This window comes from Pseudoalteromonas sp. B160 (genome assembly GCF_037162485.1).
GTDB lineage: Bacteria > Pseudomonadota > Gammaproteobacteria > Enterobacterales > Alteromonadaceae > Pseudoalteromonas > Pseudoalteromonas rhizosphaerae.
The window spans coordinates 3,863,990-3,921,660 of sequence record NZ_JARLUX010000001.1 but is presented as its reverse complement, the minus strand read 5'-3'; the positions used below and the strand labels follow the sequence as shown (position 1 = coordinate 3,921,660).

Here is a 57,671-nt window from a genome sequence, read left to right as displayed (position 1 = left end):
TTAAAATGTTTTTATGGGAGAGCGTAGCGCCTTTAGGATTGCCTGTTGTGCCGGAGGTAAACTGAATGTTGATATCTTGATCTGGTTGCAAAGTTGCACCAATGGCGTTGAGCTCAACGCGGTGGGCGGCCGTTGGCATTGTCATAACTTGACTAAAACTAAACATGCCTGCGGCAGGCTCATCACCAATGCGAATAATATTTTTTAAATAGGGGAGGTTTTTTGCCTGCAGTTGCCCAGCTTTTGCAGCGGCAAGTTCGGGCAGTAATTCATTAAGCATGCCTAGGTAATTACTGGCTTTGAAACTTGAAGCGGTTATAAGAGTTGAACACTCGACTGAATTTAGTGCAAATTGTAGTTCGTTTGGACGATACGCTGGGTTAATACAGACCATGATTGCGCCAATTTTGGCGGTCGCAAATTGGGTTAAGCACCACTCAAGGTTGTTTGGTGACCAGATACCAACACGATCACCTGGTTTTACACCTAAAGCCAGTAACCCCATTGCCAGCTGGTTGATCTGCTGCTGATATTCTTTATAGCTTAAACGAATGTTTTGATGATGCAGCACTATCGCAGGGTGGTCTGGATTATTGTCGACAATGGAGTCGAAGTAATCACCTATGGTTTTATTGATCAATGCTGGGCTTTGTGCTCCTTTATAGTAGCTATGCTCTAAGCCAGCTGTATCTTTGACTGTTTTATTCGCATCGGTTGCAGTTGTATTATTGTTACTTATTTGCATGTACGGTCTCCGTGTCAATGTTGTGAGAGTCTACTCAGTTAGAAAAACACAGATTGTCGACAAATGAAAGCGCTATACGACCAATGTAGTAATAAAAATGATAAATATTAGGCAATAAAAAACGCTAGCTGTAGCTACAAAAAAACATTGCAGTACACACTAGCGTAGTATCTGATTATAAATTTAACTCTAATTGAAAATTAAAGCTCTTCGCTGCGGTAGGTTTTTTCATTAAATGTACATATGCATTTACAAACGCATTTTCTTGGTACTTTTTAAGCCCCGTTTCAGCGAAATCAATAGGAATAGGATTACGTTTTAATTGTTCTTTGATCTCGGTTGTACTGAATAAATAAACACTCAGCTCAGGGATCAATTGAATTGCAGTTTCCATTTTGAAACCGTTCGCACTACCGGCAAATTTACCTTTAGGCGCACGTTGACGAATAGCAACTGAGTCAATTTGATAGTCCTGCATAAGTTTCGCAAAATCAAATTGGAATTTACGCATTACTTCAGTGTCATTACCATTACCTAAGGTAAAGCGAGTTTGGCGAATATCTCGTATATCAAATACATCGTTATCTTTTGTTAAAATACACAGTAGTACGTCACTACCGGTAATTTCTACACCGCATGTTCTCATTGTCATTCTCTAAATAACTAATTTGGGCAGCATTATATCAATTAAACGCCTTAAAAACAGTGCATTTTAAAAACCGATTTCAATCCCAATGCCACTGTGGTCGCTTACGCAGATATCTTCATCAATTTGGTTTGGATTTAAGTGTTTATCAAAGCTTAGATAGTGCAACGATTTTATCCGCGATAATGCACAATCAGTATTAAAGTGTCCTGAGGTCAAAATATAATCAAGCACATTGCCACGACCTTGATAATAATGTGTTGCTGGTTTTACTTTACCATTTGCCGATTCACTGCTTAATTCAAACGAATCAGTTAATCCTACAATGGGTTGTTCAAGCTCTAAACAGGGCTCGCAACGAGTAGGGTGAAATCCTTGGGTCATGAATGACAGCGCAGGGCTGTCAATATTGTCGTTAAAATCCCCCATTACTAATGTTGCACAGTTTTTTTCACGCTGGGTTTTTAGCGCATCATAATAAACAATCGAAGCTTCCAGTGAGCGTGATATTTGCGATTGCATCATGCCAACGGTTTGTTGTAATAGATTTAATAAGGGATCGTCTTGATTATGAATGTTTAAAATATGCGCCATTGAATGCACCCGTTGTGATTTAAAGTGCACCACATAGCAGGTTAAATCACCAAATTCAGGTACATCAAAACTGCATTTAATAGGTGTGCGATTAAATTTAAATTCATTTTGATTATTTAAGTACTCAAGTAGTTCTGGGCAAGGGGTGAGTTCGTGGCATGCTTGAAAAGGGATTTTCGCGGCAATCGCCACCACAGGGTTAAATAATACCTGTGGATAGAGATGATCACTGCGTGGACTGGCTACAGTAGCAAAATAGTCATAGCCTTGCTCTTTACACAAAATGGCCAATTCTTTAGGGCTAAACACCTCTTGGAAAGCAACAACCGTTGCTTGACTTTGCTGTAGAAAGTCAGTGATAAATTGCTGTTTTTGCCGCCATTGCGTTGCGTTGTAACGTTCATGTAATTGATAAAAAGAATAAGGTGGCGCCGTAAAATTAAGTAAATTTAAAGTGGCAAAACGGATACGATTAGACGTCGTCATTAGGTTATCCAACAGCTGAAATTAAATTAAGTATGAAATGCGAGGGTTATTTGTCAATTTGTCTGGCTAAATACTTGTATTTAGTGGCTCCAAACGCGACAATAACTGCTTGTGTTTGCTAAGACTCAACAAATACATTAACCAAATACGGTTAAAATTAACAATGCTTATTCGTAAAAGCGTTGTCGAGTTATTCATTTTAATTTAATAAATACATGTGATGCATTGTAGGCGTCACCACTGTAGTAAGGACTTATAATGCCAGTTATTACTCTTCCTGACGGCAGTCAGCGTAGTTTTGAAAACCCTGTAAGTACACTTGATGTAGCCAATGATATCGGCCCAGGCTTAGCAAAAGCCACTATCGCTGGTCGTGTTAATGGCACTCGTGTTGATGCCTGTGATTTAATTTCTGACGATTCTCGCCTTGAAATCATCACCGCAAAAGATGATGACGGCTTAGAAATAATTCGTCACTCATGTGCTCACTTGATTGGTCATGCAGTTAAGCAACTGTTTCCTGATGCAAAAATGGCAATTGGTCCAACGATTGATAATGGTTTTTACTATGATATCGATATGGAACATTCATTAAGTCAAGATGACTTAGAAGCTATTGAAAAGCGCATGTTGCAACTTGCTAAAACAAACTACGACGTGGTTAAGAAAACCGTAAGCTGGCAAGAAGCCCGTGATGCATTTGCAGCGCGCGGCGAAATGTACAAAATTCAAATCCTTGACGAAAACATCGCTAAAGATGACCGTCCAGGATTATATCACCACGAAGAATATATCGATATGTGTCGTGGTCCACACGTACCGAACATGCGTTTTTGCCAACATTTCAAAATAATGAAAGTAGCCGGTGCCTACTGGCGTGGCGATTCAGATAATAAAATGTTGCAGCGTATTTATGGCACTGCATGGGGCGATAAAAAGCAACTTAAAGCCTACTTACAACGTTTAGAAGAAGCCGAGAAACGTGATCACCGTCGTATTGGTAAAGCACTTGATTTATGGCATTGGCAAGAAGAAGCGCCAGGCATGGTGTTTTGGCACAACGATGGTTGGAGCATTTACCGTGAACTTGAAGAGTTTGTGCGTGAAAAGTTACGCGAGTACCAGTACGAAGAAGTAAAAGGTCCAATGATGATGGATCGTTCTTTATGGGAAAAATCAGGTCACTGGGAAAAGTATTCAGAAGCAATGTTTACCACTGAATCTGAAAAGCGTGAATACGCAATCAAACCAATGAACTGCCCAGGTCACGTACAGATCTTTAATCAAGGTTTAAAATCGTACCGTGATCTTCCACTGCGTATGGCTGAATTTGGTTGTTGTCATCGTAACGAGCCGTCAGGCGCACTTCATGGTCTAATGCGCGTACGTGGCTTTACTCAGGATGATGCCCATATCTTCTGTACTGAAGAGCAAATCATGGACGAAGTATCAGCGTGTATCCAAATGGTTTACGATACGTACGAAACATTCGGCTTTGAAAAAATTGTGGTGAAGCTGTCAACACGCCCTGAACAGCGTATTGGCGAAGATCATATGTGGGACAAAGCAGAGCTTGCATTAGCTGATGCACTGAAAGCAAATAACATCGAATTTGATTATTTACCGGGTGAAGGTGCTTTCTATGGTCCAAAAATTGAATTTACTTTGTACGATTGCTTAGACAGAGCGTGGCAGTGTGGTACAGTGCAACTAGATTTTGCATTACCAGGGCGTTTAGGGGCAACTTATGTTGCTGAAAACAACGAACGTCGTACACCTGTTATGATACACCGTGCAATATTGGGCTCTATCGAGCGCTTTATCGGTATTCTTACAGAAGAATACGCGGGTTTATTCCCGACTTGGCTTGCACCAAAGCAAGTAGTGATTATGAATATCACTGATAAACAAGCTGCTTATGTGCAGGAAATTGTACAAAAATTAAATAAACTTGGAATTAGAGCCGCTGCTGACTTGAGAAATGAGAAGATTGGCTTTAAAATCCGTGAACACACATTAAAACGTATCCCCTATTTACTTGTTGTTGGTGATAAAGAAGTTGAACAACAAGAAGTAGCTGTACGTACCCGCACAGGTGAAGACTTGGGCAAATTTAATGTTGATGAATTTGTCGCTAAAATTAGCGAAGAAATTAAAAATCGACTATAAAAACTCTGCGTGTAGGGCATACATTTAATTGCTAACTACACGCTTATTATTTGATATTCTTGGAGGAACGTACTATTAGAGGCGGCAAGAAAGGGCAACAAACAGCCCAAAAAAATCGTATTAACGAAGAAATTACAGCTCAAGAAGTTCGCTTAATTGACATTGAAGGCGAGCAAGCTGGAATTCAGTCATTAAAAGACGCGCAAACTATGGCTGATGCCGCTGGTGTTGATCTAGTAGAGATTAGCCCAAATGCTGAGCCGCCTGTTTGTAGAATCATGGACTACGGTAAGTTCATCTTTGAAAAAAGCAAAGAACTAAAAGAGCAGAAGAAGAAGCAAAAGCAAATCCAGATAAAGAAATCAAATTCCGTCCTGGCACGGATGAAGGTGATTATCAGGTTAAGCTTCGCAACTTACGTAAGTTCTTAGAAGGTGGCGATAAAGCTAAGATTACCATCCGCTTCCGTGGTCGTGAAATGGCCCACCAAGAAATTGGTATAGAATTATTAAACCGTATCAAAGGCGATTTGGAAGAGCTTGCAGTTGTTGAGTCTTTCCCTAATCGTGTTGAAGGTCGCCAAATGGTTATGATGATGGCGCCTGTTGCTAAAAAGCAATAAACAAGCTAAGATACGCAGCGAATTTAGCTCAGGTCACCAAGTAATATGCAAATATTCACCTGTGCTAACCGGTAATAAAGTAAAACTGCAGCATTTATGTTGGGTTTTCACCGGAATATGGCAGTAAGTTAGGCCTAAAAGTGGAGCTATAGCAATATATCTCACGCCTGCTTACTAATTTTAAAGCAATACATTTGGAGTTATTGCAATGGCTTATAAGCTAAAAAGTCACAGAGGCGCGGCTAAGCGTTTCAAAAAGACTGCTTCTGGCGGTTTCAAGCGTAAACAAGCGCATCTTCGTCACATTCTGACTAAGAAAACTTCTAAGCGTAAGTTACACCTACGTCCTAAGATGATGGTTCATAAGAACGACCATGGTCTAGTTTCACGTATGTTACCATTCGCTTAATAGGGGTTTTTAGAAATGGCAAGAGTTAAACGCGGCGTTGTCGCACGTGCACGTCACAAAAAAGTTTTAAAACAAGCAAAAGGTTACTACGGAGCACGTTCACGTGTTTACCGCGTAGCTTTCCAGGCTGTTACTAAAGCGGGTCAATACGCTTACCGTGACCGTCGTGCGAAGAAACGTACTTTCCGTCAATTATGGATTGCACGTATCAATGCTGCTTCACGTCAAAATGGTCTGTCTTACAGCCGTTTTATCAATGGTCTTAAAAAGACATCTGTAGAAATCGATCGTAAGATCCTTGCAGATATCGCTGTTTATGACCAAGTTGCATTCGCAGCGCTTGTTGCAAAAGCTAAAGAAGGCCTAGCGGCAGCTTAAGCTTTTAAAATAAGTATTAAAAAGGAGCCTATGGCTCCTTTTTTTGTGGCTAAAATAAAGTTTTCACCAACAGTTATTTGCGGTAAGGCTCGTGAAAAGCGAGATAGTCGGTAGTGATCCCAACTGCGCTAACGCTATATAATAATTACAAATAAATGAGGTAATTAACTATTTTGAATTGGCAATCCTTAGTTGATAACCGCCAACGCTTTTTCTGGGTATTACAGATTGCGGGTTGGATCGGTTATGCACTTGTTAACTACATTGGCTCAAAAGTCTTTGAGATGCGCGATATTTATGTATTTGTGATCGTACTCAATGCTTACGCCAGGTGTTTAATGACTGTGCCATTGCGCTATATGTATCGCAAAGCCTGGAATGCATCTCCTTGGGTTTTAATGTTAGTAGTGTTCGGCGCTTCGTACATTACAGGCACTTTATGGGCGGTAATACAAAAATTTAATTTATGGGAGATTTATCGCCATGGTTATCGTCCTACAGAATGGTTTTACTATCTGCAACAAGGCTTAGATTCGGTTTATATTATTCTTTGTTGGAGTGGTTTGTACTTTGGCATTAAATATTATCAACTACTGCAAAGTGAGCGCCAAAAAGCCCTTAAAGCAACAACGATGGCGCATGAAGCACAACTGAAAATGCTACGTTATCAATTAAATCCTCATTTTTTGTTTAATACTCTTAATGCTATATCTACGTTGATTTTGGTAAAAGAGAATAAAGATGCTAATTTAATGGTGTCAAAGTTGAGCGACTTTTTACGTTATACACTCAATACCGATCCGATAAAAAAAGTCCCACTTGAACAAGAGTTGCATGCACTGATGCTTTATCTTGAAATAGAGCGAGTACGCTTTGATGAACGGTTGCAAGTGAATGTGCAAATCAGTGATGAAGCAAAAAATGCATTAGTGCCGAGTTTAATATTGCAACCGATCATCGAAAATGCGATTAAATATGCAATAGCTCATCTTAGCGAAGGGGAGTAATTGATATTAAAGCACAAGTTTTTGCTAATGAACTATTATTGGAAGTAGGCGATAATGGCCCCGGTACTGAATTACTTAATGGCCAATTAGTTAATTCACAAGGGGTAGGGGTGGCAAATACGAAAGACCGCCTGAAAACTTTGTATGAAAATAACTATTCGTTTGTGTTATCACATAATACGCCAAGTGGATTGAAAGTGAATCTGCGCGTTCCGTTTGAGAAGGCTGTGAAGAAATGAGCAAGATTAAGACCCTGATTGTCGATGATGAACCATTAGCCCGTAGAGGGTTAGCGGTAAGATTAGAGGAGTTTGATGATATCGAAGTCATTAAGTTATGTAACTCTGGTCAAGAGGCTATCGATGCATGCCAAGCAGGGAAAATAGATTTAGTTTTTTTAGATATTCAAATGCCTGGAATGAATGGGTTTGAGGTTGCCAGAGCACTCAGTGAAAGTGTCAGAGCGTTACCTGCTATTGTATTCGTAACCGCATTTGATCAGTTCGCAGTCAAAGCATTTGAGATCCATGCTTTAGATTACATCCTTAAACCAGTCGACGACAACAGACTAAAACAGGCGGTAGAAAAAGTGCATACCTACTTGAAGACGCAACAAGACAACGCCCATAAAAAGAAATTGGCGAGTTTTGTAGCTGGAATTACTGGTAATAATTGTGAAGAGATTTTGAAAAAACTGGCAACTGGCGATACATTAACAGATCGCCGTTACCCAGAATCTTTAGCGGTGAAAGAGCAGGGTGAAATAATCCGTGTACCTGTAGCGACAATTCAATGGGTTGATGCCGCTGGTGACTATATGTGTTTACATTGCCAAGATGGTCAAACGCATATTTTACGAAAAACTATGAAAGAACTAGAACAGGAACTTGATCCTCAGCTATTTGTACGTGTCCATCGCAGTGCGATTGTAAATACTAAACAAATTAGCAAGCTTGTAACTCAGGTAAGTGGTGAGTATTTATTAGTGCTTGAGAACGGCCAAGAATTAAAAGTAAGCCGTAGTTATCGCGATAAAGTAAAAGCTGCGTTAGCAAGTTAACTTAGAAACGGGCTCAATAGCTGTTATATAACGAAGTAAATTAAACCATGTGTTTTAAATAAAAAAACGCGAGCCTTGGCTCGCGTTTTTTATAACTGCGTTAATTAAGCAACAGTAACAATTTTCATAGTATTGGTTGCACCAATCGTTTCCATAGCATCACCATGAGTGATGATCACAGTATCGCCAGATTGTAATGAACCCGCATTCACAAGTGTGTTAAGGGCATCTTTTACCATGTTATCTTTTTCACATTGTGTTGAGTCAAAGAATACCGGGTAAACACCACGATATAATGCTGTTTGACCAAGTGTACTGGCATGACGAGACAATGAATAAATAGGTAAGCCAGAGCTGATACGTGACATCAATTTTGCTGTGCTACCTGATTCAGTTAAAGTAATAATCGCTTTTACTGAATCTAAATGGTTTGCCGCATACATAGCTGACAATGCAATTGATTCTGCATTAGAAGAGAAACGACTATCTAAGCGATGCTTAGAAACGTGAGTTTCTTTTTGTGATTCTGCCCCTAAACAAACGCGCGCCATGGTTGCCACGGTTTCTTCTGGGTAATCGCCTGCCGCTGTTTCAGCTGAAAGCATTACCGCATCAGTGCCATCAAGGACTGCGTTGGCAACATCCATAACTTCTGCACGGGTAGGCATTGGGTTATCGATCATTGATTCCATCATTTGTGTTGCTGTGATCACGGTACGGTTAAGTGAGCGAGCACGACGGATAATGAGTTTTTGTTTACCCATTAAGGCAGCATCACCAATTTCAACACCTAAGTCACCACGAGCAACCATCACCGCATCTGAAGCAAGGATAATATCATCAACTGCTTCTACCGTTTCAACGGCTTCAGCACGCTCAATTTTAGCTAAAAGCTGTGCTTTAGAGCCTGCAGCTTCAGCTAGTGAACGCACATAACGCATATCGTCGCCACTGCGTGGGAATGATACTGCGATATAATCAACATCAATTTCTGCTGCAGTTAATAAATCTTCTTTATCTTTATCAGTGAAGGCTGGAGCAGTTAAACCACCACCTAAGCGGTTGATGCCTTTATTGTTAGATAACACGCCACCAACAGTTACTGTGGTATGCACTAAATGACCTTCAACATTTACTACTGTTAATTGAATTAAACCATCGTTTAAAAGTAGTAAGTCACCAGGGGCAACATCTTGTGGTAATTCTTTATAATCAATACCTACGGCGTTGATATCGCCTAGGCCTTTTTCCATTTTTGCATCAAGAATAAATTTTGCACCAACAGGTAGCGTTACTTTGCCATCTTTAAATGTCGATACACGAATTTTTGGGCCTTGTAGATCGGCTAAAATAGCAATGTGCTTGCCTAGTTTTTTGGCAATGTCACGCACTGCTTGGGCACGGTCTTTGTGATCTTGTGCAATGCCGTGTGAGAAATTCAAACGCACTACGTTTGCACCAGCACGGATTATTTTTTCTAAGTTGTTATCTCGATCGGTTGCAGGTCCAAGGGTCGCGACTATTTTTGTGCGTCTAAGCATCAAATTCTCCTGTAGGCTTACAATGTTGTAAGCAGGTTGACGGTTTTTCGTTATTTATAGGTGTTAGTTTAACTGACACGCATAATACAGTTTTTACTGACAGCAAATAGCGCGTTGACATCAAGGTAACGTGTAAAGCTGTCATTATTTTATACAAAAAAATTATGACCACATTATGACACCGGTGTCAGGTCTCGTCAATGCTCGACTCAGAAATCCATATCAGGAAAATTTATCGCCCCGAGGCAACGGTTGTTTGATATAATCACTGTATCTTGCGTGTTTGTCTTGCGCAAAGCGTTGTATCTGTTGTCTAGGCTCGCAATTTTAAGTGGCTTGGGTATATAATGCGCGCGGTATTATTTCATTTACTAACCAATAGTTGTTACCGAGGAGGACACTAAATGCAAGTTGCATTAGTAGGGTTAGGCGTTATGGGTAAAAATCTTGCTCTCAACTTGATTGAACAAGGGATGACGCTAGTAGCTTATGATAAAAACCCAGACGCGGGCGAAGAGCTATTAAGCTGTGCTAAATTACAAGGCATGGCAGATCGTCTGCACATTGTGTCTGATTTAGGTGATATGGTAAAACGGTTAACGCCGCCTCGCTCAATTTTGTTATTAGTGCCAGCGGGTGAGTTAGTCGATAAAGTTTGCAGCGATTTAGTTGATGCAGGCGTTGATTGTGACGATATTATCGTCGATTGTGGCAATAGTAATTATAAAGACGGTATTACTCGTAAACTAAAATATCAAAATAAATTTGAATTTGCCACTATGGGGATTTCTGGCGGTGCTGAAGGCGCGCGTCATGGTCCTGCGATGATGGCAAGTGGTTCAGAAGGCGGCTGGGAACGCGTTGAGCCATGGTTTGAAAAAGTAGCAGCAAGCTACAAAGGTGAATCGTGTTTTGCCCGTGTTGGTCAATCAGCCAGTGGTCACTTTGTAAAAATGGTGCACAACGGAATTGAATATGCATTAATGCAACTAATCGCAGAAATGTATCAATTATTACGCTTAGGCACTAACCGCACTCCACATGAAGTTGCAGAGATTTTTAATCAATGGTCTGAAGGCACACTCAATAGCTATTTATTATCTATCTCAAGTCATATTTTATCGTTAGAAACCGATGCGGGTGAAGCGTTAGTTGATTTGATTGATAATAAAGTTGGCGCGAAAGGCACGGGTTTGTGGACGGCACAAAATGCATTAGAACTGGGTATAGCCGTTCCTTCATTGGTTGCAGCTGTGCAAGCGCGTCACTTAACCAATACTGGTGACACACATGCAGCGAAAGAAATGACGTATGCAGCTAAATCAACTTCACAGGTTGAATTAGATTTAGATGAACTTAAAGATGCCTTCTTGTTTGCAAGTTTACTGGCTTATCGTCAAGGCCTTGCGCTGATCAAAGGTGCATCACGTGCACATCAATGGAAAGTCGATTTATCTAAAACACTGCAAACATGGCGTGCTGGTTGTATTATCCGTGCTGATTACTTAGATAACATCGCTGAAGGTGTTGAGTTTATCGACACTTTAGAAAAAGAGTCATTAGCGCTGCGTAAAATAACAGGTCAAGCAATGATGACTGGATTAGCATTTCCGGTACTTAGCTCAACGCAAACGTATTTTGCGACGTTGACGACACCAAGCAATGGTCATCTAGTACAAGCACAGCGAGATTATTTTGGTGAGCATGGCATTAAAACTCATAGTGGTGAGGTATGTCATTTAACTGATTTAGTAGAGATTGACGCGAAAGTACGTTAATTAGGCCAATAAGTTAAAATGAAAGGCACGCTAATTAGCGTGCCTTTTTAGTTTAAAAAAATAGTTTTTATTATAAAGCGCTCAGCTTATCTACTTAACTCACCACGTAAGTTGTCTTGCATTAAATGGCGAATAGTTTCAATTTCAAGCTTTTGGCTAAATAAGTAGTGTAATTTAGTTAAGCATGCCTCTAAGGTCATATCGTAACCGCTGATCACACCAATGTTAAGTAATGCGTTACCAGTTGCATAGCCGCCCATATTTACATGCCCTTTTAAACACTGGGTTAAATTGACGATAACCATACCGCGCTTACTTGCGCTGGAGAGGATCTCTAAAAAGTCTGGATCTTGTGGTGCATTGCCCACACCAAAGCTCAATAATACGAGGGCTTTAATATTGTCGTTTACCAGACTTTTAACTACAGCATGACTGATCCCTGGATACAAGTATAAAACACCAATAGGTTGCGGCGTGATGTTGGTGACTTGTAGCTCATTTTCAACATACGGGCTCAACTGGCCTTTTAATAATTGAATATTAATACCTGAGAGAGCCAGTGGGTCTAAGTTAGGGGATGCAAAGGCATCAAAGCCATCGGCATGTGCTTTAGTTGCACGATTGCCGCGAAATAATTGATTATTGAAAAATAGACTAACCTCAGCAATCGGATAATTAGCCGCTAAATACATCGCATTAAGTAAATTTACTTGGCCATCAGAGCGCAATTGCGACAGTGGAATTTGCGAGCCTGTCACTATCACTGGCTTTGTTAAGTTTTCAAACATAAAGGACAAAGCAGATGCGGTATACGCCATGGTATCTGTACCATGAAGCACGACAAAGCCATCATAATCTTGGTATTTACTTTTAATATCATCAGCGATTAGTTGCCAATGAGCAGGGGACATGTCTGATGAGTCAATCAGCGGGCAATACTCGTGAATATCGAATAAGGGCATTTCATCACGATTAAATTCGGCATTGTTTTCTACGGTTTGTGTTAAAAAACCTTCAGCGGGAATATAGCCTCGACTCGATTTTTTCATCCCAATCGTACCGCCAGTATATGCGATATAAATACGTTTACGTTTCATAAAAAAAGCCCAGTAAAAAAACTGGGCTTAGTATAACGGTTAGTTGCTGCGATTACAGCCTATACACTATTTATTGCGAAATATTACACACTAAGCAGCGGGCATAAATGCCTTGCGGATCGTTGTAATCTTTTAGACCTTCAACCTCAGTTGTTAATTGCTTAACTAAACCATTGATAGATGCTTGGTTTGAGAGTGCGTTTTGTAGCGTACTTTGTGAGCCAATTAGCGATCTAATCGATGCATTTCCAAAAATATCCTGCATTAATTTCTCTTCCGCCGATAGACTCTGCTTAATGGTTTTAACTTCATAAAAATCAAGCTTAGCCAGTTCAGCTGCCGCTTTGATAGCGTCTTGCTTATTGCCTAATTTGTCAACTAAGCCAAGCTCTTGCGCTTGGCTTGCAATCCAAACACGGCCTTGTGCAATAGAGTCAACTTGCTCAGGGGTCATATTTCGTGCTTCACCAACAACCTCTAAGAAGCGTTGATAAGCATCTTCTACACTTAGTTGAATAACCTGTGCCATTTTTTCATTAAGCGGGCGAGCGATTGATAGACCAGCCATTTCAGTTGTGGCAACGCCATCTGAATAAACACCTAATTTAGCCATGGTGTTTTCAAAGGTCATAAAGTTACCAAATACACCAATTGAGCCGGTAATTGTGCTCGGTGCTGCCCAAATTTCGTTGGCAGCAGAGGCAATCCAGTAGCCGCCAGAAGCTGCTACTGAGCTCATTGAAGCAACCACGGGTTTACCAGCTGCTTTAAGAGCAAGTACTTCAGCACGAATAACTTCAGAGGCAAACATACTGCCACCGCCTGAATCAATACGCAGTACAACCGCTTTTACTTTATCATCTAAGCGTGCTTTACGTAGTAAAGCCGCTGTAGAGTCACCACCAATTTCACCGGCTTTACGTTCTCCGTCAGAGATAGTACCGCGTGCAACCACAACGGCGACTTTTTCTGTCATTGGGTTATCAAACTCAATCGGCGATTTAACTAATGAGAGATATTCTTTAAACGATACTTGGTTAAAGGTTTTGCCTGTTTCTTCAGTGCCTACTAAGGTAATTAATTGTTGACGCACTTGTTGATTGGTTTTTAAAGAATCAACCCATTGATGTTCAAGGGCATATTTACCTGAATCGCCATTAACTGCTTGCATTTTTGCCAGAAACACGTCCATTGTTTCATCAAAGTTTGCTTCATCAAATGGGCGCACAGCGGCAACGTCTTGTTTGTATTCTTTCCACAATGCACCTAGCCATACATTATTAGCTTCTTTTGCTGCATCTGACATATCGTTACGAATAAACGGTTCAACAGCCGATTTAAATGTACCAACACGGAAAATATGCTGAGTGATACCGAGTTTTTCAAGCGCATCTTTAAAATATAACGGGTACATGCCAAAGCCTTGGATCTCTACACCACCATAAGGGTGCATAGATATTTCATCAGCGTGCGCAGCAATGTAATATTGTGCTTGTGAGTAATAATAACCAGAGGCAATTACTTTTTTGCCGCTCGCTTTAAACCGCTCTAACGCTAGAGTGATTTGTTTTAATTTATTTAAATGCGCGCTAGGCATTTTTTGTAAATCCAGCAAGATCACACTAATGCGTTTATCTTCAGTGGCTTGATCAATTACATTGATAATATCATCAAGTAAAATTTCAGCGGGCTCATCGTTGCTCTGTGTTGCGTCATTGATGGCAGATTCAATTGGATCAACGTAAACTTTTTCCTCTACGATTGGACCATTGAGGTTTAACCTGAGCACAGATGTGTCAGCAACATTAATTTCATTGTCATCACTTGTGATTGAAACAATGAAAAGAATGACAAGTAACACAAATAAAAAATTGAGGACTAAACGACGAGAAAAGTTAATTCCTGCCCACAGTCCTTTAAATAGCTTTGCAATCAAAATAAATCCTTAGTCTGGTACAACTTATATCTGTCACCATCTTAGCCCAGAATAAAAATTAATTTAACTGTTAAATCGTAACTAAGTATTTATGAGCGAGGTTTTAACCGTGAGAATGTGAACATATTAACTAATTTATCGCTTTTGTTGCTTATTGCTTGCCAATCGAGCAAAATTGGCTAATGTATAGAGGTTAGACCAGTTCATTGGGGCAGAGGATGTTAGAACAACAATTACAATTGAAACACACACAGCTACGTAACCGTTTGGTAATGGGCTCAATGCACACGGGGCTTGAAGAGGGATGGCATAACCGAAAACGACTGCGTGCTTTTTATGAAGCGCGCGCTAAAGGTGGTACTGCGATGCTCATTACGGGGGCTACAGTCCTAATTTGCGTGGCAAATTAACCCCAATCTCATCGTCTTTTAATAGCTATTATGATGTGTTTAAGCACCGTGCATACACTGATGTTGTCCATCAACACGGCGGTAAGATTTGCTTACAATTATTACATGCTGGACGTTATGCGTATCATCCATTTAATCAAGCACCAAGTGCAATTAAAGCACCTATTAACCCATATCAACCCAAAGCAATGTCGCTCAGTGCAATAAAAAAACCATCAAAGACTTTGCTCATTCCGCCTATTTAGCACAAAAGGCAGGCTACGATGGCGTTGAAGTGATGGGCTCAGAAGGTTATTTGATTAATGAGTTTATGGCACCGCATACCAATAAACGCTCAGATGAATACGGTGGAAGTTTAGAAAACCGTATGCGTTTAGCGTTAGAGATAGTCAAAGCTGTACGTGCCAAAGTAAATAAAGAATTTTTAATTATCTTTCGATTATCGGTGATGGATTTAATTCCGAATGGGTCAACACCTGAAGAGGTTACGATCCAGGCCAAAGCATTAGAGCAGGCTGGAGTTGATATTTTAAATACTGGCATAGGCTGGCATGAAGCACGAGTACCTACTATTGCGAGTATGGTGCCAGCAGGTGCATTTAAAGAAGCTTCAAAACGTTTAAAAGAAGTGGTATCGGTTCCTGTGATTGCTGTAAATCGTATTAATACTCCTGAGATTGCCAATGAAATTTTAACTGCAGGGGATGCCGATCTGATTTCGATGGCACGACCACTATTAGCCGATCCAGAGTTTTTTAATAAATATCAAGCACAACAAAGTAAACACATTAATATTTGTATCGGCTGTAATCAGGGCTGTTTAGATCATGTATTTAAAGGTAAACGAGCAACATGCTTAGTGAATCCTCAAGCGGGGTTTGAGCTAGATTATCCTCTTGAGCTGACCAACAAGGCTAAAAATGTGTTGGTTGTAGGTGCTGGGCCTGCGGGCTTATCTGCCAGTTGTTACTTAGCGCAAAAAGGTCATACGGTAACGCTGATTGATAAAAATACAGATATGGGCGGCCAATTTAATTTAGCGATGCGAATTCCTGGTAAAGAAGATTTCAATCATACCTTGCGTTATTTTATTAATGAACTTGAACGTCTAAAGGTCACGGTAACACTCAATACTCCTTTTACCGATAAAATGCTTGAGCAATACGATGACGTGGTGTTTGCAACGGGGGTGCGCCCGCGTGAGGCAAACTTTACCTGCGCGGATAATAAACGTGTTTTTTCATACGATGAAGTTATTCGTGGTGAAGTTGAATTAGGGCAATCGATTGCAATTTTAGGTGCCGGCGGCATTGGCTTTGATATGGTTGCTTTTTTAAGTGAACATAAAGACCAAAGTATTGCTGATTTTAAATCGCAGTGGGGAATTGAGTGTCAGCCAAGTCCAGATAAAGATAATCGTCAATTGTTTATGCTAAAACGCAGCGCTGGGCGTTTTGGCAGTGAGCTTGGTAAAACAACGGGCTGGATACATCGTCAAGTTGCAAAGCAACATGGTGTAAAACAGATCGCTGATTGTCAGTATCATCATTTTGATCAGCAAGGTCTAAAAATTACTGTGGCAGGAGAGGAGCAGGTGCTACCTGTTGATACAGTGATCGCTTGTATCGGGCAAGTCTCTAATAACGAATTAATGTCGGGGTTAATCGATAATCCTAAAGTACATGTAATTGGCGGGGCCAAATTAGCATCAGCAATTGATGCAAAACGAGCTATTTATGAAGCGCTTCAGGTCGCGCGTAAAATTTAACTGAAATAAACTTTTAATCGTAGCGGTCTTTGTTTAATACATTTCAAAAGACTAGACTGCTACGATGAATACATTGATCACACTATATAAAACTTCCCTACAAAAAATAGCCATTTTTGATGGTATCCCTGCTTTACTATTTAGACTGATACTGGCGCCAGTTATGATCATCGCAGGTTATAACAAGCTAAATATCAGTGGTAATGGTAATGGGTTTTTTGAATTCTTTTTAGCTTCTCCAGATGTTGTTGCTTGGTTTGGTAACCCAGACTGGGGATTAGGCTTACCTTTTCCTGATTTACTGGCTTTTTTAGCTGGCTGGAGTGAATTTCTCGGTGGCTGGCTACTCTTAGTTGGTTTATTAACCCGTCTGGTTAGCATACCGCTGATGTTTACTATGGTCGTTGCCGCAACCTCTGTACATTGGCACAATGGCTGGTTTGCGATTGCGCCCACAGATCCAGATACCAGTGCTGCACAAGTACTTGATTGGTTGGCGATCCCTGGTGCAAAAGAAAGTTTAGATAATTCCCGAGAAGTAAAAGAACGTATTGAGAAAATTCGAGGACTTGTACAAGAACATGGTTTCCCAGATTACCTTTATGAAAAGGGTAAACCGTCGATTTTGAATAATGGCATTGAGTTTTCAGCAATTTATTTTGCGATGTTATTGAGTTTATTTTTTACCGGCGGTGGGCGTTTTGTTAGCCTTGATCACTGGTTACGGAAAAGATTCGAATAATCTAAATCTCTACCTGTCAGTTTGCGACGCCCGTCGCAAACTTTCTAACTTTCAAACTTTCTCAGCAATCCCTATCAATGCTATGCTAGTTTCTTTTTTAATTAGATAGAGAATCGCTATGGACGCTATTGAGCTTTTATTGACTCGTCAGTCAGATCCTCGACTGATTGCACCTGCCCCAAACAACAGTCAACTTGATATTATTAAACAAGCAGCGCTTCGTGTGCCTGATCATGGTTGCCTTGCGCCTTGGCAATTTATTGTTGTTGCAGAAGATGCGCGAGAACGACTCGGCGAAATTTATTATCAAAGTGCAGTTGCAGAACAACAAGATGAAAAAGTAATTAATCGTGCCAAAGAGTTACCGCTGCGTGCACCGATGATAATCATTGCCATTGCCAAATATCAAGCGCACCCAAAAGTACCGCGTATAGAACAAGTACAAAGTGCTGGTTGTGCTGTGTTAGCTATGCAACAAGCAGCTTTTGCGCAGGGACTGGGTGGTGTCTGGCGTACTGGTTACTTTGCGCAAAGTGAGGCGGTAAAAGCGGCGTTAAAGCTTGATAATGAAGATGAGATTGTCGGTTACCTGTATTTAGGCACTCCAGAAGTGGACTGTAAAAAGGCTGTTCGTCATAGCCCAGAACACTTTTTCACAAACTTATAGTTGCCAAAACGTAATTAACTGGAACTTTGTCGTGTTATTTCAGTCAGAGTGCATTAAGGCTACCTTTGTTATTATCTTTAGGTAGCTTGGCTGTCTGAAGCGCTTGGATGCAATAACCCTCAATACAATGGTTTGTTATTTTTCTGCAGTTTGTTAATGTATGGAGTGTCTTAATTAGAATAACAACAAGAAGACGAGGATAATGGGAAATTTATTTTTACGTGAAAAAGAAAAATGGTTAACGTGGTCCTTATGGGGCTTTGTTGGTGCGGCTATCACTCTTTACACAGCATTTAGTACACAGACTCCTCATTTAATCGCGATCTCATCAACTGCTATTGTGGTTATCTTAGCGTGGTGGATGCAACGCACAAGACGATTTGATTTTGGTAGAGCGTTTAAAGTGTGTTGTTATGTGTTGTTTGTGAGTATTTTACCCGCTTTTGTATTGGTGCTTGTACCAAGTGATGATCTAAACCGCTTTGATTTAATCTTTCAGAGCTTAAGTTTTGTTACTTTTAGCTTATTAGTCTGCTTACTGTGTTCGTGGGTCGCGAAACGTCCAAAACAGTATTATTGATGTGTTTTTAAGCGCTTCGAGTAATTATAACGATTAATTTGAACTTTTTACTTTTAGGGCTTTACAACAAGGCAGCTAACCCCTATTATCCGCGCCGTACGGAGAGATGGCAGAGTGGTCGAATGCACCGGTCTTGAAAACCGGCAGGGGTTTATAGCCCCTCTAGGGTTCAAATCCCTATCTCTCCACCATATTTAAAAAGCCGCCTTATGGGCGGCTTTTTGCTATCTGGAGTTTAAGATGTCACAGCAAAATCAATTAAACACCACACAACGGGTGCTAAAACACGTACTGTTATGGTCGGTGTTTGGCTACTGTTATCACAGTGCTATTAACTTACTCGTTAAAATGGCGATGGATGCACAACCAGAGCATGTATTGCTCACAGCTATGCTTTACTGCCTAGGCTTTAATCTATTAGCTGGGCATTTAATTACTAAATATGATAAATACTGGCCAGAAATTGCGGCAATATTTATTGGTTGTATCGGTTTATTAGTCGTGCCGGTGTTATTAGTTGGTACGCAGGCATTACTGAGTCGTCCATTACTTGCTGGTATTTTAATCAGCTTGCCAATCTTGACTTTTGCTGTGCGCTTAATAAAGCGAAAACTCACTAAAAACTAGCTCTAAAGAAGCCCAAAAGGGCTTTTTTTATGATAGCATAGGCGCGTCTTTTAACTGATACCAGCGTTATTAAGCTTGGTATAAACAAAACGTGAAACATATTATGTCAGATAATTTTACTACAGATGCTGAAAAAGCAAGTTACGGTATTGGCCTACAGATGGGTGAGCAACTTAAAGCTAACCCTTTCGAAGGTTTAAACTTAAATTCAGTATTTGCAGGCATGAAAGATGCGTATGTGGGCGGCGATTTCCAAGTTGAGATCCCTGAGATCCAAGCTGCATTCGAAAAAATCAACACTGAAATCCAAGCACGTCGTGAAGAAGAAGCGAAAGTACTTGCAGCTGAAGGCATTGCATTCTTAGAAGAAAATGCAAAACGTGCTGAAATCACAGTGACTGAGTCTGGTCTTCAATATGAAGTACTAGCAACAGGTGAAGGCAAAAAGCCAACTGCTGAGTCAACAGTGCGTGTTGATTATCACGGTACACTTATCAACGGTACTGTATTTGACAGCTCTTATGAGCGTGGTCAACCTGCTGAGTTTCCAGTTGGTGGCGTGATCAAAGGCTGGACTGAAGCATTACAAATGATGCCTGAAGGCACCAAATGGCGTATCTATGTTCCTCATGAGCTTGCTTATGGAGAACGTGGTGCCGGTGCTGCAATTGCACCATTCTCAACACTGGTATTTGACGTTGAGCTACACGAAATTCTTTAATTAGAAATTGAGTAATAAAAAGCCGCGCTAATAACTATTAGCGCGGCTTTTTTATGGTTATTTACTGAGATCAGAAATAACCACGTAGACCAATTCTAAAGTTACGCCCAGGAAGTGGCGCTTCATCTTTAATAAATGAACTATGTACAAAACCCAGTTCATCCGTAATATTATCGACGTTGATATAAAACTGTGTATCTACCGGACCGACACTTAATTGATAATTTGCTTGCGCATCGAACAGTGTATAGCCATCGGTTGCGGTTTCATAAGCCGTGATATCACGTTGTTCAAAGTAGTGTGTGCCAGTTAAGCTGAACTGCCAATCACTGATATTATACTGTAATTCTGAACCTAACTTATTTGCCGGAATACGCGGTAAATACCCTTCATCATCAGCAAGTTTTGCAGTGGTTGAGTCACCAAATACTTTTACCATCGCATTTGAATTTAATTGATAATGTGCATCAAATTCAATGCCGTATAATTTCGCATCTTTACTGACAAATTGATAAACAGCCATACCATCATCGTGGCCAGGCTCTGCAGCTTCAAGGCCGTGCTCTTCATCAAACACTAACCCCGTGTTTTGCTGATAGTAAAAATTGGCAATGTCGTTATAGAAAAAGTTAACCGTATAACCAAAATCGCCACTAAAGCGTCTAAAGCCAAAATCAATATTGGTTGATGTTTCTTGTTTGATATTTTCAGGTTCGAAGTGAATTTCACCGTCTTCTATCGCGTAGCCTAAACCAAGCTCATAGGTGCCAGTTGCAATATGGACACCATTTGATAATAGCTCGGCTGATAACGGTGCGCGTTCAGAGTGTGACACGCTCAGCGCAATACTTTGTCCGGGTGTATATTGCCAAATAGCGCCTGCTGAAGCGCTCAGATTAGTAAAGCTTTTACTGTAAGGCGTTATTTCATTGGCGTGTTCATCAGTATGATCATCTTCATGGTCATGCGCAGCAGCACCGATATTACTATCAATATTATAATCTTCAATACGCGCACCTAATTCTAATGTCACGTCGCCAAACTGTTTTTCTTCGAGGATAAATAATGCATGAGTAGTCGTTTTGCTAGCGGGTGTGAAGGCTTCTTCACCATCGGCATCATAATCAGATTCACTAAAATGATAACCAGCCATACCATGCCAATTACCTAACTTATGCTCGATATTTAAACGTGCTTCAGTGGTTTCATTACTAAAGATAGTACCGATCGCGCCATCTTCAATTTCAGCATGGCGATAGTCAGTATAACCTAGACGTAAATTAATAGTTTCAATCCAGTTGTTGTGTAATGCATAGCTCATCAAACCTTGCCAGCGATCTTGTTCTACACGCGCATAAACGGCTTCTTCTTCGCCTTCATCATGGTCGTGTTCGTGATCATGGCCATGTTCATGGCTATGTGCTGGAATACCGTAGTCGGTTTCAATACGGCCATAAGAAACACCTAGCGTTAAATGCTCACCTACATAGCTAGTACCAAAGTTAACGGTTTGGCTATCAATAAAGGTATTTTTTACCGAGGTGGCTGTTTCATGCTCTTCTTCGTCATGACCCTCATGATCTTCGTGCTCTTCTTCAGGTAAGTTAAAACGCGGAGTTTGGTAGTCATCACCAGTGCGTTTGGTACCGTCAAAATGGAAGTTAAAGTTGTTATGGCCCGTCTCAAGCTTGGCAGCATAGGTGTTGGCATTTGAAACTGTGTCATGGCTGTATTCAACAGCCCCAGTTAAATGCTCGATATTATCAGTTGGAATGCGGTTATCTACTACGTTAACTACGCCACCAATCGCGCCTGAGCCATAAAGTAGCGTAGCTGGGCCACGCAAAACTTCAATCTGTTCTGCAGCTAGGCTGTCATTCGATGTTGCGTGATCTGGGCCAATACGTGACGCATCGCTGCTGTCTAAGCCATTTTGGGTGATTTTAACGCGAGGGCCATCTAGGCCACGGATTATAGGGCTAGATGAAACAGGGCCAAAATAGCTGGCATTAACACCTGGAAGGCCTTTGAGCGTTTCGCCTAACGTGGGTTTTGCTTTATTGCGCAGTTCATCACCACTGAGTACACTCACTGGTGAAATCATCTCTAAGCTATTTTTATGCAGGGCAGAGGCGTACACAACGACAGATTCAACTGACGTAGGTACAAGCGTGATATTTAGAGCAGAACTGGTTTCAGTTACTTGAACTCTAGCATCAACAAAATTATTTTTACTAATATGTAATTGGCTATTAGCATCAATATTAATACTAAATCGACCATTCTCGTCAGTTTTAATTGACTGTGCTTTACCGTGTACATGCACATCGGCATAGCTGAGTGGTTGCTTGTTATTGTCAAAAACTTGCCCAGTTACCAGCGCAGCATGAGCAGAAAAAGAGCTTAAAGCAGTGATAATTGCAGTTGATATTAAGGAATGTCGGATCATGGTTACTACGTTGTTGCTATTATGTTGTGATATAATATAACACCATCATTTGTGCTGATCAATAATGTTATACCATAACTTTTAAAATAAACGTGCTTATACCAGATTGGGCTATACTCAATAGGAGTAACGGCGAGACTGGTGAATATTATGTCTGATAAAACACGTATTTTTAAAGCACGATTTAGCATAGCTGATCTGCGTCATCAGCGTAATCACAAAGAAATTTTTACCACAGCGTTGACTAAAAATGAAACACTGGAGCATTTTGTTTTAAAGCTGTTAGGCTATTGTATTTTATCTTATGACAGCCATGCAGTGCTTAATAAACTTGCTGATAAACTACAGCCAGATGTAGGAATTCAAGCGTTGGACGAACATTATAAAACCTGGTTAAGTGTTGATAAACCTGACCTTGATGAATTAGTTAAGATCGCTAAGCAGGTGGATGAATTATTAATTTTAACAACGGGCAATAGTGAATGGTTAACGCAATCTCAGTCACGGTTAAAGTTATTTGATAATAGCCATATTATTGAGATTGACCAGCAGTTTATTGATGATATTCAGGTGGATTTAACACGCAGTTTAAATTGGGATGTAACCATAGATGAAAGTAGTTTAATGATCAGTGATAAAATACATTGCTATGAAACAAAGCAGTTTGACTGGCATTAACAAATTACTTCAAATTGAGAGTGATATTGCCATCGGGTTTACAGCAGCACAGCAGTACTTCTCCATCACGTACAAAGGCGAGTGGTTCTTCGTTATAGGTGACTTGCCCTGCTACTAGGGTTGCTCTACAGGCACCACAATATCCTTCTCTACACTGAAAAGGAATTTCATATTGCTGTTGTTCTAGGCAGTCTAAAAGGGAATGACAGCCAGTGTCAAAATCTACACACTGGCTATTATCTGCAAAGTGGATCTTTGCAGTTTTGTTGCTGGTCATTAGAGATCGAAGTCACCGAAATCAGAGGCATTAACTTGAGAGTCAATTTGGCCTACAAGGTATGAGCTTATCTCCGCTTCTTGTGGAGCAACTTGTACATTGTCTGACACTAACCATGAATTGATCCATGGGATAGGGTTACTGCTGGTTTTAAACTGTGTTGGTAAACCAACTGCAGTCATACGAGCATTAGTAATGTACTCAACGTATTGGCATAAAATATCTTTGTTTAAGCCAATCATTGAACCATCTTTAAACAGGTATTCAGCCCATTCTTTTTCTTGTTCAGCAGCATCAACAAACATCTTGATCGCTTCATCACGACACTGGGCTGCTACGATAGCCATTTCAGGATCGTCTTTACCATCTTGCATAATATTCAAAATATGCTGAGTACCAGAAAGATGAAGCGCTTCATCACGGGCGATCAGCTTAATAATTTTAGCGTTACCTTCCATTAATTCTCGCTCTGCAAACGCAAATGAACAGGCAAAACTGACATAAAAACGGATCGCTTCTAAGATATTCACTGACATCATTGCAAGGTATAAAAGCTTTTTAAGTTCAAATAAACTGATATGAACTGTTTCGCCATTAAGTTCATGTTTACCTTCACCGTATAAGTTATACACAGCCACTTTATTAATTAATTCATCGTAATATTTAGTTACGGCATCAGCACGTTCACTGATCTTTTCGTTACTAACGATATCATCAAAAATAAGCTCAGGGGCTTGGGTAACGTTACGAATAATATGTGTATATGAACGGCTATGGATTGTTTCACTAAATGCCCATGTTTCAATCCAGGTCTCAAGTTCTGGGATCGACACAATTGGCAGTAACGCAACATTAGGCGAGCGACCTTGCACACTATCAAGTAAGGTTTGATATTTTAAGTTACTTAAAAATATATGTTTTTCGTGATCAGGTAAGGCCTGAAAATCTAACCGATCTTTACTTACATCGACTTCTTCAGGACGCCAAAAAAACGATAGTTGTTTTTCAATTAGCTTTTCGAAAATAGGGTACTTCTGTTGATCATAACGCGATACGTTAACGGTTTGGCCGAAAAACATCGGTTCTTGTAGTTGGTTATTATGGTTTCGGCTAAAAGTAGTATAAGACATAAGATCACTCAAAAAACGAACAGGGCAAAGCGGGCGTATAGCCCGCTTCCAATTTATATTTATTACCGATTAGATTTTACACGCACCGCCTGCACAATCATCATCTTCCACTTCTGGTGTATCTTCTTGCATATCAGATGCACCATCACGGGTGTTATGGTAGTAAAGGGTTTTAACGCCAAGTTTGTAAGCACCCAGTAAATCTTGTAATAAGACCTTCATTGGTACTTTACCACCTTCAAACTTATTTGGATCGTAGTTAGTATTGGCAGAAATTGTTTGGTCAACAAACTTTTGCATAATACCCACTAATTCTAAATAACCTTTATTTGATGGGATATCCCACAATAATTCATAATTATTTTTAAGGCGTTCATACTCAGGTACAACTTGTTTTAAAATACCATCTTTACTGGCTTTAACACTGATATGACCACGTGGTGGTTCAATACCATTAGTTGCATTTGAAATTTGCGACGATGTCTCAGATGGCATCAACGCAGATAACGTTGAGTTACGCATACCATGCTCTTTAATATTGGCACGTAATGTATCCCAATCTAAATGCAATGGTTCATCACAAATTTTATCCAAATCACGTTTGTACGTATCGGTTGGCATAATACCTTGCGAATACGTTGTTTCGTTAAATTTAGGACATGCACCACGTTCTTTAGCCAGTTCATTTGAGGCTTTCATTAGGTAATACTGAATTGCTTCAAATGTTTTGTGAGTCAATGCATTGGCACTGCCATCAGAATAACGTTTGCCATTTTTAGCAAGGTAATATGCATAGTTGATTACGCCTATTCCTAGTGTACGACGGCCCATAGTTGCATTATGTGCTGCTGGCACCGGGTAGTCTTGGAAATCCAGTAAGTTATCAAGTGCACGTACCGCAAGTTCTGCAAGCTCTTCAAGTTCATCCAGTGACTCAATCGCACCTAAGTTAAAGGCCGACAGCGTACACAGTGCAATTTCACCTTCTTCATCATTAACATTGTTAAGTGGTTTAGTTGGCAATGCAATTTCTAAACATAAGTTAGATTGGCGAATTGGTGCCACTTTAGCAATGAACGGGCTGTGTGTATTACAGTGGTCAACGTTTTGTAAATAGATGCGGCCAGTGCTAGCACGCTCTTGTGCAAACATTGAAAACAGCTCAATAGCTTTAATACGTTTTTTACGAATTGACTCGTCTTGTTCATATTGTACGTAAAGACGATCAAATTCATCTTGATCTTCAAAAAATGCATCATATAAACCAGGCACATCAGACGGACTGAATAATGTGATGTAATCATCTTTGATCAAACGTGAGTACATTAGTTTATTAAACTGTACACCGTAATCTAAGTGACGAACGCGGTTATCATCAACACCACGGTTGTTTTTAAGCACTAATAAGTTTTCAACTTCTAGATGCCAAAGTGGATAGAACAGGGTTGCTGCGCCACCACGGACACCACCTTGCGAACAACTTTTAACGGCCGTTTGAAAGTGCTTATAAAACGGGATACAACCAGTGTGGTATGCTTCACCATTGCGAATAGGGCTACCTAGTGCGCGAATACGACCAGCATTAATACCAATACCTGCACGTTGCGATACGTATTTTACAATCGCTGATGAGGTTGCATTAATTGAATCTAGGCTGTCACCGCATTCAATCAGTACACATGAACTGAATTGACGCGTAGGGGTACGAACTCCCGCCATAATAGGCGTAGGTAATGAAATTTTGAACAATGACACTGCATCGTAAAAACGCTTTATGTAGTCTAAACGCGTTTCTTTTGGGTAATCAGAGAACAAGCTGGCCGCAACTAAAATATATAAAAACTGTGCGCTTTCATAAATTTCACCCGTAACACGGTTTTGTACTAAATATTTACCTTCAAGCTGTTTAACAGCAGCATAGCTGAAGTTTAAATCACGTCCATGATCAAGGTATTCATCCAGTTGATCAATTTCTTGCTCTGTGTAGTCAGCTAGTAAGTGTGCATCGTAACGCTTATCTTCAACTAACTTAACGATATGATCATACAAGCGCGGTGGCTCAAATTGACCATAGGCTTTTTTACGCAAATGGAATACAGCTAAGCGGGCTGATAAATATTGATAATCAGGCGACTCTTTAGAGATCTGATCAGCGGCCGCTTTGATGATGGTTTCATGGATGTCTTCAGTACGAATACCATCATAAAACTGGATGTGCGATTTCAGCTCAACTTGTGAGACAGACACATTATTTAGACCTTCGGCGGCCCAAGCAATAACGCGATGGATCTTATCTAAATCAAGTGACTCTTTACGGCCGTCACGTTTGCTTACAGATAGCTGTTGGTTCATAGTTTTGCCTGTATTCCTTGGGATATAATATTTTTTAGTGACACATTTTTCTTAAAATAAATTTTTTATTGCAATAAAACTGTATTAGCGCGAATTTAATTGAATAACATTTAGCCACAACATCTGGTGTTCATCAAATTCTAGATCACAAGATAGTGTGGTATGCGATCATTTGCAAGGGCATAAACGCCCCTAATTGTGGATAACGTTGGGATAACACGCTTGTGTTAGTAGCCATTAACCTTTGACCATCTGATTAAAATGAAATTTATAAAAATCAACTGATGATCGATTAAATTTACGCATTTTAAAAATAAATTTTGGCTGCTTTTTTTATCAACAAACAATGTGCAAAAAGTAACACGATCACAATATGTAGTGGTTAAAATTTAACATGGCACTATATATGGTTAAATGCATCAATAGGTGATTGCCAATTAAAATCGGCTTGCCAACTCAATGCTTCAGCTTCACTAGGGATGTAGCCCCACAACGCAGCAGCGCTGTGCATGTTTGCAGCCTTGGCTGCAATTATGTCACGCTGCGCATCACCGATATACAAACAACGACTCGGATCAACATCTAACAGTTGGGCTGTATGCAGTAAAGGTAAAGGAGATGGTTTAGCGATATCGAGGGTGTCACCACTGACAATTGCCTGTGCATCTTTGAGTTCAGCAATTGCAGCAACTAATGGAATAGTCAAAAATTCAGGTTTATTAGTCATGATCCCCCATTTGATCTGTTGTTGATCAAGCGCGATCAATAATTGTGCAATTCCAGTAAAGCATTGACTATGGGTGGCAATATTATCTGCGTAGGCCGTTAATAGCTGCTGGCGTAAGTCAGCTTGATTTGGGTGATCGTGCCATTGCTGACCAAATCCAGCTGCAAGCAGCGCCATTGCACCGTTAGAAGCTGCAGGACGATATATATCAGCGGTTACTAATGGTTGGTTATGATCAGCGAGTACGTAATTAAGCGCAGCCCCTAAATCATCTGCGGTATCGAGTAATGTACCGTCTAAATCAAAAATAAAGGCGTCGTAATCAATTGCGGGGGTTGCTGTGTTAAAACCAGCCATTACGCTAGTTTCTCAAAATGCAGAATATAATTAACGCTTACATCGGTATTTAAGCTGTACTGCTTTGATAAAGGGTTATAACTCAATCCCGCACTAGCACGTACTTTGAGGCCCGCTTGTTCTGCCCATGCAATGAGTTGTGCTGGTTTGATAAACTTTTTGTGATCATGGGTTCCATCAGGCACCATCTTCAATAATTTTTCCGCCCCGATAATTGCGTACAAATATGCTTTTGGGGTTTTGTTTAATGTAGAGAAAAATACATCGGCACCAGGTTTCGCTAATTCTGCTACTGCATGAATGATAGATGCAGGGTCTGGCACATGCTCTAACATTTCCATACAAGTAATAGTATCAAAGCGGGCAGGGTGTTCGCTGGCATACTGTTCGGCAGGTATTTTTATATAGTCAACGTTTACACCGGTTTCTAAACTGTGCAGTTTCGCAACGGTTAACGGCTCTTGACCCATATCAATACCAGTCACATGTGCGCCCATTCGCGCCATACTTTCACTCAATATACCGCCACCACAGCCGACATCGAGTGTTTCTTTGTCGAATAAGCCTTTGGCCTTGTCGGCAATAAAATCTAATCTTAATGGATTAATTTCATGAAGGGGTTTAAATTCGCCTTCACGATCCCACCAACGCTCAGCGATGGCTTCAAACTTTGCAATTTCTGCACTATCTACATTCTGATGTTCGGTCATAAAAAACTTCCTCGTCAATCTCAGGCCATTATATAGGGGTAAATTAATAAATCGCAAAGATTTAGCGCCTGTAAATCTAAATTAATTGTGGTAGCATGACTTGGTAATAATAACTAAATCCCCGCAAGCGCCCATATGTGGCACTTTCGTGGGTCAATACTGAAGGAATGTGATATCAAATGACTGATTTCGCCAATGAAATTCTGCCAGTCAATATTGAAGACGAGTTAAAAAACTCCTATTTAGATTACGCAATGAGCGTAATTGTAGGACGAGCACTACCAGACGTACGTGATGGTTTAAAACCAGTTCACCGCCGCGTTTTGTTTGCTATGAACGAGCTTAATAATGATTGGAATAAGCCTTACAAAAAATCAGCCCGTGTGGTTGGTGATGTAATTGGTAAATACCATCCCCATGGCGACAGTGCGGTGTATGACACAATCGTACGTATGGCCCAGCCATTCTCTTTACGTTATATGTTAGTTGACGGCCAAGGTAACTTTGGTTCAGTTGATGGTGACTCAGCAGCAGCAATGCGTTATACCGAAGTCCGTATGGCGAAAATGTCTCATGAGCTTTTGGCTGATCTTGAAAAAGAGACTGTTGATTTTGTACCTAACTATGATGGTACAGAGCAAATTCCTGACGTATTACCGACCAAAGTTCCTAACTTATTAGTGAACGGTTCATCGGGTATTGCGGTAGGTATGGCGACGAACATTCCTCCTCATAACTTAACTGAAGTTGTGAATGGCTGTTTAGCACTTATTCAAAACCCTGAATTAACCATTCATGAACTAATGGATTATATTCCGGGCCCAGATTTTCCAACTGCGGCAATTATCAACGGTAAAAAAGGCATTGAACAAGCCTATTTAACTGGCCGTGGCAAAGTGTACATGCGTGCACGTGCGGAAATTGAAGTTGACGAAAAAACCCATCGTGAAACGATCATCGTTCACGAGATCCCTTATCAAGTAAATAAAGCCCGCTTAATCGAAAAGATTGCTGAGCTTGTTAAAGATAAGAAGATTGAAGGCATTAGTGCATTACGTGATGAATCAGATAAAGACGGTATGCGTATCGTTATCGAGATCAAACGTGGTGACGTAGGCGAAGTGATCTTAAACAACCTTTATGCACAAACTCAGTTACAAACTGTGTTTGGTATGAACATGGTTGCGTTGATCAATAACCAGCCTAAGTGTTTCAACTTAAAAGAAATGCTTGAAGAATTCATCATTCACCGTCGTGAAGTAGTGACCCGTCGTACGGTATTTGACCTACGTAAAGCCCGCGATCGTGCACACATGCTTGAAGGCTTAGCAATTGCACTTGCTAACATTGACCCAATTATCGAGCTTATTCGTAACTCACCAACGCCAGCTGAAGCTAAAGTAGCACTTGCTAGCCGTCCGTGGGAATTAGGTAATGTGAAAGCCATGCTTGAAAAAGCCGGTGAGGCAAATGTTGCCCGTCCAGATTGGTTAGCGGATGACTTAGGCATTCGTGATGGTCAGTATTATATTTCTGAGCAACAAGCCCAAGCAATTCTAGATTTACGCTTACACAAGCTTACTGGTCTTGAACATGAAAAGATTCTAAGCGAATACCAAACGTTATTAGATTTAATTGCCGAGCTTTTATATATTCTTGCTAATCCTGAGCGTTTAATGGAAGTTATTCGCGATGAGTTAGTTGAAATTAAAGAGCAATACGGCGACGAACGTCGTACTGAAATTAATGCCGCGGCTCATGATATTAGTCTTGAAGACTTGATCACAGAAGAAGACGTAGTAGTAACCCTATCTCACGAAGGGTATGTGAAGTATCAGCCATTGTCTGATTACGAAGCACAGCGCCGTGGTGGTAAAGGTAAATCAGCAACCAAGATGAAAGATGAAGATTTCATTGAACGTCTACTAGTTGCTAATACTCACGACACGATTCTTTGTTTCTCAACGGCGGGTCGCTTATATTGGCTTAAAGTGTATCAATTACCACTTGCCAGTCGTGCAGCCCGTGGTAAGCCAATTGTAAACTTATTGCCGCTTGAAGCAGACGAACGTATTACGGCTATCTTGCCAGTACGTGAGTATGAAGAAAATAAATACATCTTTATGGCAACTGCATTTGGTACCGTGAAGAAAACACCATTGACTGCGTATAGCCGTCAACGTGCTAGCGGTATTATTGCCGTTAACTTAAACGACGGTGATAGCTTGATTGGTGTCGATATCACTGATGGTAGCAACGAAATCATGTTGTTTACTGATGCTGGTAAAGTTGTTCGCTTTAAAGAAGCCGAAGAATCACCTGTTTTAGATGAAAACGGCAACCCAGTACTTGATGAAAACGGTAACCTGGAAATCAAGTTCAAGGGTGTTCGTCAGATGGGCCGAACTGCAACAGGTGTTCGTGGTATTAAGATGGCTGAAGGCCAACGTGTTGTATCATTAATTGTACCTAAGACGAATGGTGCTATCTTAACCGTGACAGAAAACGGCTACGGTAAGCGTACATTGCTCAGTGACTACCCTGCTAAGAGTCGTGCGACTCAAGGTGTGGTATCAATCAAAGTAAGTGAGCGTAACGGTGCTGTAGTTGGTGCTGTACAAGTTGACGATAACGATGAAATCATGATTATCTCTAATCGAGGTACTCTGGTGCGAACTCGCGTTAATGAAGTTTCTACCGTTGGGCGAAATACCCAAGGTGTTATTTTGATAAGAACTATTGACGAAGAGCAAGTAGTTGGTTTACAACGTATCGAAGAGATCGAAATCGATGAGCTTAACGCTATTATCGAAGGTGAAAGCGTTGAACTAGTCGACACTGTTAATGATGACGCTGGGGATAATCCTCCAGAGGCATAACATTAATCATTAAAGCGGCTTCGGCCGCTTTTTTTACTATAAAAATCAAAAAAATTAATTGTTAAAATTAGCAATTAAAAACAATTGTTAAATTACTGGAATGAGGAAAGGTAATGAGTATATATAATTTTTGTGCTGGGCCTGCAATGTTACCGCCAGCTGTGATGGAAAAAGCACAAAAAGAATTTCTTGATTGGCAAGATTTAGGTGTATCGGTGATGGAGATCAGTCACCGTAGTAAAGAATTTTTAGCATTAACGGCACAATGTGAAGCAAGCTTACGCCGGTTAATGAATATCAGCGATGAATTTGAAGTGCTGTTTATGCATGGCGGTGGTCGAGGCCAATTTGCTGCAGTGCCACTGAACCTGCACCAAGCAGGTAAAGACGCCGTATATTGTGAAAATGGTGTGTGGTCTAAAGGTGCGGTTGACGAAGCGGTTAAATTTACTACCGTCACTGAGCTTGATGTCCGTAATGACACAAATGAGCAATTTTCTATCAAACCAGTTAGTGAGTGGCAATTTCCAGCCGATCCTTCATACATCCACTATTGCCCAAATGAAACCATTGATGGCATTGAAGTGTTTGATGTACCAAGTCACCCAACAGCGCCGATCGTTGCAGACATGTCATCAACTATTTTATCGCGTGAATTTGATGTTGATCAGTTTGATTTAATTTACGCTGGTGCACAAAAGAATATTGGTCCATCAGGCCTTGCCATTGTGATTATTCGTAAAACGTTGCTTGAGTGTGAAGGGGTTGCAAAGCCAGGTATATTTGATTACGCACTCGAAGTAAAACAAGGCAGCATGTATAACACGCCACCTACGTTTGCTTGGTATTTAGCGGCAGAAGTATTTGACTGGCTTGAGCAAAACGGTGGTGTTAAAGCCATGGAACAGCAAAATATAGCAAAAGCCGAACTGCTGTATGGCTTTATTGATGAATCGCCATTTTATAGCAATAAGGTTGCTAAGCATTGTCGTTCACGTATGAATGTGCCTTTTTGGCTCAATGATGAAAGCTTAAATGCACAGTTTTTAGCTCAAGCAAAAGAAGCTGGCTTACTTGCACTTGAAGGTCACCGTATTGTTGGCGGTATGCGTGCGAGTATTTACAACGCCATGCCACTTGCCGGTGTACAAGCGTTAGTTGACTTTATGGCGAAATTTGCCAAGGAGCACAGTTAATGGAGCAGTTACGCTTAGAGCCAATCAATCTAGTAAATGGCAGTGTTACCTTACCTGGCTCAAAAAGTTTATCAAATCGTATTTTACTGTTAGCGGCACTTGCGCAAGGCACAACGGTTGTAGAAAATTTATTAGACAGTGATGATATTCGCCATATGCTTGGTGCATTAAAATTATTGGGCGTTGATGTCAGTCTTAATGATGATAAAACTGTAGCCACTGTAAAAGGTGTTGGCGGGCAGTTTTTAACTCCAGCTGAGCCACTGTTTTTAGGTAATGCAGGCACCGCGTATCGCCCACTGACTGCGGTATTAGCAGCGGTGAAGGGGAACTATGAACTAATTGGCGAGCCACGTATGGAGGAACGTCCAATTGGTCACCTAGTTGATGCATTACAAGCGCTCGGTGGGGATGTTAGTTATTTAAAAAATAAAGACTATCCGCCACTTAAAATTGTTGGTGGGCAAATTAATGGCGGCAACGTTGCAATTGATGGCAGTATTTCGAGCCAATTTCTTACCGCATTATTAATGGCAGCGCCGTTATTTAATGGCGATACGTGCATTACAATTAAGGGGACGTTGGTATCTAAACCGTATATTGATATTACCTTAGATGTAATGACTCGCTTTGGCATATCGGTAACTCACGATAACTATAAAACCTTTACTGTAAAAGGTGCGCAGCAATACCAAGCTGTTGAACGTATTATGGTTGAAGGGGATGCATCAAGTGCATCTTACTTTGTCGCTGCGGCGGCAATTGCCGGTGGTGAAATAGAGATCAAAGGTGTAGGTGCAAAATCTGTGCAAGGCGATATTGGCTTTGCAAAAGTGATGGAGCAGGTCGGTGCTAAAATAGATTGGTATGACGAGCGCTTAGTGGTACGTAAAGGCGAATTAAAAGGTGTTGATATCGATGCCAATGCTATTCCTGATGCGGCGATGACCCTTGCGACAGTGGCGTTATTTGCAGATGGTCCAACCGCTATTCGTAATATCTATAACTGGCGCGTAAAAGAAACTGATCGCTTACATGCAATGGCGACAGAGCTGCGTAAAGTGGGCGCTGAGGTAGTTGAAGGTGAAGATTTCATCGAAATAACACCGCCAAAACACTTTAACGATGTGGCGATTGATACCTATGACGACCACCGTATAGCGATGTGTTTTGCCATGGTAGCGGTAGGCGGCAAGCCAATAACTATCAATGATCCTAAGTGTACATACAAGACATTTCCAACATTTTTCAATGTACTAGCATCGGTTAGTCAATAAATGACTAAAGTTGAAATATAAAAAGTTACATACAAAAAGCGGATATATTTAATTAAGTAACGTATAATGTCGCAGTTTTATTTTGGTGTGCATTGCAGGAGGTTTAAATGCAGGCGTTATTAATGCCCGTGATCACCGTTGATGGCCCAAGTGGTTCAGGTAAAGGAACTGTTTGTCGCTTGTTAGCCGATAAATTAGGCTGGGATGTACTGGATAGTGGCGCGATTTATCGCGTATTAGCACTAGCAGCACTTCATCACCAAATTGCACTAGACAACGAAGAGGCATTGGTGCCTTTAGCTGCTAACTTAGATGTGCAGTTTTTAGTTGATAGTCAAACTAACGCTGGAAAGGTTATTCTGGAAGGTGAAGATGTATCAACAACAATTCGAAATGAAGAAGTAGGAGCTGCCGCTTCAAAAGTAGCAGCTTTACCGCGCGTAAGAGAAGCGTTATTACGGCGCCAACGTGCATTTCGAACTGAAAATGGGCTAATAGCCGATGGCCGCGATATGGGCACTGTGGTGTTCCAAGATGCTCCATTAAAAATTTATTTAACCGCTAGTGCAGAAGAACGCGCGCGCCGACGTTTTGTTGAGTTGAATGAACGCGGTCTTGATGTTACACTAAGTGGTCTATTAGAAGATATTCAAGCACGTGATGACCGCGATATGAATCGTGCTGTTGCGCCGCTTGTACCAGCTGACGATGCTATTGAACTCGATACTAGCGAGCTTAATGCACAGCAAGTGTTTGATAAGGTTATGATTTTATTAGATGCAGCGATCGTCGAAGGTAAACTTCCAAAGCGACGATAAACTATTTATGCGCCAGCAGGATGCCAGTGCTATTTTAACAACCCCATGCAGCATGGTTGCTTATTGGTAATAATATATGAGACGTATATTCGTATGTCAGAAAATTTTGCGCAGTTATTTGAAGAAAGCTTAAAGGGTTTTGAAGCAGAGCAAGGCTCTATCGTTAAAGGTACAGTTATCTCTATCGAGAACAACATTGTACTTGTAGATGCTGGTCTTAAATCAGAAAGTGCTATCCCTGCAGAGCAGTTCAAAAATGCTGCTGGTGAACTAGAAGTTGCTGTTGGCGACGAAGTAGATGTTGCACTAGATGCAATTGAAGACGGTTTCGGTGAAACTATCCTTTCTCGTGAGAAAGCGAAGCGTCACGAAGCGTGGATCCGTCTTGAGAAAGCATGTGAAGAGCAAGAGACTGTTACTGGTGTTATCAACGGTAAAGTTAAAGGCGGTTTCACTGTTGAAGTTGATTCAATCCGTGCTTTCCTACCTGGTTCACTTGTTGATGTTCGTCCAGTACGTGACACAACTCACCTTGAAGGCAAAGAGCTTGAATTTAAAGTAATCAAGCTTGATCAAAAACGTAACAACGTTGTTGTTTCACGTCGTGCAGTTATCGAATCTGAAAACTCACAAGAACGTGAAGAGCTTCTTGCTAACCTTGTTGAAGGTCAAGAAGTTAAAGGTATCGTTAAGAACCTTACTGACTACGGTGCGTTCGTTGACCTTGGTGGTGTTGATGGTCTACTACACATTACTGATATGGCGTGGAAGCGTGTTAAGCACCCTTCAGAAATCGTTAATGTTGGCGACGAAATCGCAGTTAAAGTTCTTAAATTCGACAAAGATAAAACTCGTGTATCTCTTGGCCTTAAACAGCTTGGTGAAGATCCATGGGCAGCTATCGCTGGTCGTTACCCAGAAGGTTCTAAACTTTCTGGTCGTGTAACTAACCTTACAGATTACGGTTGCTTCGTAGAAATCGAAGAAGGCGTTGAAGGTCTAGTACACGTTTCTGAAATGGATTGGACTAACAAGAACATCCATCCTTCTAAAGTTGTTAGCTTAGGCGACACTGTTGAAGTTATGGTTCTTGAAATCGACGAAGAACGTCGTCGTATTTCACTTGGTCTTAAGCAATGTATTGCTAATCCTTGGCAAGAATTTGCTCGCCTACAAAACAAAGGCGATCAAGTTACTGGTAAGATCAAATCAATCACTGACTTCGGTATCTTTATCGGTCTTGACGGTGGTATTGACGGTCTTGTACACCTTTCAGACATTTCTTGGAATACACCTGGCGAAGACGCTGTACGTGAATTCAAGAAAGGCGACGAAATCACTGCTATCGTATTGCAAGTTGACCCAGAGCGTGAACGTATCTCTCTAGGTGTTAAGCAAATCGAAGCTGACCCATTCAATAACTACCTTGATGCAAACAAAAAAGGTGCTATTGTTAAAGGTAAAGTGACAGAAGTTGATGCGAAAGGCGCAACTGTTGAACTTATCGAAGGCGTTGAAGGTTACATCCGTGTAGCTGATATCGCTCAAGAGCGCGTTGAAGATGCAACTACTGTTGTTTCTGTAGGCGACGAAATTGAAGTGAAATATGTTGGTGTTGATCGTAAGAACCGCACTTTAAGCCTTTCAGTTAAAGCTCTTTTCGAAGCAGAAGAGAAAGAAGTACTAGAAAAGCTTAAGAAAGAAGAGCCAGTGTTCGAAAACGCAATGGCAGCTGCATTCGCAAATGCACAAAAAGACTAATTAATCAGTCTTAATTGGAAGGGCAGTGTTGCCCTTCCTTTATCTCTTTTTAAGGAAACGTTATGACTAAGTCAGAATTGATAGAACAATTAGCCGAGCAACACGCGCATGTACCTGTGAAAGATGTTGAGAATGCTGTTAAAGAAATTCTTGAACAAATGGCCGGCTCATTATCAAGCTCAGATCGTATTGAAATCCGTGGCTTTGGTAGTTTCTCATTACACTTTCGTTCACCTCGCACAGGTCGTAATCCAAAAACTGGCGACACGGTCGAGTTAGAAGGTAAGCACGTACCACATTTTAAACCAGGCAAAGAGTTAAGAGATCGCGTAAACGCGAGCATTGCCTAGTTACTTAGTTGGAGTAGTTACTTGTTTAGGGTATTAAAAATTATCCTGGTAGCAATATGCTTAATTTTTGCATTTGTACTTGGTTCGCAAAATCCACAGTTAGTGCAAATAAATTATATTATTGCCAGCAATACTTTACCCCTCGCAATGATAATAAGTATCTGCTTTGCTTTAGGTGTCGCAATTGGTTGTTTTATTAGCTTTAAATTGTTTTCGCAATTAAAGTGGCAAAACTATCGTTTGAAAAAAAATTAGCGCCTGAAAAAGATAATAATAAGCTTGTTGCTAATAAAGACACCTAACTATGATTGAGCTTTTGTTTTTACTTTTACCTGTTGCGGCTGGTTATGGCTGGATCATGGGTAAAAATAGCGCTAAAAACCAAGCTCATCAACTTAATCGTCAGATCACATCTGAATACAGTAAAGGCTTAAAGTTTTTACTCGACAGAGAGGAAGATCAAGGCCTTGAGCACTTAATCAACTTGCTTGAAGTCGCCGCTGACTCTGTTGAACATTATTCTACATTAGCAACGATGTTTCGCCGCCGAGGTGAATTAGATCGTGCAATAAAAATCCACGAATTACTGCTCAAACACCCAAGCCTTAATGAACAACAAGCTGCGGCTAGTCGCCTTGAACTTGCTGAAGATTATATTATGGCGGGTTTGCTTGATGGCGCCGAAGAACACTTAGTGTGGTTAGTAAAAGCCAACCACAGTGATGCATTAGAGCCGATACTTAATTTATATTCGCAAACACGCGAATGGGAAAAGGGTATCAATATGTTTGAAGCACACAGTGATTTATTTTCAAAGCCGCAACATTTCAAAGCCATAGCTAACTTTTATTGTGAAGCTGCGTTGCTTAGCAATGATCCGCAAATTATGCGCAAAGCCATTAGCCTAAATCATAAAGCGATCCGCCCATTATATGAATTAGGTAAATCAGCATTTGCAAAAGAAGATTACGTAAAAGCAATTTATTATTGGCGTGAGCTGATCTGTAGTTTCACTTTTTTTGCCCCTTTGTTTATAGATGATTTAGCGCATAGTTATGAGCAATTAAACTTAACCCACCAATTTCATGAATTATTACAGCAGCTACTTGATAAGGGTGGGGTGCTAATAAAAATAAAACATTGCCAAGCATTACTTGAGCAAGGGCATACCGAACAAGCAATCAAATTTTTAACTGATAGTTTAAAGCGTCAGCCGACAATTCGTGGCTTTAGTTTTTTATTACAGCTATTAGCAAAACAAAATAATGATATTAAAGATGTACTAGACCAAATAGATAAACTGGTCACATCTTATATTGCGACCAAGCCAGATTTTCAGTGCCAACACTGTGGCTTTACCAGTCATACAATTTATTGGGTTTGTCCTTCGTGCAAACATTGGGAAACCATAGTACCGAGCCGTGGTTTAGACGGTTTTTAGTTTTCTATAAAAATATTCACTTACTTCTACAATCAGTTTTAGGAAAGTTATGTCTCTCGAACATTCAAAAAAAGTTCTTATCGCCCTTGATTATGATGATCAGCAAACAGCATTAAATTTTGTTAAACAACTTTCTCCTGATACTTGCCGTTTAAAAGTAGGTAAAGAAATGTTTACCTACTTTGGTCCTGCGTTTGTTAAAGAGCTGATTGATTTAGGCTTTGACGTATTCTTAGACCTTAAATTCCATGATATTCCAAACACAGTTGCTAAAGCTGTTACAGCAGCGGCAAAAATGGGAGTGTGGATGGTTAATGTTCATGCCAGTGGCGGTGTCGAAATGATGACTAAAGCCAAACAAGCGCTTGAACAATTTGGTGATAAAGCGCCACTGTTAATTGCGGTTACTGTTTTAACCAGCATGGATGCCGCAGAGCTTACTCGTTTAGGGGTTGATAAAACCCCAGAACAGCAGGTTATTTATTTAGCAAAACTTGCCAAAGAATCAGGCCTTGACGGGGTAGTGTGCTCAGCGCAAGAAGCAAAGAAATTAAAAGCGGAACTTGGCGCAGACTTTAAACTAGTGACCCCAGGTATTCGCCCAGCAGGTAGCGACGCGGGTGACCAAAAGCGTATTATGACGCCAAAACAAGCGATTGATGATGGTAGTGATTATTTAGTTGTTGGCCGTCCGATCACACAAGCAGCAGATCCTGTTGCGGTTCTTAAAGAAATTAATGACTCGATAAAATAAACAAGCGTTATTTTAATTAGTACTATTACTAATACTAAGAAAAAAGAGCAAAGTATTTACTTTGCTCTTTTTGTTTCTGGGTATACAAACTTAATAACTTGGCGATGAATAGTCTGGAATGTGCCATTTTCGAATGTGAGGCTCTAACTTACTCCGAGCTAACGTAAATGCTCTAAAGGTTTGCTTCGAGATTAACGGACGGTCATTGACTAAAACTTCAAAGTTAAAAATGTTATGTTTGAACTCAGAAGAACCATACAGGACTAACCTGTTAACATTCCCAATGCATTTAATCTAGAGAATTTTTGAGTTTCTATTAATAATGGATCAACTGAGCTAATTCGAGCTAAAATTGCGTTTAAATCACCTAATATAATTCTAGGTTCATCCTCGATAATTTGATTTAAAAACTTCAATACAGTTTCAGGATATTCCTCAGGTAAATTTGTTTCATTTAACTTTCTCAATAAATAATTAAAATCACTAATGTTACTTAAACTATGCTGCAGTATAGAATAACTTTCTACAAAATATTTTTGAGTGTTTAAACATAGAATTGCAAGTTGATTTATTGTTAATTCATTAAAATTTTGATTTTTAGGCCAAACTTTTAATAAAAAGGGTTTAATTCTATTTTCCCAGTATTCATCAAATTTATCTCCAGAACTCGTTAATGCATCGTTTAACGCAACAGTAACATGATAAAAAGCATTTCCGGAGAGTTGTGAGAAGGCAACGGCGACTTCTTTGACTCCATATTCATCATATTTCTGGAGAGCAACATAGGTTAAAAATTTAGCATACTGTTGTGATTGTTCACCTAAATCATCTAAATGAGATGCTGTTTCTAATAAATTTGCTTTTATTTTAGTTAAAAACTCTTTGTGCAATCTTGGTGACCATAAGTAGCAAAACCATGCTACCTGAGAAAAACTACAATCGCTCCAATTAAACCAGTTTAAAATATGCTCTTCAGCCCACTCAGGTGAAACACTATAAAGAGATAAAACATTAGTAGATATAATTGCTTTAGATAAAATATATATTTCATTATATTGATTACACAGATGGTTGAGCCTTTCCTCATAATCTGAACTTATACCATAACCATCTTTTGGTTTTTCTCTATACCATTGTTTAAATAAAAGTTCAGTCAAGATTCCAACGGGGTGATTTATTGCAGCCATTAGCGGATCTCTATTAATATCAATCTCTTTTTCAAATGGTAAAGTTATTAATAGATCATAAAAGGTAAAAAATTTACTTTTTGTAATTACCTTACAATCGAAATTTTTATCAAGCCAAAACGCAAGAGACCTTGATATGTCGACTAACTTTTCTTTCTCTAAACTTAGAAGATAATTACATGACGAGTCCCAAGCAATATAAGAAAGCCGCCTATTTTCAGACCAAATGTTTATTGCCTCATTCCATCGTTTTGGTAGCCATGAATTACATTGAATAAGTGCCTCTATAACAAATTTTGGTTCTTTTCTACATCGAATGGACCAATCATCTTCATTTCGAAACCCTCCCTCAGGGTTATCCTCCAGCCATTTTATTAAACTATTAAGCTCTGAAGGAGTATTATTTTCCAGTCCTTTATGAAAACCTGTACTCATCCAAAAAGGGAACTCTTGTTCCTCTTTAATTTTTTCCCCCATATTGGATGCTTTTGAAGCATTTTTTCATATGCCCTATCACCCTCAATACCAACATTTAGTCTAGAATTTTTTAATTTGGATAATCTAAGCCAAATAGCACGATCTTTAATATCCTTAAACTCTTGCTCTGTAAGTTCTTTCCTAAACCAAGATTTAGATGGCCCTTTTAAAATATTACAAACTAGTCGATTCTTATCAACATCACTTAAATTTAAAAAAAGTTTTGGTAATAAACTTAATATCTCTCGTTGTGTCGCGGTATTCCATAACCAACGTGAGTCATCTATTTCCAGTAGCTCATTTACATCCACTGAAAAATTTTGGGGTAACTCTGCTAAAGCAAATAATGCCAACCTTTTGAAGATTGGAAATGGTAACGCCCACCAATCCATAATAGCGTTCATAGCGGCATTGGAATTGGTTGTTTTCATTGCAAGCCATGAGTCTCTAACTAACTCAATTAATACAGTCCAATCATTATGATGTTTATTTTGTGGATGTTTCGCGATCGAAGGCTGGTGAATGTATGAATAATCATAATACTCATTTACTTCCCCAGTAAACTCTTCAACTCCATTATTTCTAATAGAATTAAATTAAACTCAATAAATAGATTACCAATATCATGGCTCCATTTATCAACTTTATTTAGTTCTTTCAACGCGGAATATGGGTGAGAACTAGTGAGAACAACCTCACTCCTAAAAATACGTTTTATCCCACTCACAGAGCTAGCTAAACTCAGAGGCTCACTAAAACGGATTCTTGGAGAAAGTAATGTCTTTAGCTCATGTTTGAGGGGTAATGATAAATAGTTTACCTTATATTTATCTACCCATGAGTAAAGACTAAAACGATGGATAGAATTAGTGCAATAGCCCGATAGTATTAACTCCCATATAGTTAGCATTTCTTCACCTAAATTAGCGCATAAAATGTCACCACTATTTTTCCTGTGCGCTCTTAGCTCATTATTAATTTTCCAGTGTAAATCGCTATGTAGCCTTCCTCCTTGTTTACATATAAAGAGAACAAGTTCTGGTTTATCTAAGTGCTTAACTAACCAGATGCCAAGAAAGTTCATTACTTTATCCCACTGTACCTCATCATGAGAAAAACTTGCTAATGACATATTTGGTGAAAAAGCGCTTTTTGGAGGCCTACTGAAAAGTCTAAACTCAAAATTTTCTTTAAAGCTTGTGTCTACTATACCAAAACGTGGTAGATCACTTTTATCAAGCTTAATTTCATTAAGTACATTCAACCATTCAATAGGTGGAGGGGGTTAATTGAGCAAATGTTTTTGCAGGAATACCAGTTGGATCACTTAAAGCCCAAGCAAGTCTGTATGCATATCCATTATCTAAATCCGCTTCAGATGGCTTTGTAAAAGCAGTCGTTACTACTATTTGTTGCTTTCCAACCAGTCCGTCTCTATAGGTTTCAGACCATTTTTCTAACGTTTTATGTAAATAATAATGATGTCGGTGGTTTTTGTACAAAATAGGTGTGACATTTTTAGCTAACCAGTTTTGCTTTTCGTGCTCATATTCTTTTTCTTCATTTTTACCTGTTTTATAATTACCAAACGCGAACATCTCAGGAGGTGATTCACCTAGTAAACGGTCCGCTGCTAAAGCATCCATCATATATCTAAGTACAGGATCATTAAGGCTGTATCCTACAAAGCACACTACATAAGTTCTGAACAGCTCACTAACAAACCGTGAAGCCCATCTCTCATTCAAGTATGCCAATCCGAAGTCACCACTTGAAATAACTAAATTATCAAGGTCAAAATCGCTGATGTTCTCAGGTATTAATCCATGTAAATAAACCAAACCACTCCACCTACTTTTTGGGACTGGAAGTAATGGAGCTTGAAATATAGGAAAGTCTATTTTTTCACTTAAGCTAACGTCTTGAAAAATTCTATCAAAGTTGGTAGTTATTAAACGAACTCGTTTATCTTTTGTTGTTGCGAGCTGAAGTAAAGCTTTGTGAGTAGTAGTAGCATTTGCATCAGAGTAATCAGGTTTTAATTGATTAACCAACTCTTTTCTAACAGCGTTTCTCCATTCACTACTTGGTCTAGTCGCTTCTAGTAATGATACAGCAGTGTCAAATTGTCCTAGCTTTAATGTTTGCTCTTGTATTGGGGAAGGAACAACACCTAGATTCTCATATAGGCTTCTAACAAGCCCACCAAACCCTGGGAGTTTAGCTGGAAAAGATATCCCAGCACCGCAAAAGAAAACAACCTTACCTTCTTCATGTGCTTGTAATAGCTTTTCAGGAATATTTGGTCCATTATTCACAAACTGCATTACAAAAATCCTTTTAGTAAAATTACCTCCATATAAAATCAATAGAGGGGGTATCTGAAGGTGAAAATAACATACCTCCCTTAAAAAAATAATTTTTCGCACATAAGGCTTTACATAAGTACAACAAGTCAAAGCCGTAAACCTTCCCCTTGGGCATCACAAATGTAACGACAGTATATTGCATATAGCCATTTACGGCTTTAACTCATAAATGTCCAAAAATGAGTTTGCCCGACCGTCAGCTTCACGCTCATTGTTGCCATTGGTGCTTATGAAATAAAAAAGAGTAAAGCTTTCACTTTACTCTTTTCTTTATCATTTTAAATTGACCGCTTACTTAAGCCTAATAGCCTTAGCTTCAATATCAATTAACCCTTGCTTAAACAAACCACCAATGGCTTTTTTGTAGTTTGCTTTACTGGTAGAGAACACTTTTTTGATAAGTTCAGGATCCGATTTATCACCTAAAGCAATAACACCGCCTTCGGATTTTAATCTATCCATTATTTTTTCACCTAAGTCACTTACTTTAGCCATACCTGGTTTTTCAAGAATAACGTCAATTTTTCCGTCTTCACGTACTTTTTGAATAAATCCAGTTAAGCGTTGGCCAACAAACATGTTTTTAAACACCATGTTGTAAAATATAACGCCGTAATGTGCTTCTTCTATTAATACTTTATAGCCAATATCGGTTTTGCCAGCGACAATTAATTGTACTTCTTGTAGCGGCGCGTACTCAGGCTCCGTTTTATTGATAAAACGATTAAAGTTATTCGATGCACAAATACGGCCACTGGCGTTATCTAAATACAAACGTACTAAATAAGAATAGCCTTCTTGCATTCTTGGCTTTTGTTCGTTGAACGGTGCCAGTACATCTTTATCAAGCCCCCAATCTAAAAAAGCGCCAATGCTGTTGATTTCTTTAACACGAAGTAGGGCGTATTCACCTACTTGAGCTAACGGCTTTTTAGTTGTTGCGGTGGCGAGATTAGCGTTATCTAAAAAGATAAATACGCTGACACTGTCGCCAGCTTCTAGCTCATGTTTAATTTCACTGCTTGGTAAAAAAACTTCACCCAGATCATGACCATCAAGGTACGCGCCTTCGTTACTTACTTCGTTAACGAATAGGGTTTGGGTGGTTCCAAGGTAACTCATAATTATTCCTGTTCTGGCTTTTTACGACGGCGCATTGGTGCATCACCATCAATATTAAGAGGGGCTTTGATTGGCGCTTGTGGCTTTTTAGGTTTTGCTTTGCGTTTAGTCACAGCTTTTACTTTAGGCTTTACATTTTCTTGTGCTTTAGCCCATGTTGCATCAGGTTTTGGTTCGCGTAAACCTTTAAACTTACCTTTTAACCCTGCAACGGTATGAAACTCAAGTTCATCATTTAAGAATGATTTAATTGCTTTATAGCTTAACCAATCTTTAGGACCGACCAGTGAAATAGCGGTACCTTTAAAGCCAGCTCGACCAGTTCTACCAATACGATGCACATACTCTTCAGCGTGTTTAGGTAAATCAAAATTGATTACATGAGTTACGCTCAGTAAATCAAGACCACGAGAGGCAACATCGGTGGTTATTAAAATTTTAAAGTTTTCACGGCTAAAGCCGTCCATGATATCTAAACGTTTATTTTGGGCTAAATCACCTGCTAATGCTTGGGCTTTAAAACCTTTAGCATTAAGTGATTCGCTTAAACGGCTGGTATCAGTACGAGTCGCTGTAAATATAATGCATTGCCCGACCTCGTCTTGCTTTAAAAAATGCTCAAGTAGCGCTTCTTTATGATCAAGATGATCAGCTAAATATAAGCTTTGTTTAATATCTGAATGTTGTTCGTTAGCCGCACTAAGGGTAATTTGTTTTGGCTTTTTCAGTAAATTACGTGATAACGCATCGACTTGTGCATGATCCAGTGTCGCTGAAAACAATAATGTTTGGCGCAGGCGATGATCAGCTTGCTCGTTGATCATCTTTAACTGTGGAGTAAAACCTAAATCTAAAATACGGTCAGCTTCATCAAAAATAAGTAACTCAAGGCCACTTAGCTGCAATGAACGCTGAGTTAAGTGATCGGCTAAACGACCCGGTGTAGCAATAACAAATTGCGGGTCGTTACGCAGTGCTTTAATTTGATCATTAAAGTTTTCACCGCCTAATATTTTCACCGCTTTAATATTAGTACCTGCAATTAGCAGGCGAAGTTGGGTAAATACTTGGGTCGCCAGTTCACGAGTAGGCGCCACAATAAGCACACGAGGATCACGTTTACTGAGCGCCTTTTGTTTCATAACCCGTTGAACAGCAGGTAATAAAAATGCCAAGGTTTTGCCCGACCCAGTTTTAGACTGGGCGAAAATGTCATGGCCTGCAAGTGCGGTGGGCACTGCATGGGCCTGAATATCAGTGGGCTGGGTGATCCCTTGATGCGCTAATTGTGTTTCAAGGCGAGTATCAATCCCAAGATCAGTAAAATGCAAAGTGTGTTTCTCCAAAATGAGCAATTTGTTTGGGTATAAATAATTTCGCTATTATAGCGCAGTCCCGAGTGCGGCTAACAGTAAAAAGCCAATTATCACTGCTTTTTTTGCATTTAATTAGAAAAAGCGTAAAATACGCGCCCTCAATATGTATTATGCGCCGGATTTACGATTCGGTTACCGCCAATAACGGCTAAAGCAAAATAGGAATCACCATGACTGCTGTCCATAAAGACAATGTAACCAGCGAGCACTTTGTTGTATGTGCACTTTATAAGTTTGTTTCTTTACCTGAATACGAAGCCCTACGCCAACCATTGTTAGATGTGATGGAAGCCAATGAAGTACGTGGTACTTTATTAATTGCCGCAGAAGGTATCAACGGCACAGTTTCTGCCAAGCGTGAAGGCATTGACAACCTTTTAAGCTGGTTAGACAGCCAACCAAACCTTGATAACATTGTTAGCAAAGAATCATTTGATGATGAATGCCCGTTTTACCGTACTAAGGTAAAACTAAAAAAGAAATCGTCACAATGGGTGTTGAAGGGATTGATCCGCTGAAAGTGGTTGGCAGTTATGTAAAACCACAAGATTGGAATGCATTGATCTCAGATCCTGAGGTTATTTTAGTTGATACCCGTAACGATTATGAAATCGAAATTGGTACTTTTCAAAACGCAGTAGACCCAAATACTAAAACATTCCGCGAGTTTCCGCAGTGGGCGAAAGAAAACCTCGATCCGAGCAAACATAAAAAAGTAGCTATGTTTTGTACTGGTGGTATTCGCTGTGAAAAATCAACTGCTTACATGAAAGAGCAAGGTTTTGAAGATGTGTACCATCTTGAAGGCGGTATTTTAAAATACCTAGAAGAAGTACCAAAAGAAGAAACCATGTGGGAAGGTGAGTGCTTTGTATTTGATAATCGCGTAGCAGTCGATCACGACCTACAAAAAGGCTCATATGATCAATGTCATGCGTGTCGTATGCCAATCACTGAAGACGAAAAACTCAAACCAGAGTACATGGAAGGTGTTTCGTGTCATCATTGTATTGATGATGTTACCGATGAACAACGTGAACGATTTGCTGAGCGTCAAAAGCAAATTGAATTAGCGCAAGCTCGTGGCGAAGGCCATATTGGCAACGAAGCACAAGCCGTTTTACAAAAGCGTAAAGAAGCTAAAAAAGCGCAAAAAGACGCACAGCGTAAAAAGTAATTTAGTAGAGCTATTACTACCGTTTTATAAAGCCTCAGCATTGTCTGGGGCTTTTTTGATGGTAATCAAGATTGAATAAATTTAATCCTTAGGGTTTTATTGCACAATAACAGCCCCCTAATTCACAAGGTAAGATATTATGTTTCGAATCATCTTGACCTTTGCTGCTCTCATCTAATTTTTTTGCTGCAAGTACAGCACAAGAGCTTTTTTCAACAATAAACTTGCGCTTGAGTTACATGGAGGATGTTGCGTCTTATAAGAGTAATAATAATAACCAAGCTATTAAAGATAAAGAGCCTAGAAATTTAGATACAGTTATCGGACCTGCGCTGATAAAATTTCATCACTGTTGCCAAAAGCGGCATTGACCTAGCTTTTAGAGTTTTTCAGCAACAGTGGGGGATATATAAGTAATTGGATACGTTTAAGATCTAAACGATATATGAGCAACACAGAATTTCTGAATAGTTATAAACTTTAGTTCGCTGTTTACTAGGTTTTAAACTTGCTATATTAAGTCCACAACTAATATCGATCATTGCGGACTTACACTGTAAACTAATTTTTAATATGGATTACTATCTAACCCTTTAAATTTAAAAGGTTTTGATTTAATAAAATAAGAACTGGATTCCCCAGCATAAGTCTGGTTTTTATCTAATGGCAACTTCATGACATCTGCATTTTTTTCAAAGCTCACTTTATTAAAGTCTACCCAAACAACATTTGGAGTAAGCGCATTTTCAAAGTAGTAAATTAAATTCCCCTGATCAGCAACAACTCTCCAGCGAGTATTAGATAAGTGAGGTTGCCCCTCGATTGCAATTCCATAAGGAACTGAAACATTACGGACTACGCTAAACACACTTGCGGCTGCGATTTTAGGGTCACTAGTCTGTGGTAATACGCTCAAGTAATAAGATGCTCGAACAAAACGATCGGCGGCTTTACCAGTACCTGGGAGAAAGTCTTGACCAGAGACCGTATCCCAATAGCTCTTTATAGCAAGTTGTTGTTCATATACGGGGTCATTAGTCATCACTTTATATGAACGATCATGATGTATTTTTAATTTGCCACTTATGTACTCAAAAATAGCACTATCTCCGCTTGCATCAGATAATGATAAGTGAACTGTCGTGAACTTATCGGTATCAGGAATAAAGTCTGATACAACTGCAAACTTTTCTTGTTCGAAAAACTTTACCGCCTCATCAACAGTTGCGAAATTATCAAGCGCGTACTGTGCCCAAGCTGCAATAGTAAGACCTGGACGCTCACCATCATAATCAAATTTGGGATATTCAGATGCTACCAACCATAATAGGTTTGCAACTAGTCCTTTTTCATTCATTCCGTCAGGTGCTGCAATATCCCATGAGCTAGCGACTACGCTTCCATACTTTGAACGCCATCTAATTGAGTTAGGCCCAACCTCACCATTACGCTCAATCCCCTTGGGGAAAATCCATAAATTTGCAGGGATATTAATAGAAAAATCCATACTTCTACCGGTCAACACTGTGTTATCTGGACAATGATAAACAAGGCGAGTACACGCATTAACTTTTGCGTTTAGTAGCATAGTAGAAATCAGAAAAATTTTAGTAGTCGTTGCAATAAATTTTTTCATATCCAGGACCCTTTTTTAAATTATGTCTCAGTCTGCACAAAGTACCGCAAATGTTATGCAAATAAACCTTTCTTGCACCTAGGCTGTACCTGGAATAAGACATTAGTTCACAAAAGATAAAACCACATCATTTGATGACCAATACAAACTTTAAATTTTAGCTCATTTTTTCTATGTTATTAGTGAGATTGGAATTTATTTATATTTTTAAAAGGAAAAAGTAAACACGCACTCTAAAGTATGTATTTTCCATATTATTAATTTTTAATTAGTCCAAAATACAAACTGGTTGATACATGGCAATTGCAAGGAAACGTCAAATAAATTGTGTGGATACGGTTATTACCATTGCGTATCCCGTGGCGTGCGTCGTGCATTTTTATGTGGTGAGTATCTTTTTTAGGTAAATAATTGTGATAGGTGTCATCTTAAGTTCTAAATAAGCGTGTTAACACGGTGATGTTTTTATTAAATCACCATGTATACATGCTAACTTTAGATTAATGTTTTTAAATGCGCTTCGGCGGCATTGGTGAGCTGTTCAGGTGTCATGTCTTTAGCGTTATCTACAGCAATAGTGCATTGCTCTAGTGTGTACACATCTTTTTTATACATAAAAATCAGCGGCTCACAACCGTCCTCTTTAGCTTTTGCTGATGTCCAATAAACGGCTGAAAATTCAACATTGCCATGTTCGTAAGACTCAACGCTAACTTCTCCGCTGTGATCGAATTGTAGTTGTTTAGAAAGCTGTTCACTAATGTTAATAAGGTTGACCAAAAATACGGCTTCTTGGTGTGTAATACCATGTATATCGGTAAATTTTTGCTTAAACATAATTGTCCTTTTAAATATAAACTAGCAGAGTGGACCCTAATAAAAACTATTGTTGCACACTATACCTGTTTGCCCACTTACTCAAAAGTACTTAGCAATAAACTAGATATTTTTGACCACTTTCAGGGTTTATTAACCCGTAAATTCAACAATTTTTAGTTCTAAAAGCTCAAACTACCATTATGAGTAAATTTAAGACAATACCTTATTCTGACCAATTAGGCTGTTTATATATAGGGTATTTATAGCTAGTTAGCCTCTTAGCATTAAATACACTGCTATAGTTACTTTCCCCTATAAAGGTATTTCAACGTATTGTTTTGACAGTTAATCGAACTAGACTTTTTATTGATCAAAACACTGTTACACTGCGTACCATAATAGAAATAATAATTAATTAGGTGATCTTTTTGAAATTACGAGTTCTTTTAGTCAGTGTTTTTATTACTTGTTCAGCGGTAATGCCATCGGCATTTGCTGCTAACGTAATTGTTGAACCTGTTGCGATGGAACGTGCAAAAGAGCAAGTTCAAGCGGTTGGTAATGCCGAAGCGATTCGCTCTGTTATCCTCTATCCTGCAGTGGGGGATAAAGTCACGGCTGTGCATTTTAAACCTGGTGATCAGGTAACCGCAGGAGCTATTTTATTAGAGCTCGATTCGCGCAGACAAAAAGCGGCGCTTAATGAAGCGAAAATAAAACTTGCAGATAGTGAACGAATACAAACACGTTTACAGCAAAGTCATGCTAAAGGCGCGGTGCCAAAAAGCGATCTAGATGATGCAAAAACCGTGTATGAGTTAGCTATGGTTGCGGTGACTAAAGCCGAAACCGAATTAGAAGATCGCCAAGTACGAGCACCTTTTAGTGGCACCATGGGGTTAACGGATGTCGAAGTTGGCGATCGAATTACCACTCAAACAGCCATCGCCAGTATTGATGATACTCGTTCGTTATACATTAATTTTAATGCACCAGAGTCAGCCATTACAATGCTTAGAACTAGCGGTAATGTGACTGTGATGCCGTGGCAAGGAAGCGATGCGATAAATGCGCAAGTCGCTTATCTTGACTCACGCATTGATCCACAAACACGTACGCTGCGTGTCAAAGCAAAACTGGATAATGCACAAGCACAATTTTTACCGGGTATGAGTTTTAGAGTACATATTGAGGTATTAGGGCAGAGTTTAGTTGCAGTGCCTGAAGCTGCGCTTTTATGGGGGCAACTGGCCCCTATGTATGGAAAAGTGTTGAGCAAAAGGCAACTCGCGTTGATGTTAAAATTCAGCAACGTTTAGCGGGTCGTTTGCTCGTATCTGGGCCTTTAAACGAAGGCGATATTTTGGTAGTTGAAGGCGTACAACGTTTACGCCCAGCGCAAGAGCTTAATTATATCAAGCCGCTTGCAGCAGCGCAGGAGTAGGTATGAAACAACAACCTATGATGCAAGATCTCCCTTCAATGGCCATTCGCCGCCCAGTGCTTATTGTAGTACTTAATTTACTGATCATTATTGCGGGTATTGCGGCCATTGCCGGGGTTGAAGTTCGTGAACTGCCTGATGTTGATACGCCAAGGATCACGGTGTCGGCTTCATTTCCTGGTGGCTCCCCAGAGACTGTTGATACCGAAGTAACCAGTAAACTTGAAGGGGCGGTAGCCCGCGTAAGTGGTGTAAAAACTATTCGCGCACAAAGTGAAGAAGGTAACGCACGGATTGTTGTTGAGTTTCGTGCTGGTGTTGACCTTGATGATGCTGCGAATGAAACCCGTGAGTCGGTAGCACGTGTACAACGTGAGTTGCCTGAAGAAGTTGAGCGCGTTTCTATTATCAAGGCTGATAATGATGCTGAGGCGGTTGTATCGCTAACCGTATCAAGCGATACCATAGCCCTTGAAGCGTTGACTGAACTGGTTGAGGTTGATTTAGCACCGCAGTTTTTAACCATTCCAGGTGTGGCCGATGTACGTTTAAATGGTGACCGAAAACGTGTTTTACGGGTGCGTCTTGATCCACTTAAATTAACCAGTTTTAATTTAACCGTTCCTGATGTAGCCCAAGTACTGCGCCAAGCGCCATTTGATGTACCGGCAGGTAGTTTGAAATCGACGGATCAACAAATTATAGTGCGCGCAGATGCAACCTCAGTTACCGCTGAGCAAGTGGCCGATATTATTATTCGTGATGGTACGCGTATTGGTGATATTGCGGCGGTGTATTTTGGTCCTGCGGATCCTCGCTCTATGGTGCGCTTAAACGGCCAGCCAGTGATTGGCATGGAAGTTATACGTCAAGCACAGTCAAATACCATTGAAATATCTGACGAAGTATTAAGTTTATTAGCAAAAATGCAAACGCGTTTTCCGGAGCTGAAATTTACTTTAACTTCTGATGATGCACAATTTATCAGGAGCTCAGTTGATGAGGTGATTTACTCACTGGTGCTAACTGTGCTGCTGGTGATCATTACATTATGGGTATTTATCGGCTCTTGGCGCGCGACTTTAGTGCCTGCATTTGCAATTCCTGTTGCCTTGGTTGGTTCATTAGCGTTGATATGGGCACTGGGTTTTTCAATCAATATACTTACTTTGCTGGCATTAGTGTTAGCAACGGGGTTGATTGTTGATGATGCGATTGTGGTCAGCGAAAACATTCAACGTCAACGCGGTTTAGGCCTTGGCCGCCGTGCTGCTGCGGTAATTGGCACGCGAGAAGTGTTTTTTGCTGTTGTCGCAACGACAGCGGTGTTAGCGGCGGTATTTGTTCCTATCGCTTTTTTACCCTCAACAGCAGGGCGATTATTTAGGGAGTTTGGTGGGGTACTTGCGGGAGCGGTGATCATTTCAAGCTTTGTTGCGCTTTCACTAGTGCCAGCGCTCACCTCAAAGCTAAAACTCAAACAAGGTGGTAAACACCCATTTGCTAAAATAGGTCATTGGCTTGCTAATATTTATACTAAAACCATTCATTGGGTGCTTGATCATGCGTGGCTTACGTTTATAGCTAGTATATTAGTCGCTGCGGGTTCGGGTGCTTTGTATCTCAATTTAGATAATGAATTACTGCCTTCAGAAGATCGCGGAAAAATACGTATCTTTGCTCGGGGCCCTGACGGTGTTGGTTTGAATTTTATGGACCGTCAAGCAATGCAAATGGAAGATATTTTGCTGCCGTATGTGCAAAGCGGCGAAATTGAATCTATTTATACTGTTGTAGGGCAGTGGGATCCAAATATTGTGTTTATTACTGTGCCTTTAAAACACTGGGATGAGCGTCATTTTTCACAGCAAGAGATCATTAATAAAATTCGCGGTCCGCTGGGTAATATTCCTGGGGCGGCAGGTTATCCGTCTGGGTCAAATAGTTTAAATTTACGCGGTCAAGGTGGCGGTATTGAGCTGGCACTATTAGGGCAAGATTACCTGCAGATTTATAAGGCCGCACAAGATTTTGCTGCACAGGTTGAGCAGACTATCCCGTCGATTGACAACGTGCGTATTTCATATCAGCCATCACAGCCGCAATTGCGCGTTAATATTGATAGACGCCGTGCAGAGGAATTAGGGGTGTCACTGAGTGATATATCAATCACCTTACGTGCTGCGATAAATGGCGATGATATTGCAGATTTAAATATTGGTGACCAATCGGTACCGATTATTCTGCAAGCACAAAATCAAACCATTAAAGATCCCAGTGATCTCGCTAATTTATATATCAGTGCAAATAACGGTCAGTTAGTACCACTGAGTAGCGTTGCAACCATTACAGAAGAAGGTGTTGCCGCCGAGCTTGAACGCCACGCACAGCGTCGTGCCATCGAGCTTGATATGGAACTGCCGGCGGACATGAGTATTGCACAGCTGGTATCGCAATTACGTGATATTTCAGAGCAAACGCTACCAAGTGGCATTAGCTTGGCATTTAAAGGTGAAGCATTAACCTTTGAAGAAACTTCTAATGAAGTATTTATCACTTACATACTGGCATTTTTAATCGTATTTTTAGTATTAGCCGCACAGTTTGAAAATGTTAATAGTGCTGTGGTGGTGATGGTAACAGTACCGTTTGGTATTACATCAGCAATTTTAGCACTGTATTTAACTGGTACTTCGTTAAATATTTACTCGCAAATAGGTTTGGTGATGTTAATTGGTTTAATCGCGAAAAACGCGATTTTGTTAGTTGAATTTGCTGACCAATTGCGCGACCAAGGTTTAACAGTTCGTAAAGCTGTAGAGCAAGCAGCATTAGTACGTTTAAGACCAATTACTATGACCTTGATATCAACCTTACTAGGTGCACTGCCGCTGATATTATCAACCGGGGCGGGAGCTGAGGCTCGCAATGCCATTGGCTGGGTCGTGTTTGGTGGCTTGTCTTTAGCGGTGCTATTTACGTTGTACTTAACACCGGTAATTTACTTGGGCTTAGCGCGCTTTACTACCCCTCGTGGTGATGAAAGTAAGCAACTTGCGCAGGAGCTTGATAAGGTAGAGTAAATCACAAATAAAATAGCCTAATTAACTATTTATCTTTGAAAAATAAGTTAATTAGGCTCACACTTGGGAAAGCTATCCCCAACAGGTTTTTTTATGCAAGCCGAACAAGTAGAAATCGCGCAGTTTTTAGCACAACACCCGCCTTTTGACAGCCTACCGAGTAAAGCAATCAATGAGCTCGCGCAACAGGTTGAAGTCGCCTACTTTAGAGCGCACACCGATATTTTATTATTTGGTCAAGATATAGCCGATCTTTATGTGATCAGAAGCGGCTCTGTTGAAATGTATCGACGTAATGGGGAACTGGATAATCGTTTAACTACTGCCGGTATATTTGGGCAGATGGGTTTACTGATGAATCGCAAGGTTCGCTTTCCAGCTAAAGCACTTGAAGATACGCTAGTGTATTGCATTAATGTTGAACTATTTAACCGCTATTGCGACGAATTTGATTCATTTGCTGACTATTTTGAAACGGATGGTAATGTTCGTTTACATCAGGCAATTGTTGAACAAGCCGATGGTAATGATTTAACCACGGCAAAAGTAAAATCGCTGATCCACCGTGATGTGGTAACAGTTAATACTGATTCAACGGTGCAACAAGTTGCCCAGCTTATGACTGATGAATCGGTGTCATCGGTTTTAGTTACTGATAGTACCAAACCTATTAACGACGACCCAGAGGAAGATGATGGTCAAGTTGTTGGTATTATCACAGACAAAGATTTACGTACCAAAGTCATTGCTCATGGGCTGGCATTTGACACACCCGCGCATACAATAATGTCTACAAACTTGGTTTTATTAGATGCCAATGCCTATGTTTTCGAAGCTGTACTTGCGATGCTACGTGATAACTTACATCACTTACCGGTGGTCCAAAAACGCCGTCCAATTGGGGTTATTTCTCTTTCTGATATTTTACGCTATGAATCACAAAGCAGCTTGCTATTGGTACGTGGAATACTTGCGCAGCAATCAATTGAAGATTTAACACACTATGCACGCCAGCTGCCGAATGTGTTTGTACGAATGGTAAATGAAGATGCAAACTCGCATATGATTGGCACGGCAATGGCTGTGATTGGCCGCACTTTTAAACAAAGGTTACTGGTATTAGCCGAAGAAAAGTATGGGCCGCCGCCGGTTGCATACTGTTTTATCGCATTAGGTTCAATGGCGCGGGATGAGCAACTCATTGTTACTGATCAAGATAACGCGCTCATTCTAGATGATGATTATGATGATGAACTTCATGATACGTATTTTCAAAATATTGCCGATTTTGTTTGTGATGGTTTAGCTCAATGCGGTTATACCTATTGTGATGGCGAAATAATGGCGTCATTTAAAAAATGGCGAAAAACACGTGCACAATGGTTTGAGCAATTTACTCAGTGGATAGAGCTGCCTAAACCGCAAGCCTTACTAAATAGCTCCATATTTTTTGATTTAGACGGGGTGTGGGGTAAAACCAAATGGGCCGATGAGCTTAAAATATTTATTGCCAAACAAAGCAAAGTTAATCGCGTATTTTTAGCTAATATGGCTGCAAATGCTCGCAACAGAACCCCACCATTGGGGTTTTTTAAAGGCTTTGTTATGGAGCACAACGGTCAGCATAAACGTTCTATGAATTTAAAGCGCAGAGGCACAGCGCCGCTTTCAGATGTTATTCGTGTTCACGCATTGGCGGTTGGATCACGTAAGCAAAACTCGTTCGAACGCTTAGAAGATATTATTGAAGCCAAGCTCCTACCGCAAGGCAAAGCACAAGATTTGCGAGATGCGCTAGAATATATTGCCATGATGCGGATCCGTCACCAAGCATGGCAAATTGAACAGGGGGAAGAACCCGACAACGATTTAGACCCTCATTTATTATCGCCTTTTGAGCAGCGTAACTTAAAAGAAGCTTTTGCAATTTTAGAAAAAGCACAAAGCTATTTGAAATTTAGTTACTCAGCAAACTCTGTGGTAAAGTAATTTATGGCTTTCAAAAAGCAAGCAATGATTGACTGGGCAACACGCTATAAAAATTTATTAAGCGGCGCTCAAAATGACACTATCAAACGTTTTTATGGAGCTGCTTTTAGCGATAAATTCGCAGCAATTAAAGATGTGCCATTTGTTGCAATGGACTTTGAAACAACCGGTTTAGATAGCACCAGTGATGATATTGTCAGCGTTGGTTTAATTCCTTTTAATTTACAGCGTATATATTGCAAAGATAGTCGCCATTGGGTGGTGCGCCCTAGGCGTAATTTCAACGAGGGATCCATTGTAATACATGGCATAACGCATTCAGAAATTGACGATGCACCGGATTTTAATCATATTATTGAGCCATTATTGCAAGCACTCAGTGGTAAAGTGGTTGTTGTACACTATGGCGCGATTGAGCGGCACTTCTTAAATACTGCACTGTTACTTAGGCTTAACGAGGGGATCAACTTTGCTTTGGTTGATACCATGGAAATTGAACGAAAAGCCTTAAAAGCCAGGCAGGGTTTGCTAGGTTGGTTATTTAATTCTAAGTTAGGATCGCTTAGATTAGGTGATTGTCGCCAGCGCTATTCATTACCTGTGTATAAAAACCATAACGCTTTAACTGACGCTTTAGCAACGGCTGAACTGTTACAAGCACAATTGAGTCACCATTACCGAGAAGATACACCGATCTCGCAATTATGGAGTTAAAAATTTCTTAACCTGAACTTTGGCTAACAAGCTTAAATAAAAAACGCCGCAAATTTGCGGCGTTTGTGGTTTTAAATAGCGTTTATTTAGCCGGTAACGGCTCAGTTCTAAGACCTAAAATAAGGCTTAAACACATAAACAGCAAGACGATTGTAAATGGTAAGCCGGTAGAGACCGCACCTGCTTGCAGTGCTTCGATTGCTTGTGTACCACCAATCCACAGTAGCGCGGCTGCGATAGCACCTTCAATAGATGCCCAAAATATGCGTTGTGGTACTGGCGCATCAATTTTCCCGCCAGCAGTGATAGAGTCTATTACTAATGACCCTGAATCAGATGAAGTGATAAAAAACACTAAAACTAATAGCACAGCAATTACAGACAAAATATTAGACATAGGTAATTCATCTAGCATTTGAAACATAGCCATAGGGACATCGGTTAAACCATTTAGGCCAAGTGCGCCAACACCATTGACTACTTGATCAATTGCGATACCGCCGTAAATTGACATCCATAATACTGTAACCAATGTTGGAATAAGTAATACCGCAATCAAAAATTCACGGATAGTACGACCGCGTGATACGCGAGCGATAAACATGCCTACAAACGGTGACCACGAAATCCACCAAGCCCAGTAAAATACAGTCCAGCCATGCATCCATGTTTCGTCTTCACGGCCATGTGGATTACTTAATGGAATGATATTTTCTACATAACCCATAAAGGTGGTAGGAATATTACCCATCGCAACAGCAAAGCCAACTAAGCAAACAAATACCAAAAGGGCAAAAGCAATTAGCATGTTGATATTACTAAGGAGTTTTACACCGCCATCGATACCACGCACAACAGAAATAATAGCCAGTAGGGTAACGCCAACAATAACGAGTATTTGTGAGCCAATGCCACCTTCGAGACCAAACACGTGGTTTATCCCCGCAGACGCTTGCTGAGCGCCTAACCCCAATGATGTTGCCAAGCCAAATAAAGTTGCCAGTACTGCTAAAATATCAATGATATGACCAGGCCAGCCCCATGCTTTATCGCCCAATATAGGGTAAAAAATTGACCGGATAGACAGTGGTAAACCTTTGTTATATGTAAAGAATGATAGTGATAAGCCAACTACAGCA

At 40.1% G+C, this 57,671-nt stretch carries 43 protein-coding genes, 1 tRNA gene and 7 pseudogenes (2 of these 51 running past the window's edge); 30 read left to right on the top strand and 21 right to left on the bottom strand.

Annotation, left to right across the window (positions count from 1 at the left end; translation table 11 throughout):
- From P4S61_RS18300 to P4S61_RS18290, 3 genes are all read right to left on the bottom strand, one after another.
- Nucleotides 1-745, bottom strand: partial view of an AMP-binding protein gene (locus P4S61_RS18300; protein WP_182730608.1) — the start only. It extends 1,001 nt beyond the left edge of the window; 745 of the gene's 1,746 nt are visible here — the first part of the coding sequence; it begins with the start codon at nt 743-745; its stop codon lies off the left edge, out of view.
- Nucleotides 746-920: 175 nt separating this feature from the next.
- Nucleotides 921-1,391 carry a DUF3010 family protein gene (locus P4S61_RS18295; protein ID WP_337118827.1) on the bottom strand — a complete coding sequence of 157 codons (471 nt, stop codon included), beginning with the start codon at nt 1,389-1,391 and terminating at the stop codon, nt 921-923.
- 66 nt (nt 1,392-1,457) lie between these two features.
- Nucleotides 1,458-2,471: an endonuclease/exonuclease/phosphatase family protein gene (locus P4S61_RS18290; RefSeq protein ID WP_182734231.1), complete on the bottom strand. Its 1,014-nt coding sequence runs from the start codon at nt 2,469-2,471 to the stop codon at nt 1,458-1,460.
- A gap of 258 nt (nt 2,472-2,729) precedes the next feature.
- Here P4S61_RS18290 and thrS point away from each other — a divergent pair, with 258 nt between their 5' ends.
- The 6 genes and pseudogenes from thrS (at nt 2,730) to P4S61_RS18260 (ending at nt 8,116) form a co-directional block, all read left to right on the top strand.
- The gene (gene thrS, locus P4S61_RS18285) at nt 2,730-4,640 is read left to right on the top strand and encodes a threonine--tRNA ligase (protein WP_145233174.1); all 1,911 of its coding nucleotides are present in this window, start codon (nt 2,730-2,732) and stop codon (nt 4,638-4,640) included.
- A 59-nt stretch (nt 4,641-4,699) separates the two neighbouring features.
- Nucleotides 4,700-5,262: pseudogene (gene infC / locus P4S61_RS18280) on the top strand (translation initiation factor IF-3).
- Nucleotides 5,263-5,470: 208 nt separating this feature from the next.
- Nucleotides 5,471-5,671 carry a 50S ribosomal protein L35 gene (gene rpmI, locus P4S61_RS18275; RefSeq protein WP_004587840.1) on the top strand — a complete coding sequence of 67 codons (201 nt, stop codon included), beginning with the start codon at nt 5,471-5,473 and terminating at the stop codon, nt 5,669-5,671.
- A gap of 15 nt (nt 5,672-5,686) precedes the next feature.
- Entirely contained in the window at nt 5,687-6,049 is a 363-nt protein-coding gene (gene rplT / locus P4S61_RS18270) for a 50S ribosomal protein L20 (RefSeq protein ID WP_008110477.1), read from the top strand.
- 173 nt (nt 6,050-6,222) lie between these two features.
- A pseudogene (locus P4S61_RS18265) lies at nt 6,223-7,295 on the top strand (sensor histidine kinase).
- On the top strand, nt 7,292-8,116 hold the full coding sequence (locus tag P4S61_RS18260; RefSeq protein ID WP_145233180.1) for a LytR/AlgR family response regulator transcription factor: 825 nt from the start codon (nt 7,292-7,294) through the stop codon (nt 8,114-8,116). Before P4S61_RS18265 ends, P4S61_RS18260 begins: the two are co-directional and overlap by 4 nt.
- Nucleotides 8,117-8,220: 104 nt before the next feature.
- On the opposite strand, the gene pyk is transcribed toward P4S61_RS18260, so the two are convergent.
- Entirely contained in the window at nt 8,221-9,657 is a 1,437-nt protein-coding gene (pyk, locus tag P4S61_RS18255) for a pyruvate kinase (protein ID WP_182730606.1), read from the bottom strand.
- 404 nt (nt 9,658-10,061) lie between these two features.
- Between pyk and gndA the strand changes: the two genes are divergently transcribed.
- Nucleotides 10,062-11,435 carry an NADP-dependent phosphogluconate dehydrogenase gene (gene gndA, locus P4S61_RS18250; RefSeq protein WP_145233185.1) on the top strand — a complete coding sequence of 458 codons (1,374 nt, stop codon included), beginning with the start codon at nt 10,062-10,064 and terminating at the stop codon, nt 11,433-11,435.
- Nucleotides 11,436-11,521: 86 nt separating this feature from the next.
- Here the strand turns inward: gndA and ansA are convergent, their stop codons facing one another.
- Nucleotides 11,522-12,532, bottom strand: a complete 1,011-nt coding sequence (gene ansA, locus P4S61_RS18245; protein ID WP_149982498.1) for an asparaginase — start codon at nt 12,530-12,532, stop codon at nt 11,522-11,524.
- 70 nt (nt 12,533-12,602) lie between these two features.
- On the bottom strand, nt 12,603-14,468 hold the full coding sequence (sppA, locus tag P4S61_RS18240) for a signal peptide peptidase SppA (RefSeq protein ID WP_145233189.1): 1,866 nt from the start codon (nt 14,466-14,468) through the stop codon (nt 12,603-12,605).
- Between the two features lie 218 nt (nt 14,469-14,686).
- Here sppA and P4S61_RS18235 point away from each other — a divergent pair.
- The 7 genes and pseudogenes from P4S61_RS18235 to P4S61_RS18205 all read left to right on the top strand — a co-directional run bounded on the left by P4S61_RS18235 (nt 14,687) and on the right by P4S61_RS18205 (nt 19,983).
- Nucleotides 14,687-16,646 (top strand): annotated as a pseudogene (locus P4S61_RS18235) (oxidoreductase).
- 64 nt (nt 16,647-16,710) lie between these two features.
- Nucleotides 16,711-17,388 carry an HvfX family Cu-binding RiPP maturation protein gene (locus P4S61_RS18230; RefSeq protein WP_149982495.1) on the top strand — a complete coding sequence of 226 codons (678 nt, stop codon included), beginning with the start codon at nt 16,711-16,713 and terminating at the stop codon, nt 17,386-17,388.
- 118 nt (nt 17,389-17,506) lie between these two features.
- Nucleotides 17,507-18,055, top strand: a complete 549-nt coding sequence (locus P4S61_RS18225; protein ID WP_145233196.1) for an NAD(P)H nitroreductase — start codon at nt 17,507-17,509, stop codon at nt 18,053-18,055.
- A 202-nt stretch (nt 18,056-18,257) separates the two neighbouring features.
- Nucleotides 18,258-18,635, top strand: a complete 378-nt coding sequence (locus P4S61_RS18220; RefSeq protein ID WP_145233198.1) for a hypothetical protein — start codon at nt 18,258-18,260, stop codon at nt 18,633-18,635.
- Nucleotides 18,636-18,735: 100 nt separating this feature from the next.
- Nucleotides 18,736-18,826 (top strand) — tRNA-Ser (locus P4S61_RS18215).
- A gap of 49 nt (nt 18,827-18,875) precedes the next feature.
- Entirely contained in the window at nt 18,876-19,262 is a 387-nt protein-coding gene (locus P4S61_RS18210) for a hypothetical protein (RefSeq protein WP_179959208.1), read from the top strand.
- Between the two features lie 103 nt (nt 19,263-19,365).
- On the top strand, nt 19,366-19,983 hold the full coding sequence (locus P4S61_RS18205) for an FKBP-type peptidyl-prolyl cis-trans isomerase (protein WP_149982493.1): 618 nt from the start codon (nt 19,366-19,368) through the stop codon (nt 19,981-19,983).
- 70 nt (nt 19,984-20,053) lie between these two features.
- Here P4S61_RS18205 and P4S61_RS18200 read toward each other — a convergent pair whose 3' ends face one another.
- Nucleotides 20,054-22,432, bottom strand: coding sequence for a TonB-dependent receptor (locus P4S61_RS18200; RefSeq protein WP_337118818.1), 2,379 nt, complete (start codon nt 22,430-22,432; stop codon nt 20,054-20,056).
- A gap of 150 nt (nt 22,433-22,582) precedes the next feature.
- On the opposite strand from P4S61_RS18200, the gene P4S61_RS18195 reads away from it, so the two are divergent.
- Entirely contained in the window at nt 22,583-23,110 is a 528-nt protein-coding gene (locus P4S61_RS18195; RefSeq protein ID WP_182717449.1) for a YaeQ family protein, read from the top strand.
- A 4-nt stretch (nt 23,111-23,114) separates the two neighbouring features.
- On the opposite strand, the gene yfaE is transcribed toward P4S61_RS18195, so the two are convergent.
- The 5 genes from yfaE to ubiG form a co-directional block, all read right to left on the bottom strand.
- Nucleotides 23,115-23,387 carry a class I ribonucleotide reductase maintenance protein YfaE gene (gene yfaE / locus P4S61_RS18190; RefSeq protein ID WP_145233207.1) on the bottom strand — a complete coding sequence of 91 codons (273 nt, stop codon included), beginning with the start codon at nt 23,385-23,387 and terminating at the stop codon, nt 23,115-23,117.
- Nucleotides 23,387-24,517, bottom strand: a complete 1,131-nt coding sequence (gene nrdB / locus P4S61_RS18185) for a class Ia ribonucleoside-diphosphate reductase subunit beta (RefSeq protein WP_145233209.1) — start codon at nt 24,515-24,517, stop codon at nt 23,387-23,389. The genes yfaE and nrdB overlap by 1 nt, the downstream gene beginning before the upstream one ends.
- A gap of 69 nt (nt 24,518-24,586) precedes the next feature.
- The gene (gene nrdA, locus P4S61_RS18180; RefSeq protein ID WP_145233211.1) at nt 24,587-26,869 is read right to left on the bottom strand and encodes a class 1a ribonucleoside-diphosphate reductase subunit alpha; all 2,283 of its coding nucleotides are present in this window, start codon (nt 26,867-26,869) and stop codon (nt 24,587-24,589) included.
- Between the two features lie 400 nt (nt 26,870-27,269).
- On the bottom strand, nt 27,270-27,953 hold the full coding sequence (locus P4S61_RS18175; RefSeq protein WP_182831034.1) for an HAD family hydrolase: 684 nt from the start codon (nt 27,951-27,953) through the stop codon (nt 27,270-27,272).
- Nucleotides 27,953-28,663 carry a bifunctional 2-polyprenyl-6-hydroxyphenol methylase/3-demethylubiquinol 3-O-methyltransferase UbiG gene (gene ubiG / locus P4S61_RS18170; RefSeq protein ID WP_145233215.1) on the bottom strand — a complete coding sequence of 237 codons (711 nt, stop codon included), beginning with the start codon at nt 28,661-28,663 and terminating at the stop codon, nt 27,953-27,955. Before ubiG ends, P4S61_RS18175 begins: the two co-directional genes overlap by 1 nt.
- A 179-nt stretch (nt 28,664-28,842) precedes the next feature.
- Here ubiG and gyrA point away from each other — a divergent pair, with 179 nt between their 5' ends.
- The 9 genes and pseudogenes from gyrA to pyrF all read left to right on the top strand — a co-directional run bounded on the left by gyrA (nt 28,843) and on the right by pyrF (nt 39,139).
- Complete coding sequence (gene gyrA / locus P4S61_RS18165; protein ID WP_337118816.1) at nt 28,843-31,542, top strand: DNA topoisomerase (ATP-hydrolyzing) subunit A; 2,700 nt, start codon at nt 28,843-28,845, stop codon at nt 31,540-31,542.
- Between the two features lie 113 nt (nt 31,543-31,655).
- On the top strand, nt 31,656-32,738 hold the full coding sequence (gene serC / locus P4S61_RS18160; protein WP_337118815.1) for a 3-phosphoserine/phosphohydroxythreonine transaminase: 1,083 nt from the start codon (nt 31,656-31,658) through the stop codon (nt 32,736-32,738).
- Nucleotides 32,738-34,015, top strand: coding sequence for a 3-phosphoshikimate 1-carboxyvinyltransferase (gene aroA, locus P4S61_RS18155; protein ID WP_337118814.1), 1,278 nt, complete (start codon nt 32,738-32,740; stop codon nt 34,013-34,015). Before serC ends, aroA begins: the two co-directional genes overlap by 1 nt.
- A 107-nt stretch (nt 34,016-34,122) precedes the next feature.
- Nucleotides 34,123-34,833 (top strand): (d)CMP kinase, encoded by a 711-nt coding sequence (cmk, locus tag P4S61_RS18150; RefSeq protein ID WP_145233224.1) that lies wholly within the window; start codon nt 34,123-34,125, stop codon nt 34,831-34,833.
- Nucleotides 34,834-34,926: 93 nt separating this feature from the next.
- On the top strand, nt 34,927-36,594 hold the full coding sequence (gene rpsA / locus P4S61_RS18145) for a 30S ribosomal protein S1 (protein ID WP_029216020.1): 1,668 nt from the start codon (nt 34,927-34,929) through the stop codon (nt 36,592-36,594).
- A 62-nt stretch (nt 36,595-36,656) separates the two neighbouring features.
- Nucleotides 36,657-36,944, top strand: a complete 288-nt coding sequence (ihfB, locus tag P4S61_RS18140; RefSeq protein ID WP_016707218.1) for an integration host factor subunit beta — start codon at nt 36,657-36,659, stop codon at nt 36,942-36,944.
- A 21-nt stretch (nt 36,945-36,965) separates the two neighbouring features.
- A pseudogene (locus P4S61_RS18135) lies at nt 36,966-37,246 on the top strand (lipopolysaccharide assembly protein LapA domain-containing protein).
- A gap of 2 nt (nt 37,247-37,248) precedes the next feature.
- Nucleotides 37,249-38,385 (top strand): lipopolysaccharide assembly protein LapB, encoded by a 1,137-nt coding sequence (gene lapB / locus P4S61_RS18130; protein WP_145233226.1) that lies wholly within the window; start codon nt 37,249-37,251, stop codon nt 38,383-38,385.
- A gap of 49 nt (nt 38,386-38,434) precedes the next feature.
- The gene (pyrF, locus tag P4S61_RS18125) at nt 38,435-39,139 is read left to right on the top strand and encodes an orotidine-5'-phosphate decarboxylase (RefSeq protein WP_337118812.1); all 705 of its coding nucleotides are present in this window, start codon (nt 38,435-38,437) and stop codon (nt 39,137-39,139) included.
- Between the two features lie 263 nt (nt 39,140-39,402).
- Here the strand turns inward: pyrF and P4S61_RS18120 are convergent, their stop codons facing one another.
- The 6 genes from P4S61_RS18120 to P4S61_RS18095 form a co-directional block, all read right to left on the bottom strand.
- Nucleotides 39,403-40,803 carry a hypothetical protein gene (locus P4S61_RS18120; protein WP_337118811.1) on the bottom strand — a complete coding sequence of 467 codons (1,401 nt, stop codon included), beginning with the start codon at nt 40,801-40,803 and terminating at the stop codon, nt 39,403-39,405.
- Nucleotides 40,758-41,234: a hypothetical protein gene (locus P4S61_RS18115; RefSeq protein WP_337118810.1), complete on the bottom strand. Its 477-nt coding sequence runs from the start codon at nt 41,232-41,234 to the stop codon at nt 40,758-40,760. The genes P4S61_RS18120 and P4S61_RS18115 overlap by 46 nt, the downstream gene beginning before the upstream one ends.
- A 116-nt stretch (nt 41,235-41,350) precedes the next feature.
- Nucleotides 41,351-42,067, bottom strand: a complete 717-nt coding sequence (locus P4S61_RS18110; protein WP_337118809.1) for a hypothetical protein — start codon at nt 42,065-42,067, stop codon at nt 41,351-41,353.
- A gap of 4 nt (nt 42,068-42,071) precedes the next feature.
- The gene (locus P4S61_RS18105; RefSeq protein ID WP_337118808.1) at nt 42,072-43,130 is read right to left on the bottom strand and encodes an SIR2 family protein; all 1,059 of its coding nucleotides are present in this window, start codon (nt 43,128-43,130) and stop codon (nt 42,072-42,074) included.
- 333 nt (nt 43,131-43,463) lie between these two features.
- Entirely contained in the window at nt 43,464-44,294 is an 831-nt protein-coding gene (locus P4S61_RS18100; RefSeq protein WP_337118807.1) for a CvfB family protein, read from the bottom strand.
- A 2-nt stretch (nt 44,295-44,296) separates the two neighbouring features.
- On the bottom strand, nt 44,297-45,625 hold the full coding sequence (locus P4S61_RS18095; RefSeq protein ID WP_337118806.1) for a DEAD/DEAH box helicase: 1,329 nt from the start codon (nt 45,623-45,625) through the stop codon (nt 44,297-44,299).
- 215 nt (nt 45,626-45,840) lie between these two features.
- Here P4S61_RS18095 and trhO point away from each other — a divergent pair.
- Nucleotides 45,841-46,847, top strand: a pseudogene (gene trhO, locus P4S61_RS18090) (oxygen-dependent tRNA uridine(34) hydroxylase TrhO).
- Between the two features lie 568 nt (nt 46,848-47,415).
- Here trhO and P4S61_RS18085 read toward each other — a convergent pair.
- Nucleotides 47,416-48,483 carry a linear amide C-N hydrolase gene (locus P4S61_RS18085; protein WP_337118805.1) on the bottom strand — a complete coding sequence of 356 codons (1,068 nt, stop codon included), beginning with the start codon at nt 48,481-48,483 and terminating at the stop codon, nt 47,416-47,418.
- A gap of 296 nt (nt 48,484-48,779) precedes the next feature.
- Between P4S61_RS18085 and P4S61_RS18080 the strand changes: the two are divergent.
- Nucleotides 48,780-48,883 (top strand): annotated as a pseudogene (locus tag P4S61_RS18080) (transposase); the annotation flags it as partial.
- Nucleotides 48,884-48,978: 95 nt separating this feature from the next.
- Here P4S61_RS18080 and P4S61_RS18075 read toward each other — a convergent pair.
- Nucleotides 48,979-49,320 carry a hypothetical protein gene (locus P4S61_RS18075; RefSeq protein ID WP_149982479.1) on the bottom strand — a complete coding sequence of 114 codons (342 nt, stop codon included), beginning with the start codon at nt 49,318-49,320 and terminating at the stop codon, nt 48,979-48,981.
- Between the two features lie 410 nt (nt 49,321-49,730).
- Here P4S61_RS18075 and P4S61_RS18070 point away from each other — a divergent pair.
- From P4S61_RS18070 to P4S61_RS18055, 4 genes and pseudogenes are all read left to right on the top strand, one after another.
- Nucleotides 49,731-50,746: pseudogene (locus tag P4S61_RS18070) on the top strand (efflux RND transporter periplasmic adaptor subunit).
- Between the two features lie 2 nt (nt 50,747-50,748).
- Nucleotides 50,749-53,829 carry an efflux RND transporter permease subunit gene (locus P4S61_RS18065; protein ID WP_145233239.1) on the top strand — a complete coding sequence of 1,027 codons (3,081 nt, stop codon included), beginning with the start codon at nt 50,749-50,751 and terminating at the stop codon, nt 53,827-53,829.
- Between the two features lie 93 nt (nt 53,830-53,922).
- On the top strand, nt 53,923-55,818 hold the full coding sequence (locus tag P4S61_RS18060; RefSeq protein ID WP_337118804.1) for a DUF294 nucleotidyltransferase-like domain-containing protein: 1,896 nt from the start codon (nt 53,923-53,925) through the stop codon (nt 55,816-55,818).
- 3 nt (nt 55,819-55,821) lie between these two features.
- Nucleotides 55,822-56,532 carry a 3'-5' exonuclease gene (locus P4S61_RS18055; RefSeq protein WP_145233243.1) on the top strand — a complete coding sequence of 237 codons (711 nt, stop codon included), beginning with the start codon at nt 55,822-55,824 and terminating at the stop codon, nt 56,530-56,532.
- A gap of 82 nt (nt 56,533-56,614) precedes the next feature.
- Here the strand turns inward: P4S61_RS18055 and P4S61_RS18050 are convergent, their stop codons facing one another.
- Nucleotides 56,615-57,671 carry the 3' portion of a BCCT family transporter gene (locus P4S61_RS18050; RefSeq protein ID WP_145233245.1) on the bottom strand. The gene runs 524 nt beyond the window's last position, so 1,057 of the gene's 1,581 nt are visible here — the last part of the coding sequence; the start codon falls outside the window, past its right edge; it ends in the stop codon at nt 56,615-56,617.

Bases quoted from the DNA above. Each gene is read 5' to 3' on its own strand.
- P4S61_RS18295 (WP_337118827.1), bottom strand. From the start codon at position 1,391: ATGAGAACATGCGGTGTAGAAATTACCGGTAGTGACGTACTACTGTGT.
- P4S61_RS18290 (WP_182734231.1), bottom strand. From the start codon at position 2,471: ATGACGACGTCTAATCGTATCCGTTTTGCCACTTTAAATTTACTTAAT.
- thrS (WP_145233174.1), top strand. From the start codon at position 2,730: ATGCCAGTTATTACTCTTCCTGACGGCAGTCAGCGTAGTTTTGAAAAC.
- rpmI (WP_004587840.1), top strand. From the start codon at position 5,471: ATGGCTTATAAGCTAAAAAGTCACAGAGGCGCGGCTAAGCGTTTCAAA.
- rplT (WP_008110477.1), top strand. From the start codon at position 5,687: ATGGCAAGAGTTAAACGCGGCGTTGTCGCACGTGCACGTCACAAAAAA.
- P4S61_RS18260 (WP_145233180.1), top strand. From the start codon at position 7,292: ATGAGCAAGATTAAGACCCTGATTGTCGATGATGAACCATTAGCCCGT.
- pyk (WP_182730606.1), bottom strand. From the start codon at position 9,657: ATGCTTAGACGCACAAAAATAGTCGCGACCCTTGGACCTGCAACCGAT.
- gndA (WP_145233185.1), top strand. From the start codon at position 10,062: ATGCAAGTTGCATTAGTAGGGTTAGGCGTTATGGGTAAAAATCTTGCT.
- ansA (WP_149982498.1), bottom strand. From the start codon at position 12,532: ATGAAACGTAAACGTATTTATATCGCATATACTGGCGGTACGATTGGG.
- P4S61_RS18230 (WP_149982495.1), top strand. From the start codon at position 16,711: ATGAATACATTGATCACACTATATAAAACTTCCCTACAAAAAATAGCC.
- P4S61_RS18225 (WP_145233196.1), top strand. From the start codon at position 17,507: ATGGACGCTATTGAGCTTTTATTGACTCGTCAGTCAGATCCTCGACTG.
- P4S61_RS18220 (WP_145233198.1), top strand. From the start codon at position 18,258: ATGGGAAATTTATTTTTACGTGAAAAAGAAAAATGGTTAACGTGGTCC.
- P4S61_RS18210 (WP_179959208.1), top strand. From the start codon at position 18,876: ATGTCACAGCAAAATCAATTAAACACCACACAACGGGTGCTAAAACAC.
- P4S61_RS18205 (WP_149982493.1), top strand. From the start codon at position 19,366: ATGTCAGATAATTTTACTACAGATGCTGAAAAAGCAAGTTACGGTATT.
- P4S61_RS18200 (WP_337118818.1), bottom strand. From the start codon at position 22,432: ATGATCCGACATTCCTTAATATCAACTGCAATTATCACTGCTTTAAGC.
- P4S61_RS18195 (WP_182717449.1), top strand. From the start codon at position 22,583: ATGTCTGATAAAACACGTATTTTTAAAGCACGATTTAGCATAGCTGAT.
- yfaE (WP_145233207.1), bottom strand. From the start codon at position 23,387: ATGACCAGCAACAAAACTGCAAAGATCCACTTTGCAGATAATAGCCAG.
- nrdB (WP_145233209.1), bottom strand. From the start codon at position 24,517: ATGTCTTATACTACTTTTAGCCGAAACCATAATAACCAACTACAAGAA.
- nrdA (WP_145233211.1), bottom strand. From the start codon at position 26,869: ATGAACCAACAGCTATCTGTAAGCAAACGTGACGGCCGTAAAGAGTCA.
- P4S61_RS18175 (WP_182831034.1), bottom strand. From the start codon at position 27,953: ATGGCTGGTTTTAACACAGCAACCCCCGCAATTGATTACGACGCCTTT.
- ubiG (WP_145233215.1), bottom strand. From the start codon at position 28,663: ATGACCGAACATCAGAATGTAGATAGTGCAGAAATTGCAAAGTTTGAA.
- gyrA (WP_337118816.1), top strand. From the start codon at position 28,843: ATGACTGATTTCGCCAATGAAATTCTGCCAGTCAATATTGAAGACGAG.
- serC (WP_337118815.1), top strand. From the start codon at position 31,656: ATGAGTATATATAATTTTTGTGCTGGGCCTGCAATGTTACCGCCAGCT.
- aroA (WP_337118814.1), top strand. From the start codon at position 32,738: ATGGAGCAGTTACGCTTAGAGCCAATCAATCTAGTAAATGGCAGTGTT.
- cmk (WP_145233224.1), top strand. From the start codon at position 34,123: ATGCAGGCGTTATTAATGCCCGTGATCACCGTTGATGGCCCAAGTGGT.
- rpsA (WP_029216020.1), top strand. From the start codon at position 34,927: ATGTCAGAAAATTTTGCGCAGTTATTTGAAGAAAGCTTAAAGGGTTTT.
- ihfB (WP_016707218.1), top strand. From the start codon at position 36,657: ATGACTAAGTCAGAATTGATAGAACAATTAGCCGAGCAACACGCGCAT.
- lapB (WP_145233226.1), top strand. From the start codon at position 37,249: ATGATTGAGCTTTTGTTTTTACTTTTACCTGTTGCGGCTGGTTATGGC.
- pyrF (WP_337118812.1), top strand. From the start codon at position 38,435: ATGTCTCTCGAACATTCAAAAAAAGTTCTTATCGCCCTTGATTATGAT.
- P4S61_RS18120 (WP_337118811.1), bottom strand. From the start codon at position 40,803: ATGGGGGAAAAAATTAAAGAGGAACAAGAGTTCCCTTTTTGGATGAGT.
- P4S61_RS18115 (WP_337118810.1), bottom strand. From the start codon at position 41,234: ATGAAAACAACCAATTCCAATGCCGCTATGAACGCTATTATGGATTGG.
- P4S61_RS18105 (WP_337118808.1), bottom strand. From the start codon at position 43,130: ATGCAGTTTGTGAATAATGGACCAAATATTCCTGAAAAGCTATTACAA.
- P4S61_RS18100 (WP_337118807.1), bottom strand. From the start codon at position 44,294: ATGAGTTACCTTGGAACCACCCAAACCCTATTCGTTAACGAAGTAAGT.
- P4S61_RS18085 (WP_337118805.1), bottom strand. From the start codon at position 48,483: ATGAAAAAATTTATTGCAACGACTACTAAAATTTTTCTGATTTCTACT.
- P4S61_RS18075 (WP_149982479.1), bottom strand. From the start codon at position 49,320: ATGTTTAAGCAAAAATTTACCGATATACATGGTATTACACACCAAGAA.
- P4S61_RS18065 (WP_145233239.1), top strand. From the start codon at position 50,749: ATGAAACAACAACCTATGATGCAAGATCTCCCTTCAATGGCCATTCGC.
- P4S61_RS18060 (WP_337118804.1), top strand. From the start codon at position 53,923: ATGCAAGCCGAACAAGTAGAAATCGCGCAGTTTTTAGCACAACACCCG.
- P4S61_RS18055 (WP_145233243.1), top strand. From the start codon at position 55,822: ATGGCTTTCAAAAAGCAAGCAATGATTGACTGGGCAACACGCTATAAA.